Origin of the sequence: Thermoleptolyngbya sp. C42_A2020_037 (assembly GCF_015272455.1) — a bacterium.
Classification (GTDB): domain Bacteria; phylum Cyanobacteriota; class Cyanobacteriia; order Elainellales; family Elainellaceae; genus Thermoleptolyngbya.
In genome coordinates this window covers 228,515-286,185 of record NZ_JACYLP010000045.1, presented here as the reverse complement: position 1 = coordinate 286,185, position 57,671 = coordinate 228,515, and the positions used below count along the sequence as shown (strand labels likewise).

Annotated in this window: 46 protein-coding genes (2 of these 46 running past the window's edge); 23 read left to right on the top strand and 23 right to left on the bottom strand. The window is 55.2% G+C overall.

Going from position 1 to position 57,671, the window contains the following annotated elements; all coding sequences use genetic code 11:
• Nucleotides 1-67, top strand: the 3' end of a protein-coding gene (locus IGS16_RS15225) for a hypothetical protein (RefSeq protein WP_297086817.1). It extends 419 nt beyond the left edge of the window; the window shows 67 of its 486 coding nt (coding positions 420-486); its start codon lies beyond the left edge, outside the window; its stop codon occupies nt 65-67.
• Between the two features lie 138 nt (nt 68-205).
• Nucleotides 206-1,231, top strand: coding sequence for a CDF family Co(II)/Ni(II) efflux transporter DmeF (gene dmeF / locus IGS16_RS15220; RefSeq protein ID WP_297086815.1), 1,026 nt, complete (start codon nt 206-208; stop codon nt 1,229-1,231).
• A 37-nt stretch (nt 1,232-1,268) separates the two neighbouring features.
• Here dmeF and IGS16_RS15215 read toward each other — a convergent pair whose 3' ends face one another.
• Nucleotides 1,269-2,804 carry a helicase C-terminal domain-containing protein gene (locus tag IGS16_RS15215; protein ID WP_297086813.1) on the bottom strand — a complete coding sequence of 512 codons (1,536 nt, stop codon included), beginning with the start codon at nt 2,802-2,804 and terminating at the stop codon, nt 1,269-1,271.
• A 274-nt stretch (nt 2,805-3,078) separates the two neighbouring features.
• Between IGS16_RS15215 and IGS16_RS15210 the strand changes: the two genes are divergently transcribed.
• A complete protein-coding gene (locus tag IGS16_RS15210; protein WP_297086811.1) occupies nt 3,079-3,918 on the top strand; it encodes a prephenate/arogenate dehydrogenase in 840 nt (279 codons plus the stop codon).
• Between the two features lie 35 nt (nt 3,919-3,953).
• Here the strand turns inward: IGS16_RS15210 and IGS16_RS15205 are convergent, their stop codons facing one another.
• The gene (locus IGS16_RS15205) at nt 3,954-4,499 is read right to left on the bottom strand and encodes a PadR family transcriptional regulator (RefSeq protein WP_297086809.1); all 546 of its coding nucleotides are present in this window, start codon (nt 4,497-4,499) and stop codon (nt 3,954-3,956) included.
• A 107-nt stretch (nt 4,500-4,606) separates the two neighbouring features.
• Here IGS16_RS15205 and IGS16_RS15200 point away from each other — a divergent pair, with 107 nt between their 5' ends.
• The 4 genes from IGS16_RS15200 to rsmG all read left to right on the top strand — a co-directional run bounded on the left by IGS16_RS15200 (nt 4,607) and on the right by rsmG (nt 7,708).
• A complete protein-coding gene (locus IGS16_RS15200; RefSeq protein ID WP_297086807.1) occupies nt 4,607-5,215 on the top strand; it encodes a DUF4188 domain-containing protein in 609 nt (202 codons plus the stop codon).
• Nucleotides 5,216-5,289: 74 nt separating this feature from the next.
• Complete coding sequence (locus IGS16_RS15195; RefSeq protein WP_297086805.1) at nt 5,290-6,183, top strand: class II fructose-bisphosphate aldolase; 894 nt, start codon at nt 5,290-5,292, stop codon at nt 6,181-6,183.
• Nucleotides 6,184-6,227: 44 nt separating this feature from the next.
• Nucleotides 6,228-6,884 (top strand): ABC transporter ATP-binding protein, encoded by a 657-nt coding sequence (locus IGS16_RS15190; protein ID WP_172356195.1) that lies wholly within the window; start codon nt 6,228-6,230, stop codon nt 6,882-6,884.
• Between the two features lie 47 nt (nt 6,885-6,931).
• Entirely contained in the window at nt 6,932-7,708 is a 777-nt protein-coding gene (rsmG, locus tag IGS16_RS15185; protein ID WP_297086803.1) for a 16S rRNA (guanine(527)-N(7))-methyltransferase RsmG, read from the top strand.
• Between the two features lie 14 nt (nt 7,709-7,722).
• On the opposite strand, the gene IGS16_RS15180 is transcribed toward rsmG, so the two are convergent.
• Nucleotides 7,723-8,733: a diguanylate cyclase gene (locus IGS16_RS15180; protein WP_297086801.1), complete on the bottom strand. Its 1,011-nt coding sequence runs from the start codon at nt 8,731-8,733 to the stop codon at nt 7,723-7,725.
• A 442-nt stretch (nt 8,734-9,175) separates the two neighbouring features.
• On the opposite strand from IGS16_RS15180, the gene IGS16_RS15175 reads away from it, so the two are divergent.
• A complete protein-coding gene (locus IGS16_RS15175) occupies nt 9,176-10,402 on the top strand; it encodes an ABC transporter ATP-binding protein (RefSeq protein ID WP_297086799.1) in 1,227 nt (408 codons plus the stop codon).
• Between the two features lie 68 nt (nt 10,403-10,470).
• Here IGS16_RS15175 and IGS16_RS15170 read toward each other — a convergent pair whose 3' ends face one another.
• Nucleotides 10,471-13,905, bottom strand: coding sequence for a PAS domain S-box protein (locus IGS16_RS15170; protein WP_297086797.1), 3,435 nt, complete (start codon nt 13,903-13,905; stop codon nt 10,471-10,473).
• A gap of 421 nt (nt 13,906-14,326) precedes the next feature.
• Here IGS16_RS15170 and carB point away from each other — a divergent pair, with 421 nt between their 5' ends.
• The gene (gene carB, locus IGS16_RS15165; RefSeq protein ID WP_297086795.1) at nt 14,327-17,626 is read left to right on the top strand and encodes a carbamoyl-phosphate synthase large subunit; all 3,300 of its coding nucleotides are present in this window, start codon (nt 14,327-14,329) and stop codon (nt 17,624-17,626) included.
• Between the two features lie 339 nt (nt 17,627-17,965).
• Here carB and IGS16_RS15160 read toward each other — a convergent pair whose 3' ends face one another.
• From IGS16_RS15160 to cobS, 4 genes are all read right to left on the bottom strand, one after another.
• Nucleotides 17,966-18,154: a hypothetical protein gene (locus IGS16_RS15160; protein WP_068508000.1), complete on the bottom strand. Its 189-nt coding sequence runs from the start codon at nt 18,152-18,154 to the stop codon at nt 17,966-17,968.
• A 926-nt stretch (nt 18,155-19,080) separates the two neighbouring features.
• Entirely contained in the window at nt 19,081-19,731 is a 651-nt protein-coding gene (locus tag IGS16_RS15155) for a response regulator transcription factor (protein ID WP_172356211.1), read from the bottom strand.
• A 253-nt stretch (nt 19,732-19,984) separates the two neighbouring features.
• Nucleotides 19,985-20,428 (bottom strand): ferredoxin, encoded by a 444-nt coding sequence (locus tag IGS16_RS15150; RefSeq protein WP_297086792.1) that lies wholly within the window; start codon nt 20,426-20,428, stop codon nt 19,985-19,987.
• Nucleotides 20,429-20,672: 244 nt separating this feature from the next.
• Nucleotides 20,673-21,431 carry an adenosylcobinamide-GDP ribazoletransferase gene (gene cobS / locus IGS16_RS15145; protein ID WP_297086790.1) on the bottom strand — a complete coding sequence of 253 codons (759 nt, stop codon included), beginning with the start codon at nt 21,429-21,431 and terminating at the stop codon, nt 20,673-20,675.
• A gap of 585 nt (nt 21,432-22,016) precedes the next feature.
• Between cobS and IGS16_RS15140 the strand changes: the two genes are divergently transcribed.
• The gene (locus IGS16_RS15140) at nt 22,017-22,475 is read left to right on the top strand and encodes a hypothetical protein (RefSeq protein WP_316787525.1); all 459 of its coding nucleotides are present in this window, start codon (nt 22,017-22,019) and stop codon (nt 22,473-22,475) included.
• Nucleotides 22,476-22,493: 18 nt separating this feature from the next.
• Nucleotides 22,494-23,603: a tRNA guanosine(34) transglycosylase Tgt gene (gene tgt / locus IGS16_RS15135; RefSeq protein WP_297086787.1), complete on the top strand. Its 1,110-nt coding sequence runs from the start codon at nt 22,494-22,496 to the stop codon at nt 23,601-23,603.
• 46 nt (nt 23,604-23,649) lie between these two features.
• Here tgt and IGS16_RS15130 read toward each other — a convergent pair whose 3' ends face one another.
• Nucleotides 23,650-24,639 carry a M48 family metallopeptidase gene (locus IGS16_RS15130; protein ID WP_297086905.1) on the bottom strand — a complete coding sequence of 330 codons (990 nt, stop codon included), beginning with the start codon at nt 24,637-24,639 and terminating at the stop codon, nt 23,650-23,652.
• A gap of 215 nt (nt 24,640-24,854) precedes the next feature.
• Here IGS16_RS15130 and smc point away from each other — a divergent pair, with 215 nt between their 5' ends.
• Together smc and IGS16_RS15120 are read left to right on the top strand one after the other, a co-directional pair.
• The gene (smc, locus tag IGS16_RS15125; protein ID WP_297086786.1) at nt 24,855-28,589 is read left to right on the top strand and encodes a chromosome segregation protein SMC; all 3,735 of its coding nucleotides are present in this window, start codon (nt 24,855-24,857) and stop codon (nt 28,587-28,589) included.
• A 262-nt stretch (nt 28,590-28,851) separates the two neighbouring features.
• Entirely contained in the window at nt 28,852-29,811 is a 960-nt protein-coding gene (locus IGS16_RS15120; RefSeq protein WP_297086784.1) for a PRC-barrel domain-containing protein, read from the top strand.
• Between the two features lie 161 nt (nt 29,812-29,972).
• Here IGS16_RS15120 and IGS16_RS15115 read toward each other — a convergent pair whose 3' ends face one another.
• From IGS16_RS15115 to grpE (IGS16_RS15090), 6 genes are all read right to left on the bottom strand, one after another.
• Entirely contained in the window at nt 29,973-32,153 is a 2,181-nt protein-coding gene (locus tag IGS16_RS15115) for a GAF domain-containing protein (protein ID WP_297086782.1), read from the bottom strand.
• Nucleotides 32,154-32,817: 664 nt separating this feature from the next.
• Entirely contained in the window at nt 32,818-33,939 is a 1,122-nt protein-coding gene (rsgA, locus tag IGS16_RS15110; RefSeq protein WP_297086779.1) for a small ribosomal subunit biogenesis GTPase RsgA, read from the bottom strand.
• Nucleotides 33,940-33,941: 2 nt separating this feature from the next.
• Nucleotides 33,942-34,196, bottom strand: coding sequence for a sulfurtransferase TusA family protein (locus IGS16_RS15105; RefSeq protein WP_172356230.1), 255 nt, complete (start codon nt 34,194-34,196; stop codon nt 33,942-33,944).
• Between the two features lie 9 nt (nt 34,197-34,205).
• Nucleotides 34,206-35,336, bottom strand: coding sequence for a molecular chaperone DnaJ (dnaJ, locus tag IGS16_RS15100; protein ID WP_297086777.1), 1,131 nt, complete (start codon nt 35,334-35,336; stop codon nt 34,206-34,208).
• Nucleotides 35,337-35,639: 303 nt separating this feature from the next.
• Nucleotides 35,640-37,634 carry a molecular chaperone DnaK gene (gene dnaK, locus IGS16_RS15095; protein ID WP_297086775.1) on the bottom strand — a complete coding sequence of 665 codons (1,995 nt, stop codon included), beginning with the start codon at nt 37,632-37,634 and terminating at the stop codon, nt 35,640-35,642.
• 324 nt (nt 37,635-37,958) lie between these two features.
• On the bottom strand, nt 37,959-38,651 hold the full coding sequence (gene grpE, locus IGS16_RS15090; protein WP_297086773.1) for a nucleotide exchange factor GrpE: 693 nt from the start codon (nt 38,649-38,651) through the stop codon (nt 37,959-37,961).
• Between the two features lie 768 nt (nt 38,652-39,419).
• Between grpE (IGS16_RS15090) and IGS16_RS15085 the strand changes: the two genes are divergently transcribed.
• The 4 genes from IGS16_RS15085 (at nt 39,420) to IGS16_RS15070 (ending at nt 44,965) form a co-directional block, all read left to right on the top strand.
• Nucleotides 39,420-41,423, top strand: a complete 2,004-nt coding sequence (locus IGS16_RS15085; protein WP_297086771.1) for a GspE/PulE family protein — start codon at nt 39,420-39,422, stop codon at nt 41,421-41,423.
• Nucleotides 41,424-41,501: 78 nt separating this feature from the next.
• Nucleotides 41,502-42,632 carry a type IV pilus twitching motility protein PilT gene (locus tag IGS16_RS15080; RefSeq protein ID WP_297086769.1) on the top strand — a complete coding sequence of 377 codons (1,131 nt, stop codon included), beginning with the start codon at nt 41,502-41,504 and terminating at the stop codon, nt 42,630-42,632.
• A 328-nt stretch (nt 42,633-42,960) separates the two neighbouring features.
• A complete protein-coding gene (locus tag IGS16_RS15075; protein WP_297086767.1) occupies nt 42,961-44,196 on the top strand; it encodes a type II secretion system F family protein in 1,236 nt (411 codons plus the stop codon).
• Between the two features lie 163 nt (nt 44,197-44,359).
• Nucleotides 44,360-44,965, top strand: coding sequence for a hypothetical protein (locus tag IGS16_RS15070; protein ID WP_297086763.1), 606 nt, complete (start codon nt 44,360-44,362; stop codon nt 44,963-44,965).
• Between the two features lie 35 nt (nt 44,966-45,000).
• On the opposite strand, the gene IGS16_RS15065 is transcribed toward IGS16_RS15070, so the two are convergent.
• Both IGS16_RS15065 and IGS16_RS15060 read right to left on the bottom strand, forming a co-directional pair.
• A complete protein-coding gene (locus IGS16_RS15065) occupies nt 45,001-45,588 on the bottom strand; it encodes a hypothetical protein (protein ID WP_297086762.1) in 588 nt (195 codons plus the stop codon).
• A 20-nt stretch (nt 45,589-45,608) separates the two neighbouring features.
• Nucleotides 45,609-46,046, bottom strand: coding sequence for a DUF4079 domain-containing protein (locus tag IGS16_RS15060; RefSeq protein ID WP_297086760.1), 438 nt, complete (start codon nt 46,044-46,046; stop codon nt 45,609-45,611).
• 287 nt (nt 46,047-46,333) lie between these two features.
• Between IGS16_RS15060 and atpD the strand changes: the two genes are divergently transcribed.
• Entirely contained in the window at nt 46,334-47,791 is a 1,458-nt protein-coding gene (gene atpD, locus IGS16_RS15055) for a F0F1 ATP synthase subunit beta (protein WP_277772814.1), read from the top strand.
• Nucleotides 47,792-47,917: 126 nt separating this feature from the next.
• Nucleotides 47,918-48,331: an ATP synthase F1 subunit epsilon gene (gene atpC, locus IGS16_RS15050; protein ID WP_297086759.1), complete on the top strand. Its 414-nt coding sequence runs from the start codon at nt 47,918-47,920 to the stop codon at nt 48,329-48,331.
• A gap of 161 nt (nt 48,332-48,492) precedes the next feature.
• Here the strand turns inward: atpC and IGS16_RS15045 are convergent, their stop codons facing one another.
• The 4 genes from IGS16_RS15045 to IGS16_RS15030 all read right to left on the bottom strand — a co-directional run bounded on the left by IGS16_RS15045 (nt 48,493) and on the right by IGS16_RS15030 (nt 51,484).
• A complete protein-coding gene (locus IGS16_RS15045; protein WP_297086757.1) occupies nt 48,493-49,173 on the bottom strand; it encodes a queuosine precursor transporter in 681 nt (226 codons plus the stop codon).
• 150 nt (nt 49,174-49,323) lie between these two features.
• Nucleotides 49,324-49,416: a cytochrome B6 gene (locus IGS16_RS15040; protein WP_068514956.1), complete on the bottom strand. Its 93-nt coding sequence runs from the start codon at nt 49,414-49,416 to the stop codon at nt 49,324-49,326.
• 227 nt (nt 49,417-49,643) lie between these two features.
• Nucleotides 49,644-51,041 (bottom strand): hypothetical protein, encoded by a 1,398-nt coding sequence (locus IGS16_RS15035; protein WP_297086755.1) that lies wholly within the window; start codon nt 51,039-51,041, stop codon nt 49,644-49,646.
• Nucleotides 51,042-51,214: 173 nt separating this feature from the next.
• Nucleotides 51,215-51,484: a GlsB/YeaQ/YmgE family stress response membrane protein gene (locus IGS16_RS15030; RefSeq protein WP_297086754.1), complete on the bottom strand. Its 270-nt coding sequence runs from the start codon at nt 51,482-51,484 to the stop codon at nt 51,215-51,217.
• Between the two features lie 1,068 nt (nt 51,485-52,552).
• On the opposite strand from IGS16_RS15030, the gene IGS16_RS15025 reads away from it, so the two are divergent.
• A complete protein-coding gene (locus IGS16_RS15025; RefSeq protein ID WP_297086752.1) occupies nt 52,553-52,933 on the top strand; it encodes a resolvase in 381 nt (126 codons plus the stop codon).
• Here IGS16_RS15025 and IGS16_RS15020 read toward each other — a convergent pair.
• Nucleotides 52,930-53,613 (bottom strand): glycosyltransferase, encoded by a 684-nt coding sequence (locus IGS16_RS15020; protein ID WP_297086750.1) that lies wholly within the window; start codon nt 53,611-53,613, stop codon nt 52,930-52,932. The genes IGS16_RS15025 and IGS16_RS15020 overlap by 4 nt on opposite strands.
• A 925-nt stretch (nt 53,614-54,538) precedes the next feature.
• Between IGS16_RS15020 and IGS16_RS15015 the strand changes: the two genes are divergently transcribed.
• The 3 genes from IGS16_RS15015 to lpxD are packed head-to-tail and all read left to right on the top strand — an operon-like array spanning nt 54,539 to nt 56,593.
• Nucleotides 54,539-54,799: a sulfiredoxin gene (locus IGS16_RS15015; protein WP_068514797.1), complete on the top strand. Its 261-nt coding sequence runs from the start codon at nt 54,539-54,541 to the stop codon at nt 54,797-54,799.
• Nucleotides 54,800-54,814: 15 nt separating this feature from the next.
• Nucleotides 54,815-55,531 (top strand): nucleotide exchange factor GrpE, encoded by a 717-nt coding sequence (gene grpE / locus IGS16_RS15010; protein WP_297086746.1) that lies wholly within the window; start codon nt 54,815-54,817, stop codon nt 55,529-55,531.
• Between the two features lie 12 nt (nt 55,532-55,543).
• Nucleotides 55,544-56,593 carry a UDP-3-O-(3-hydroxymyristoyl)glucosamine N-acyltransferase gene (lpxD, locus tag IGS16_RS15005; protein WP_297086744.1) on the top strand — a complete coding sequence of 350 codons (1,050 nt, stop codon included), beginning with the start codon at nt 55,544-55,546 and terminating at the stop codon, nt 56,591-56,593.
• Between the two features lie 95 nt (nt 56,594-56,688).
• Here the strand turns inward: lpxD and IGS16_RS15000 are convergent, their stop codons facing one another.
• On the bottom strand, nt 56,689-57,671 hold the 3' portion of the coding sequence (locus IGS16_RS15000) for a DUF1565 domain-containing protein (RefSeq protein ID WP_297086742.1). The gene runs 601 nt beyond the window's last position; only the last 983 of its 1,584 coding nucleotides appear in the window; its start codon lies off the right edge, out of view; the stop codon is at nt 56,689-56,691.

Sequence of the window (57,671 nt, the reverse complement as noted above, 5' to 3'; positions counted from 1 at the left end):
CGCCCAGGCAGAGCAGGCGAGGACGGTGCTGGATCGGGCGCTACAATCGGAAGGAGAGAAGACGTAACTGACGGGCGATCGGGGGCGGCTCCGCTACCGTAGGCTGAATAGTGGGATCTGTAAGCAATAGGAAATTGGTAGGCTGGAATCAGGCTCAGCCCTTCAGCCCTGAGCGATCAAGACCCCGTTTGACCTGGTTAGCGCTATGCACATTCACACCCTGGAACCCTGGCAACACCCGCACGACTTTTTGATCCGTCAGGATCGGGCAGAACGCAAGACCCAAATTGTGCTGGTTCTGACTGCTGTCACGATGATTGCTGAGATAACAGCGGGAACCCTGTTTGGCTCGATGTCGCTGCTGGCCGATGGATGGCACATGGCCACCCACGTTGCAGCGTTTGGGATTACGGTCTTTGCATACCAATACGCCCGGAAACAGGCCAACAATCCCCAATACACCTTTGGCACGGGGAAGGTTAGCGTGCTGGGTGGGTTTACGAGTGCGATCGCCCTGGCGGTGGTGGCGCTGCTGATGGCGATCGAGTCGGGATATCGGCTGTTTCAGCCCCAGCAGATTCAATTTAATGAAGCCCTCTGGGTGGCGCTGCTGGGGCTGGGGGTGAACTTGGTCAGCGCCGTGCTGTTGCAAGATTCCCACGACCATTCCCACGACCATTCCCCCGATTATTCTTCTCATAGTCATTCCCACGACCCTGCGTCCCATTCTCACCAGCCGCATCTTCCGCAAGAGAGGGCGCACTCGTCCCATACCGACCACAACCTGCGGGCCGCCTATGTTCACGTCCTGGCAGATGCGCTGACCTCGACGCTGGCGATCGCCGCTCTGTTAGCGGGCAAATTTGGGGGGTGGACCTGGCTCGATCCAATCATGGGAGTCGTCGGCGCAGGAGTGATTGCCAGATGGGCCTATGGTCTGATCCAAGAAACAGGAGCCATTTTGCTAGACGGCGCAACCGATCGAACCGTTCGGCTAGACCTGATCAGCGCCATCGAAGCCGATGCTGACAATCGGGTGGTCGATTTGCATGTGTGGAACGTCAGCCCGGTGCATCTAGCCGCCACCGTTGCGCTAGTTACCCACGATCCGCAGCCGCCGGAGCATTACAAAAACCTGCTGAAACACATCCCCGCGCTCTCTCACGTGATCGTTGAAGTCAATCCCTGCCAAGGAGAGGACTGCATGAGCCTGTCGTCTAAAGCGCTGTGAGGCTGCATCCTCAGCCCAAACGCCTTTCAGGACGTTGCTATTCCAAAATGCCCATGCCTTCGAGGTGTCGAAAGAGGCTGGCATCGAGGTAATTAATCCGGGCCAGGGGAGCCAAGGCAGCCAGGACTTGCTGACCATAGCTGCGGTAGTTGACGCGGGTATCGAGCAGGGCGACCACGCCTTGAGACTCGCGGGCTGGGGCGATCGCCCGTTGCAGTTCGCTCAGGGCTTCGGGCAGCAGATACAGCCGAAACCAATCCTGGCGCTGCTGCTTGTAGTAGGCAACACGGCCAGACACCAGTGGCTCCTCCAATGAAGGAATCGGTAGCGTGGTGATGACCAGCAGGCTGGGCGCGGGCAAGACGGCCTGCTGCTCTCGCCAAAACTCCCAGCCGCAGACCAAAATGCCGCGCTCATCCAGACAGGTCTTTTCTACCTGCACGCGAGAGCCATATTCCGCCGCCAGTTGCGACCCGACCTGCGATCGCAGCGGCACATCCCCCACCAGCACCACCGTCAGCCCCTGCTGCGCCACGCTGGCCGCCAGCATCGCCCGCATTTCGCTCATCAGCGCAGGCTGAAACTGGGGCGTGTTGGGCAGCGGAAAGCGGTCGGGAAGATAGAGGTGAATCAGCTCATGCTGGCGATCGGGCGAGAATTTCAAACAAGTGGCATCATCTAGCCCGATGCGCTGGCGATAGATCGACGCTTCGGCTTCCTGATCCACCGCGCCGCCCACCAGCACCACGGGCTGCTGCGTCCACACCGGGCGCAAGAGTTCTGCCAGATCGACGGGCGCAGAGGCGATCGCAAACTGACCCAGCCGACGGTTCACATCTGCCCACAGCATTTGCCCCGGCTGCTGATATTGCTGCCAAAACTGCCGCCACGAGTCGGGCAGCGCAGTTCCTTCGCTGGATAGCCGCTGGGCCAGTTCCGCCAGCACGTCTAGCTCAGGCGCGTCCAGCAGATAGCAGTCATACGGATTGGCCGGGTGCTGAAACAGCAGGCGAGTCAGCCGCACTCGCGCATCTCGAATTTGCTCTATTTGGCTGGGGCAAGCCAGCATCAGCGCATCCCAGTCGGAGGGCTGAAGCGTCGCCGTCAGTTCCTGCCGGGCCCAGCGCTCCAGATCGTCCGCTCCGTCAAAAATCGTCGGCACGCCTGCCGGAAAGCGCCCCTCGCCCCGCAGCCGATCCGCCAGCCACGACTGCGGCGTAGTCAGCAGCAATCCCTGAAACCCGTCCTGTGGGAGGCGATCGCCCGCGCGAATGGCCTTGGTCGCTGGAATCCACTGGCGCAACCGGGGAATTTCCACCATCAGCAAGCGCTGCTGCACCACTTCCGGAGCCACCAGCACCGTCGCCTCTGGCCACAGCAGTGCAGGCATCAAATAGCTCAGCCGATAGCGCCCGTGATAGCCCGACGGCGCACCCGCCTGCACCAGCGCACTGCGCCCCAGCCGCAACGCCCGCGCCACCAGCCGCGCCATCGTCAAATGATGGGGCCAGTAGGGTTCGCCCTGCGCCCGCAAAAACGCCCGTAGCTGCTGATGAACCTCGACCTCGATCACGCGCTGGTTTCACTCTCCGGTGAACTGTCCTTCATTGTGACATACTCGCTTGGCGGTGTCGGGGGGAGCGAGGGAAGGGAGAAGAATGAAGAACGAAGAATGAAGAATGAAGAACGAAGAACGAAGAACGAAGAACGAAGAACGAAAAGTGAAGTACGAAGAACGAAAAGTGAAGAGGCTTCGTTTTTCGTTTTTCTTTTTTTCGTCCCATCCCCCTTATCCCCTCTCCGGTAAAATAACGGGGCTGCACGATAAACCAGGCGGAGCGCGGGCTGTGAAGATTGGCATTATTGGGCTGGGGCTGATTGGTGGGTCGCTGGCGCTAGACTGGCGATCGCTCGGCCACACGATTTTGGGCATCAGCCGTCGGGCGGAAACCTGTGAGCGGGCGATCGCCCGTGGCGTGGTGGATGCGGCCAGTCCTGACCTGGCGCTGATGGCAGAAGCAGCGGTGGTGGTGCTGTGTACGCCGCTGGGGGCAATGACGGCAATGGTGGAGGCGCTGCTGCCGCACTTGCAGCCCGATGCCATCTTGACGGATGTGGGATCGGTGAAGCAGCCGATTGTGGAGGCGATCGCCCCACGCTGGCCCCACTTTGTCGGCGGACATCCGATGGCGGGCACGGCCGAAAGCGGGCTGGAGGCCGCCCAGCGCCATTTATTTGTCGATCGCCCCTACGTGCTGACCCCTATCGACAGCACCCAACCCGCCGATTTGGAAACGGTTGCGGAATTAGTGCGATCGCTCCAGGCGCGGCTATACCAGTGCCCGCCCGCCGCCCACGATCGCGCCGTTGCCCTGATTTCCCATCTGCCCGTCATGGTCAGCGCAGGGCTGATTGCAACCTGCCTCGCGGAACCCGATGCAGCGGTGCTACAACTGGCGCAATGGCTGGCTAGTTCTGGTTTTGCTGACACTAGTCGCGTTGGCGGCGGCAACCCCGAACTGGGCGTGATGATGGCGAAATATAACCAGACGGCGCTGCTGCACGGGCTGCATCAATACCGCGATCGCCTCGACCAGATGATTCACCACGTCGAAACCCAAAACTGGCCAGCCCTGGAAGCGCTCCTCCAGCAAACGCAGCAGGCCCGCCCCCAGTTTCTTCGCTAGCCTGCTGGTCAGTCTTCGCTATCCAGATTGCAGCCTCAAGATTGCAGAAGGGCGATCGCCGCTTCACACCAGGCGAGCCAGCCCTGCTCATAGTGCAGCCCATTCAGCAGCGTCAGATAGACGTATTTTGACTGGGCCGAGAGGGTGTCGGGATGCTGGAAATAACTCTGCTGAATTTCCTGATAAATGGTGAGGCGCTGCTGGTGCTGCTGGCGCTGGGTTTCTAGCTTGCGAATCATCACTTCAGGCGGCACTAGATGACCCGCATAGAGCTTCACGAGCAGGTCGTCTTTCATGGGCATGGGGTCGTCGGGTTCGGCGATCCACTCGCGCAATGCCTGTTGCCCTGCCTCGGTGACGGAGTAAATCCGCTTGTCGGGGCGGTGGTCTTGCGGCACGGTTTCCGCTTGTAGCCAGCCTTTTTCTTCTAGCCGCCCCAGTTCCCGATAAATCTGCTGGAAGCTGGCCATCCAAAAGAAGCCGACGGAACTTTCGACCGATTGGTCAAACCGTTTTGCCAGGTCATAGCCGCTGCATGGCTTGTGGAGCAGGGCCGCGAGGATTGCATGGGCGATCGCCATCGGGATGTCTTAATCCAATCACTTGACATATTCAACAATGCGAATATACCATACTGGCTATACTCAATTTATTGAGTAATCTACTTTTTGAATTTTGGAGTCTGGTGATGAACCCACTACCTTCCCCGCCCGATTCGGCTCAAAGCTCCGCTCAAACGGCTCATTCTCTAGTGAAGCCCGGTCGTTATACCGCGCAGATCGACACCGAGTTTGTCGTTTTCCTGATTGGAATGCGCGTGAATCAGCCGTGGGCGTTTGGCAAATGGCTGCCCGTTGCCCAGGCGATGGGGCCGATGATCAAAACGCTGACGGACTTCTCCCAATACCTGAAGTCGGCGATTGGAGCACAGGCGATGGGGCCGATGATCAAAACGCTGACGGAACATCCCGAAAAGGGCTTTTTGGGTGCAGAGAGCTTCTTTCGGCTTTTTCCTCTGGGCATCATGATGATGTCCTACTGGCGATCGTTTGAAGACCTAGAGCGCTTTGCCCGTAGCCCGTCCGAGCCGCACCTCCCGGCCTGGCAGGCGTTTAACAAGGCTGTGGGCAGCGATGGCAGCGTTGGCATCTGGCACGAAACCTACTTGATTCAGCCGGGGCAATACGAAGCAATCTATGGCAGTATGCCCGTCTTTGGGCTGGCGGCTGCGACGGAGCATGTGCCCGTGGGTCGGCGGGGCGAGCGGGCGCGGGAGCGGGTAAAGTCAGCAGGGTGATACCAGGATGCGATGATGGAATAACGTAAGGGGGCAACCTTTCTCTTCCGCCCCGCCTTATCCCTTTCAAACCCATGCTCACCTCTACCCAAGAACTGCTGGAAACCGCGCGGCGCAATGCCTACGCCATCGGTGCGTTTAATGTCTACAACCTGGAGGGCGTAAAGGCGGTGGTGGAGGCGGCGGAGGTGTTGCAAAGTCCGGCAATGCTGCAACTGCATCCGAGTGCGCTGAAGTATGGGCGATCGCCCCTGGTTGCGCTCTGTCTGGAAGCAGCGCGGGCTGCATCGGTTCCCATTTCGGTGCATCTCGACCACAGCACCTCCGCAGCCGATATTCAGGACGCACTGACGGCGGGGATGCGCTCGATCATGGCGGACGGGTCGCCGCTGCCCTACGCCGAGAACCTTGCCTTTACCCGCGAGATGACGGCCTTGGCGCACCGCTATGGCGCGGTGGTCGAGGCGGAAATCGGGCGGATCAGCGGCACCGAAGACGGGCTGACCATTGCCGAAAAGGAAGCCAAAATGACTGACCCGGATCAGGCGGTGGAATTTGTTGCGGCGACGGGGGTAGACGCGCTGGCGGTGACGATTGGCAACGTCCACGGGGAATATAAAAGCCCGCCCCGGCTAGACTTTGATCGGCTGGCGCGAATCCGGCAGCGGCTCTCGATTCCGCTGGTGCTGCACGGCGCATCGGGCTTGCCCGCAGAGATGATCAGCCGCTCGATTCAATTGGGGGTGTGCAAGTTTAACGTCAATACTGAGGTGCGGCAGGCGTATATGGCGACGCTGGCGGGGCAGGTCTGCGGCGACGATGAGCGAGACTTGCTGGATGTCACGCGAGAGGCGATCGCCGCCATGCGATCGGTCATCATGGAAAAGATCCGTCTGTTTGGCTCCGACGGCAAAGCCCATCAGCACCAGACCCCTTACGCCGCCATGCTGCTGCACGCCCAGACCTGATCTCTAACTCTTGACCCTCGCTCTCTAAACCCTGATCTCTCCCCATGCTCCATCTGCGCGACGTTAGCTATCATCCCGCCGCCACCCCCAGCCCGATTCTGAAAGACATCAGCCTGGATATGGCTCCGCAGCAGTTGGGCCTGATCGTGGGGCCGAGCGGCTCTGGTAAAAGCACGCTGCTGGAAATTCTCAGCGGGCTGGCCAAGAAAACGTCGGGCACGATCCGCTGGCGCGACCAGGACTTGAACCCGGAGTATCTGCGGGAACTGGCGGGGCTGGTGTTTCAGTTTCCAGAGCGGCACTTTTGCGGCAGCACGATTTTGGAAGAACTGCGGCTGGGCCATCCCGAACTGAGCCGCGATCGCCTCCATCATGCGCTCCAGGAAGTAGGGCTGGATCACCTGTCTTTGGGCACGTCGCCCCGCGACCTCAGCGGGGGGCAGCAGCGGCGACTGGCCCTCGCCGTGCAGTTGATTCGCCAGCCCTTTTTGCTGCTGCTCGACGAACCCACCGCTGGGCTGGACTGGTCGATGCGGCAGCAGTTGGTGAGCGTGCTGGCGCGGCTCAAGCAAGACTGGTGTCTGCTGGTGGTGTCCCACGATGCCAGCGAACTGGCGGCGATCGCCGACCGCTGCTGGACGCTGCACCACGGCCAACTCCAGTCTGTCGAGCCGTCCCTCTTCATCACTGCCAGCGCCTAGCCGCCGACGGCAACTCCTTCAGCATGAGCCACGCTGCGTCATTCCCCATGCTCCCCACCCTGCCCGAACTGTGGCAGACCACCCTCGGCTGGCAGCCTACTCCCACCCAGCAAGACCAATTCCAGCAGCTTTATAGCCACATCCTCGACGGCAACCAGCGCCTCAACCTGACCCGTATCACCGACCCCGAAGAGTTTTGGGAAAAGCATCTGTGGGACTCGATGAGTGGACTGGTGGGGGTTCGGGAGTGGGGGCTGGGAGTCTGGGATTGTGAGAGGGGCAGCACGTTGGAAAATCCTCCAGCCCTCCCATCCTCCCTGCAGCTGATCGACATCGGCACTGGCGCGGGCTTCCCCGGTATTCCTGCCGCGCTGACCTTGCCCCAGGCTCAGGTGACGCTGCTGGATTCGACGCGCAAGAAGCTGGCGTTTTTGGAAACGGTGCTGGCGCAGGTGGGGGTGCAAAATGCCCAGACCCTTTGCGATCGCGCTGAATCGGTGGGGCAAGCTCCGCAACACCGCGAACAGTATGACGGAGCGCTGCTGCGAGCGGTGGCTCCGGCGGCGGTCTGTGCTGAATATGCCCTGCCGCTGTTGAAGCAGGGTGGGGTGGCGGTGCTGTATCGCGGGCAGTGGAGTGAGGCGGAAACTGCTGCGCTGAGGCCGGTGCTGAGGATATTGGGCGGGGAACTGGAGGCGATCGCCCCTTTCACCACGCCGATCAGCCGTGCCGCCCGCCACTGTTTGTATTTGCGAAAAACTGCGCCTACTCCGGCGGAGTTTCCCCGTCCGGTTGGGGTTCCCAGCCAGAAGCCCCTGGAATAGCGCTGGATCGGCGGTTAGGAATCTGGAGTCGCCACCATAATGCGATCGCGCCCAGACTGCTTGGCTCGATAGAGCGCCTGGTCAGCAGCGGCAATCAGTTGGTCGGGTTCTCCGTCAAGTTGGGGAATCAGCGTGGCAATGCCCTGGCTCAGCGTGACAATCGGTGCAGCGGACGAGGCGGCATGGGGCAGCGCCAGCGCTTTGATACTTGCCTGAATTTCCTGGGCGACCTGCTGCGCTCCCTCGCTGGCGGTGTTGGGCAAGATCACCGCAAATTCTTCGCCGCCGTAGCGGGCTACCAGATCTACGGCGCGTTTTACGGCAGCGTCAATCACCTGGGCCACCTGTCGGAGGCACTGATCGCCCTCTTGGTGTCCGTAGACATCGTTGTAGGCCTTGAAGCAGTCTACATCGCAGAGGATCAGCGAGAGGGGCTGCTGTTCGCGCAGCATGTGCTGCCATTCTTGCAATAAGTATTCATCAAAGCGGCGGCGATTGGCCACCTGGGTCAGTCCGTCAGAATTCGCAAGACGCTTTAGTTCCAGGTTAGCGGCTTGGAGGGCGGCTTCGGCGGCCAGGCGATCGCGCATTTCCTGTTGCAGCCGTTCGTTTTGCGCCTGGAGTTGCTGCTGGAGTCGGCGCAGGGTGAGGTGCGTTTCGACTCGTGCCACCACTTCCTGTACATGAAAGGGTTTGGTGATGTAGTCCACCCCGCCTACAGCAAAGGCTTTTACTTTGTCTACGACCTCGCTGAGGGCGCTGACAAAGATGACAGAAATATCTCGCGTGCGCTGATCCGACTTGAGCTGTTCGCAAACCGTAAAGCCGTCCATTTCGGGCATCGAAATGTCGAGCAGCACCACTTCGGTTCGCGTAGCGCGGGCGATCGCCAATCCCAAAGCCCCGCTGTTTGCAGCTCTCACTTCATACCCTCTGCGCCGCAGCAAGCTGGTTAACAACTGTAGATTGGCGGGTGTATCGTCCACAATCAGAATATTAATCACATCGACATCGGGTGCTTCCATGACAGACCCGTCAAGCTTATTGCTAAAAGACTCTGCGTTAGATTTTTTCAAATGCCCTCTGATAAACTACTAGAGCTTTCAGACAAGATTTAGCCTCTTGAGCGCAGGATACCGGAGAAATAAACCATTTTGCTGTCTGATGGGGAGCGATTCAGCATGGGTCTGTTGCAGTCGTAGGGGGTTTAATCTGCTACAGCATTTTCTTGCGGGATGAGGCACATGCTGCCCTCACGAGGCAAGGGCTTATTGACCATCCGTGTGCCTCACCAGCTTCAAAAATGCTGTATCGAGACCGTGATTGTATATTCCCTCATTCCATAGAGTTCCCGATAGTCTGTGTGAGTTTGCCATAGACTGTTTAAGTTCCTCGTATCTGTTCCGCTTCGTTCCTCAAATTCAGTTCATTTCAATCGCACACGCTCTAGGAGTCGATAGAACTACGGTGGCTCAGGTTGTCTTAGAAAATCTCTACAAAAGCTTTCAGAAGGGCAAAGCTGAGGGCGAATCCCAGGCGGGTTCGTCGGCGGTGCTGCGGCGCATTAACCTGACCGTGCGCGATGGCGAATTTATGGTGCTGGTGGGGCCGAGCGGCTGCGGCAAAAGTACGCTGCTGCGGCTGATTGCGGGGCTGGAAACGGCAACTGCTGGGAATATTTATGTGGGCGATCGCCTCGTCAACCCGTTGCCGCCCAACCAGCGGGATATTGCAATGGTGTTCCAGAGTTACGCGCTCTATCCCCACATGACGGTGTATGACAATCTGGCCTTTGGGCTGCGCCGTTCGGCCCGCGCTCTGACGGAACCTGCTGACACTCCGTCCTGGTGGCAAGACTGGCTGGTGGCGGCGACTCGTCCACTGCCCAAGGGGTTGCGCTACGTGACCGAGCGCGAACGGGCGATCGCCCAGCGGGTGCAGACCGTGGCCCAAATGCTGCAAATTGAACCCTTGCTGAACCGCCTGCCCAAGCAGCTTTCTGGCGGGCAAAAGCAGCGAGTGGCGCTGGGGCGGGCAATGGCGCGAAATCCGCAGGTGTTTTTGATGGACGAGCCGCTGAGCAACCTGGACGCCAAGCTGCGGACTGAAACCCGCGCCCAGATTGTGAATCTCCAGCGCAAGCTGGGCACAACGACGATCTACGTGACGCATGATCAAACAGAGGCGATGACGATGGGCGATCGCATTGCTGTACTGAATGCGGGTCAGATCCAGCAAATCGCCACGCCGCTGGAGCTATACAACCGTCCGGCGAATCGATTTGTAGCAGAGTTTATCGGGTCGCCGCCGATGAACTTTTTGCCCGTGCAGGTGCAGCCGCCGCTGGTCATTGCCCATCCCCAGTTCCGCATGACGCTGCCCGAAAGCTGGGAACTGCTGCTGCGACCCTATGCAGGGCGATCGCTCGTCCTGGGCATCCGGCCCGAACACCTCAACCTCAGCCTACCTGCTCCGAAAAACCTGCCCGGCCGCGTCCGCCGTATCGAGGCGCTAGGAGCCGACACCTTTCTCAGCGTCAGTATTCACGAACCGGGCAGCGAGGAACCCTGGCTGCAAGTCCGCATTGAACCCGATCGCGCCGTTGCGCCTGGGGATGAGGTGTGGCTGTCGCTGATGCCTGATAAGCTGCACCTGTTTGACCCCGATACGGGCGAAGCGCTGCGGCCAGGATAGCGGCTCCGCAGGCAGCCCAGAAGCCTGCGTTCCAGAAGGGCGCGATGGCGGGGCGACGGATGGGGCGGCTAGCTGCTGGACTGTTCGCTGCTGGGGCGATTCCCGTGGAGATCGCTTCGCAAATCGCCCGACTCAACTGCCTTGATTTGTTTCAATGGAATCTTAATCACAAACTCTGCCCCGTTGCCCGGTTCAGAGTGGCACTCTAGCGTTCCGCTGTGGCGCTCGGTCACAATCTGGTAGCTGATCGATAGCCCCATGCCCGTGCCCTTGCCAACGGCCTTGGTGGTAAAGAACGGGTCGAATAGCCGCTGCCGAACGGCTGCGGGAATGCCAGAACCATTGTCAGAAATGCGGATAAACACCCACTGCCCGTTGAGCAAATCGGTGCGAATCTTGATGCTGGGTTTACGTTTTTTGTCCTGAAATGGGCTGTTGGGCTGGGCCATCGCCTCTTCAAGCGCATCGATGGCATTGCTGAGAATGTTCATAAACACCTGATTGAGCTGTCCTGCATAGCACTCAACGTGGGGCAAATTGCCGTATTCCTTGAGGATGCAGATTTCGGGGCGATCGCTCTTGCCCTTGAGCCGATTTTGCAAAATCATCAGCGTGCTGTCGATGCCGTCGTGAATGTCTACGGATTTGAACTCGGCTTCGTCCATGCGGGAAAAGGTTCGCAGCGACGCGACGATTTTTTGAATGCGCTCTGCCCCAACGCGGATAGAGGCAATGAGTTTGGGCAAATCTTCCAACACAAAGGGCAAGTCGATGGCCTCAGCCTCGTCCTGAATTTCGGGATGGGGGGTGGGATAGTGCTTCTGATACAGGTCTAGCAGCCCCAGCAAGTCTTGCGTATAGCCGCTGGCATGAGACAGGTTGCCGTAGATAAAGTTCACGGGGTTGTTAATTTCATGGGCTACGCCGGCCACCAGTTGCCCCAGGCTGGACATTTTTTCGGCTTGAATCATCTGCGACTGGGTGCGCTGAAGCTGTTGCAGCGCGTCCTGGAGTTCTTCGCTGCGCTGGCGGAGGGTGGCTTCGGAGCGCTCTAGCTCTAGCTGAGCCTGCTTGCGCTCGGTGATGTTGCTCATTACACCCAAAATGCGATAAGTTTTACCCTCGACATCTTTTAGGGGAATGCTGTGATCCTCTGCAAAAATGTAGCTGCCATCCGCACGAGCGAACCGGTATTCAGCATGGTAAGGTGTATGCCTCTGGACTGCCTGCTCAATTAGCATAGCAACTCGGGTTCGGTCATCTGGATGTACCCTTTCCAAACACCTATGTAGATTGACTTGCTGAAATTCCTCCGGCGTGTTGCCAGTCATCTGGGCGATCGCCCCTGCCCAGCGAATTTTTCCGCTTGCCAAATCATAGTCATAGATCAACTGCCCGGTTTGCTCGGCCACCAAGCGGAATCGCTCCTCGCTCTCTCGCAGCGCCGCCTCGGCCTGACGAAACTCACGGATGTCGCGCATTACCGTAGATAGGTAATCGACCTGCCCTTCGGCGTTTTTGTGGGCAATAATCAGTTGCGAAACGGGAATCTCTTCACCAGTTCTGTCAAGCACAGCCGTTTCGCCCAGCCAGGTGCCGTCTCGCAGTGCTGCGGGAATGCCCTCGGTCATGATCTTGCGATTGGCCCAGTCAGGATGCCAACTTGCGATTCGCTGTTCGCTGACGACCGCATCGTCTGGCAGACCGGCAACTTGCCGAAACGCACGGTTGAGGTATAGGGAGGTGCCATCAGGGGCAGCGGTGCCAATCAGGTCGGGACTGGCTTCTAGCAGGTCGATCAAGCGCGATCGCTCTTGCTGCATCTGCTTTTCGCGGGTGATGTCGCGGGCGGTGCCTGTGATGCCCAAGACGTTCCCTTGGTCGTCGCGCAACACCGCCGCGCTGAAGAGCAGCGTCACCCGCTGACCGTCCTTCGTAAGATACACCGACTCGTGGTTCAGCACCGATGTCCCAGAAACCACCCGGCGAAAGGTTTCCCGATCTCGCTCTAGCTGGCCCGGTGCCAAAAAGTCGCTAAAGGGACGACCGAGCATTTCTTTAGGCTCGTAGCCCAGAATGGCGCGGGCGGCCGCATTTACAAAGCTAAAGCAGCCTTCGCGATCGCACGACCAGATTAAATCCTGCGACGTTTCTACCAGCAGTCGATAGCGGTTTTCACTGGCCGTCAGCGCATCTTCGGCGTTGCGGCGGTCGGTGATATTAATCGTGGTGCCAATGATACGATAAATCTGCCCTTCCGAATTGCGAATTGGCGACAGGGTGGTGTCAAACCACTGGATATCGCCATCGGGATAGCGAATCCGCTCTTCGTAGGAAATTGAGATGCCCGCTCGAACACAGCGCTCGTAGTTTTTCTGAAAGCCTCCGGCTTGAACCGGGTCAAAAATTTCTGCCAGCGTCCTATTTCTAAAGGCTTCCTGGGGAATGCCCGTGATGCGAGTCAGTGTGGCGTTGCAGTCTACGACTCGAAACGCTCCCTCTGGGCTAACGTCAACCACAAAAATGCCCTGCTCAGTGCCGTTGTAGATGCTGCGGAGGAATTGCTCTTGCTCCCTGAGTTCGGCTGTGCGAGCTTCGACCCGTTCTTCGAGTTCTGCCTTGGCCTGCTCTAGGGCAAGTTCTGCCCGTCGCCGATCGGTAATGTCACGGGCTGTCACAATGATGAAGCGCCGGCCCTTGGCATCTTGAAAGCACGTTTTTCGATCGAGGATGTAGCGGACTTCCCCATTAGGCAGCGTGGCAGTGTGTTCAGCTAGATATTCTTCTCCGGCTACTAGTATGTGTTGATCGACCTGTCGCAGGCAATCGGCTTCTGCGGCTGGAAACAGGTCATAGTCCGTTTTGCCAATGATTTCACTGCGATCGCGCCCAAGCTGCCGACACAGCGCATCGTTGACCAAGACAAACCGAAACTGCTCATCTTTGACCACCATTAGGTCGGGGTTGCCGTTGATCACGCTGTCGAGAAATTTTTCTGAATCTCGCAGACGCTCCTCAGTTTGGCGGCGATCGCTCACATCGCTCACCATTGAAATAATGCCAATTACCTCATCGTTGGAATTCACCAGTGGTGTGTTAAACCATTCGCAGGTAATGGTGCGGCCATCTTTAGTCTGGTTTTCGTTAATGCTATGAGTCCCGCTCTTTTGGTTTAAGATCTGCCTCACAATTTCGTTGACCAGATCAAGCTGGGACTCTGGCAGGATGAATTCGTTGGCGTTGCGTCCCAAGATTTCCTCAGCGCTGAACCCAAAAATTCGCTCTGCGCTGGCATTCCAGCTTATGACTTTGAGATCGGTGTTCCACTCAATCACGGCCATCGGGCTGCGGTCAATCAGAAGCGATAGCTTTAGTTCCAGATCGAGTGATGCCTTGCAGGGGTCAGATTGGGCTGGTTTGGGTGGTTTACTGAAATCTTGAACGGAGGGATAGGCTGGCTGGCTCGGCTGAAACCCCTGAGATTCGGAAGGCTGGGAGGTCATAACTGGCTGCAAAAGTTAGGCGAACAAAGCGTGAGAGATTTAGGAAGATTCAGGGCTAGGTTGACTAGGGGCGCCGGAGAGGGCGCTGGGGGCGATCGCCTTAAGGTACGAAGTAAATGATCCTAAAGTTAAGAAAACTTGCTACTCAGAATTCCCAAATCGATTGACCAATTCACCTTGAGCCTTACGGAACAATTGAAATCTGTCTATGGGCATAAGGCTGGCAAAAATTTGGACTGACGGCGTGATTTGGGCTGCGGGGTGCTGCCGGAATCTCCACAGCCTCTGCCCAACTGCTCAGCGTTCGAGGCGGGCTAGGTGACCCGCTGACAGATCTGGAGATGATGATAAAAGCACAGTCTGTTTTGCGAGAAACCTTCTACAATGTTTTGGATTTCCGCTAGTTCCCCAGGCTGCCGCTATGCCCCGCCGTACTGATATCCGCAAAATTCTTCTAATTGGCTCTGGCCCCATCGTCATTGGGCAAGCCTGCGAGTTTGACTATTCTGGCACCCAGGCCTGCAAAGCGTTGCGCGACGAAGGCTACGAAGTGGTGCTGATCAACTCCAATCCGGCAACCATCATGACCGACCCGGAGACGGCCGACCGCACCTATATCGAGCCGCTGACCCCAGAAATGGTGGAAAAGGTGATTGAAAAGGAGCGTCCCGATGCGCTGCTGCCGACGATGGGCGGCCAGACGGCGCTGAACCTAGCAGTGGCGCTGGCCAAAACCGACGTGCTGGAGCGCTACAACGTAGAGCTAATCGGCGCAAAGCTGCCTGCTATCGAGATGGCGGAAGACCGCAAGCTGTTCAAGGAAGCAATGGCGCGGATTGGTGTGCCCGTGTGTCCGTCGGGGTTGGCGCAAACCATGAACGAAGCGAGGGCGATCGCCCAGGAAATCGGCTCCTATCCGCTGATTATCCGCCCCGCCTTTACCCTCGGCGGCACGGGCGGCGGCATTGCCTACAACCAGGAAGAATTTGAGGAAATTGCTCAGTCGGGTCTAGATGCCAGCCCGGTGTCACAGATTCTCATCGAAAAGTCACTCTTGGGCTGGAAGGAATACGAACTGGAGGTGATGCGCGACCTGGCAGATAACGTTGTGATTATTTGCTCGATTGAAAACTTCGACCCGATGGGCGTTCACACGGGCGACTCGATCACCGTGGCTCCGGCGCAAACCCTGACGGATAAGGAATACCAGCGCTTGCGAGATGCGTCGATCAAGATCATCCGCGAAATTGGGGTGGAAACGGGCGGGTCGAATATTCAGTTCTCTGTCAATCCTGACACGGGCGAGTTCATCGTGATCGAGATGAACCCCCGCGTGTCGCGCAGTTCGGCGCTGGCTTCCAAGGCGACGGGCTTCCCAATTGCCAAGATGGCCGCCAAACTGGCGGTGGGCTACACGCTCGACGAAATCCCCAACGACATCACCAAGAAAACGCCCGCTAGCTTTGAACCCACAATCGACTATGTGGTGACGAAGATTCCCCGGTTCGCCTTTGAGAAATTCCCTGGCTCTCAGCCTGTGCTGACCACGCAAATGAAGTCGGTGGGCGAAGCGATGGCCATTGGGCGCACGTTCCAGGAATCGTTCCAAAAAGCGCTGCGATCGCTCGAAACGGGCCGCGCGGGCTGGGGCTGCGACAAAAACGAAAAACTGCCCAGCCTGGAGCAAATTCGTGCGGGTTTGCGGACTCCGAACCCGGATCGGGTGTTCACATTGCGCCACGCCATGCTGATGGGCATGACGGTGGAGGAAATCTACGAACTCACTGCGATTGACCCGTGGTTTCTCGACAAGCTGGCAGAACTGCTGGAAACCGAGAAATTCCTCAAGCGCACGCCGCTGCTGCAAATTACTCAACCGCAAATGCTGGCGATCAAGCAGCAGGGCTTTAGCGATCGCCAAATTGCCTTTGCCACCAAAACCAGCGAAGACGAGGTTCGCGCTTTCCGCAAGTCTCTGGGCATTGTTCCCGTCTACAAAACCGTAGACACCTGCGCCGCCGAGTTTGAAGCGCTAACGCCCTACTATTACTCGGCCTACGAAACGCCTGTCGAAGTGGTCAATGGAGACGCAGGTTCGGAACAAGCCGCCGCAACCGAGTCGGAGGTCTTGCCCTCAACCCGGCGCAAGGTGATGATCTTGGGCGGCGGGCCAAACCGCATCGGGCAGGGCATCGAGTTTGACTATTGCTGCTGCCATGCGTCCTTTGCGCTGCAAGCCGAAGGGTTTGAGACCATCATGGTCAATTCCAACCCGGAAACGGTTTCTACGGACTATGACACGAGCGATCGCCTCTATTTTGAGCCACTCACCAAAGAGGACGTGCTGAATATCATCGAAGCGGAGCGGCCCGCTGGCATTATCAACCAGTTTGGTGGCCAGACCCCGCTCAAGCTGGCCCTGCCGCTGCAAAAGGCGTTGCCCACCTGCGACTCGCCGCAGACCCAAATCTGGGGTACGTCGCCCGACTCGATCGACACCGCCGAAGACCGGGAGCGATTCGAGAAAATCTTGCGGGAGCTAGAGATTCGCCAGCCCGCCAATGGCATTGCCCGCAGCACTGCCGAAGCGCTGGAGGTGGCTAAGAAAATTGGCTATCCCGTGGTGGTGCGCCCCAGCTACGTGCTGGGCGGTCGGGCGATGGAAATTGTGTATTCCGACAAAGACCTGGAGCGCTACATGACCTACGCGGTGCAGGTCGAGCCAGATCATCCCATCCTGGTGGATCAGTATTTGGAAAACGCGATTGAAGTAGATGTGGATGCGATCGCCGATGCCACTGGCCAGGTCGTTATCGGCGGCATCATGGAACACATCGAGCAAGCGGGCATTCACTCTGGCGACTCTGCCTGCTCGATTCCCACCGTCACCCTCGGCCCTGACACGCTGGAAACCATCCGCACCTGGACGACGAAACTCGCTAAAGCACTAAACGTTGTCGGTCTGATGAATGTACAGTACGCCATCCAGGGCACGGTCGAGGGCGATGTAGTCTACATTTTGGAAGCCAACCCCCGCGCCTCGCGCACCGTGCCCTTTGTGTCTAAGGCGATCGGCAAGCCCCTGGCCAAGCTGGCCTCGCTGGTGATGTCGGGCAAGACCCTGGCGGAGCTAAACTTCACGCAGGAAATCATTCCCCAGCACATTGCGGTGAAAGAGGCCGTGCTGCCGTTTTCCAAGTTCCCCGGCACGGATATTATTCTCGGCCCCGAAATGCGCTCCACGGGCGAAGTGATGGGCATCGACACCGACTTTGGCAAAGCCTTTGCCAAGGCAGAGCTAGCGGCTTCGCAGGTGTTGCCGCTGGGGGGCACGGTCTTCGTTTCGATGAACGACCGCGACAAGCAGGCTGCTGTGCCTGTGGTGAAGGATTTACAGGCCTTAGGGCTGCACGTTGTGGCGACGGAGGGGACTCGCCGCGTCCTCAAAGAAAATGGACTGGATGTGGATCTGGTGCTGAAGGTGCATGAGGGTCGTCCCAACGTGATGGATTCCATCAAAAACCAGCAGATTCAGCTTGTGGTCAACACGCCCCTGGGCGAAACGGCTCAGGTGGACGATCGCGCAATTCGTCGCACTGCCCTGTCTTATAAAATTCCGGTCGTCACCACGATCGCCGGAGCCAAGGCCAGCACGGCTGCGATTCGCTCCCTCCAGTCCGAGCCGCTGGAGGTCAAGGCGCTGCAAGACTACATGAGCTAGCTGCCACGTCGAAACCGTTGCGCTAGCAAGCTGCTCTAATTGAAAGAGGTCTTGAATCGGGATTCCAATTCAAGACCTCTCGTTTTTATATCTGTCTATGCCCTGCGCTTCTGGAGAAGCGGCCCAGACGCTTGCAATTTCCTGGAACACAGGAGAACCGAGTGAGCCATCTACAAACTCGCATTACAATTTGCAGGAATTTGTAAAAGTAGTGTGAACTCTGGCAGGAACGGCTTTTCTAGAGGGCGATGAGACTTGTATGATTCAAACTCAGCGTAGACATCAAAGTGAAATTAAAACAAACACTACTGCGGAGTGCCATCCCTTAGCCTCAGTTCTCTACTTTTCGACCGTCTCTTGGTGAAGAGTTTCCGCCTGGTCTTCTTCGGGGAAATAGGTGTCTACATCCCACGGATCGTCTGCCACAATGTCTTGACGAATCCACAGTTTCAGGCGATGCCACAGGCTTGGCTTTCGACCTGCCTTTTGATTTGGAAAGAGGGTGTTGCTAGGGGTGTTTGAGTTCATGGTTAAACGTGAGAGTGTCTGAACTTAGAGCGGGACTTCTCGAAACTGTCTTAGAAAGTTCAGCTTAGAGAGTTCAAAGAGCGGTCATTGAATCTTCTGAGTCTTAAATTCTGAGTCTCAAATGTTGGATGCTAGACCAGCGCACCATGCGAGAACTCGCCCTTCAGAGGATCTGTGAGCGCCTTAGCGAGATAAACCTATCTGCGGCGGCTGAAATGCGCCTTTAGCTTCTCGCAAGCTTAGCCAGCCAAGCCAGGGACTAAACCGCTGATCTGACTGCACCCATACGTTAGACCTCTTTAGACTTATTCTATCTTTGCTAGGTTTGACCGGACAAAACCAGTCTGTCCAAGCAAAACTGTCGGAACGCAGCCTGTAGACGCAGCGTTTAGCCAGTTTCGATGCGTTTCAAAAACAGCGCTCAGCACTGGCCACTGAAAAGAATCAGCGGCAAGGTGCTGATTCTGTCGTGCAAAGTGCCTAAGCAACCGCACGACCTGTAAATGAGTGACCCAGACAACATAGCGAAATCAGCCTGCTGTTGAACGGTCACCAAGCTGGACAAGCTTGGCGGGCGATCGCCAGCGGCTTCAGTCATCATAACCAAGACCAGTAGCAACACTGAAGGAAGGCGTAGTGATCGAAACTTTTAGTATTAAGCAGAGTTTATTTTGGGATGTCAAGCAAAACTCGTACTTCTACGGTTGAGATTCGTCGTCTTCATCTGTTCTTTATACTAAGCCCACTGCATCAGTCCTTCTGCTGCATGACTTTCAGAAGCAGCACTGGTTTTCCATAAAAAACATTAAGAAAATCTCACTTCGGTCATGAAATCCGCAAAAAGCAAGTACGGCCGCCTTCCGATGGCGACCGTACTCGAAATTGAAGGCTTATAAGTTAAAGACCTACAAATACCAACCTAAAAGCTACGCCATGCTGTTTTCGATCGCCCAGCGAGCCAGTTCAGTGCGGTTGTGGAGTCCTGTTTTGCCCAGCATGTTGCTGACGTGGCTTTCAATCGTTCTCTGGCTTACGTTCAGCTTCTCGGCAATTTCTCGGTTTGCCATGCCCTGGGCGACAAACTGCACCACCCGCAGCTCGGTCGGCGTTAGCTCAACATCGAAGGGCACCTGAATTTTGGGGGCGCTGTCCAGCCCTTTGTCTTGCCGCTGAATCAATCGAGAGGCTTGCTTGAGAGAAGACTCTACCTGGGCCACCAGTTCTTCTGGCTCGAAGGGTTTCACCATATACACGTCAGCGCCAGTGTTCAAGCCCTTGATTTTGTCCTGGCTCTGCCCTTTCGCAGAAAGAAACAGCACTGGAATCCAACTTGTGCGCGGATCTTTTCTAACTTGTTCTACTAGCGAGTAGCCGTCCATCTGCGGCATCATCACATCGCAGATGATCATGTCTGGTGTCTCTTTTTGCAGCACTTCTAGCGCTTCTTGACCATTTTCTGATGTGATGACCTCATACCCCCGAAACTCTAGATAATCCTTCACGAGCAAAATGAGGTTTGGGTCGTCGTCAATTAATAAAAGTCGCTTGTGCTCTCCCACACTGGCTTCCTTTGTCATGCTACATCACTCGCCATGCCTGAGTTGAGATGAATCGTGCTAATAAATAATACCCAGTAGATCCACAGAGCGCACAGTAGAGTGCGAAAAGAGTGCGAAATCTAGCCCAAGAACCTGAAGAAATTTTGTGCTGCCCGACTTTGCGCCGAAGTCAAGGCGTTGTGAAGACATTTAGCCCTTCAGTAGACCTGTCTACATCATACTGAGTGCAAGCGGGAAATCCGCATAGTTAAGCAATGTTGAAATTAATAGATTAATCTTTGCTTTCTGACTGTAGCGCGTTCAGATTTGGTCTGCCATGTGTTTTCAATTCATCAGATGTGGAAGGTAGCGGGTGAACTAGGAAGGCGTAGTCCTGAACGATTTGATTGCCAAGCAGGTGCTTCTGGATGATTTCTTCAATCACGGTTGGGGTGGCGCTGTGATACCATACCCCGTCGGGATAGACCACCAAAATGGGGCCTTGCTGGCAAACTCGCAGGCAGTTGGCTTTAGTGCGAAAAACGCAGGTGGGGCGATCGCCCGTGGGTTGGTCTAGCCCCAATTCCTTTAGCCGCTTTTTTAGATAATCCCACGCCACCAGGCTGTCGCCCTTGTCGCAGCACTTGGGCACGCTCTGATCAGCGCAGATAAAGACGTGGCGCTCGATTTGCGGCAGATGGAGCGCGGCGACACAGGTAGAGAGGGGGGTAGTCATGGGAGGGACGGTTAAGGGGGATCGAGGGACAAGGGGTGAGAGAGGGAAAAAACGAAAAACGAAAAACGAAAAACGAAAAACGGAACCTCTTCGTTCTTCTCTCTTCATTCTTCTCTCTTCGTTCTTCTCTCTTCGTTCTTTCTCTTCGTTCTTCTCTCTTCATTCTTCGTTCTTCTCTCTTCGTTCTTCTCTCTTCGTTCTTCTCTCTTCGTTCTTCTCTCTTCATTCTTCGCTCCAACACTCCTTAAGCTAGGGTACACAACACCAGCACCAGCGCCTCTGTCCATTCCACCACTGCGCCGTAGGTGTCGCCTGTGTGTCCTCCCAGGCGGCGGTGAAACCAGGCAGGAATGAGGAGGGCGATCGCCCCAGCACCCAGTCCTAAAATCAGGCTCCAGCGCCACGGGTCAGGATTTGCCAGAGCGGGGGAGAGGCTGAGGCTGAGCAGCAGCAGTAGGCTGGGTAGGGTGTGGGCAAGACTAGGCAGCGCGGCTTTGTGAAAGGCCCCTTTGCCAGCGGGTTTGAGATAGGGATAGCGGGCGATCGCCACCTGCTGGCTCCAGCGGCCCCAGCCAGCCGCCAGCGTGAGCAACAGCAGGCGCGGCAGGGCGGGTTCCGCCAGATCGGTCAGGGCGGCGGTTTTGAGCAGGAGGAGGGCGATCGCCGCCATCACGCCAAACGCCCCGGCACGGCTATCAGCCATCACCGCCAGGCGACGCTGCGGATCGAGAACGGCCAGCCCGTCCGCGGTGTCCATCGCACCATCTAGATGCAGCCCACCCGTCACCCCCACCCATAGCCCGACCACCACCACGCTGCGGGTTAGCACGGGCATTCCCAACTGATGCAAACTGGCATCCGCCAGCCCCAGCAGCGCCCCAATTAGCAGACCAACCACGGGGGCCATGCGGGCGACTTGCGGAAAAGCGGGGTGCATCCAGTTGGGCACGGGCAGGCAGGTGTAGAAGGCGATCGCCCCTGCCAGCGTTTGCGCCCTGTTCACAACCGCTGTGCTTAGCTTAGAAAACCCCTGACTCAAGCCACTTGCCCCCTTCGCTCAGCCTGTAGACAAGACAATCAATACCTGTGGATAGCACATTTGATCTAGAGCCGCATCAGCCATGATGCTGACTCACATTACTCAAGCCACGCCATACTTTAGGCAGTTCCGCTTAACCACATAAAACCTGCATAAAACCTGCATGAAACCTACATGAAATCTAGCGAGGTAAGGAGCAAACAAGTGTCAGGCTTGAGAACTGTCAAAGTTGACACCAAAAATTACGCTAAAAATGGTTCAAGCTGGCTGTGAGTGACCATCCCAAGATTCCCACTCCCGTCAGGCTAGGAATCTTGAGATATGATCTACTCAGGCTTAGTCGGGTTTGCTGAAATATTGCCAGATTCACCGTTTCACTGGCTATGGCTCCCGGCTATGGCGGATTTTCTCACTCTGGGCAACTGTTCTCAGGGCTTTACGTTTCTCTCTGTCTCTGGTCTAGGCTGCATGGACGCAGCCACCTCGCTGTTCCAGTTCCTTTAGCCCACTCCAGATTCGGATTCTGGTGCGATCGCAGGTTTTCTTGTTATGAGTCACGATTCACCATCCAGTAACCCTCGACTTCCGGCCCCTTGCATTGTGGACACGGGCATCCTGGTCAACAAGCAAGACATGCAGCGGCTCCTGGCGGATCTCCATCAAGTCCGCTACTGCTACATTCAGGACGGCATCCCTGGCAGCGAGTGCGAAGGTTATGTGATGGAAGTTTTTTCTGATCCCCAATGTTCTAGCCTGGTGGCGAACCACACGCTCTATCTCAACGTCCAGAGCTTCGATTATTTGCAGATGTCTCAGTTGCCAGAGGGCGAAGCCTGCTTTGACTTGGTGCAAGACAATCGCCTGCTGCGGCTGGTGCCCCTTTCCAACCCGCTGGATGACCAAAACTGCCGCAGGCTAAACGCGGCAGCCCTAGAAGCAGTGGTCACGGAAGTCTTGTCTGCCGGATGGGATGTCCGAATTGACGACGAAGAAAATTTCTCAATGTAGCGGGCGCTAGAGCAGGTCTTGGGCAGTCATTTTTCGTATACGTGTCAGGCGCGATGCTGCGTCACAAGGGCGCGGGCAGGCGTGTTTCATACGCCCCACGGTGTGGTTGAAACGCCCCGATTTATGCCCGTGGGCACGCTGGCCAACGTGAAAACCGTCACGCCCGCCCAACTGAGGGGCACGGGCGCACAGATGGTGCTGGCAAACACCTATCATCTGCACTTGCAGCCGGGGGAAGATCTGGTGGCCGAGGCAGGGGGGCTGCATCGGTTTATGGGCTGGGATGGGCCAATGCTGACGGATTCGGGCGGGTTTCAGGTCTTCAGCCTGAGCGAGATGCGCCAAATTTCCGATGAAGGCGTGACCTTTCGATCGCCCCGCGATGGCAAGATTATCCAGATTACGCCAGAGCGCTCGATTCAAATTCAGAACGCGCTGGGGGCCGACGTGATTATGGCATTTGACGAGTGCCCGCCCCACCCGGCGACTTGGGACGAGGTGAAGCGGGCAACCGATCGCACGATGCGCTGGCTGGAACGGTGCTTTGCGGCCCACACCCGGACGGATCAGGCGCTGTTCCCGATTGTGCAGGGCGGTGTGTATCCCAATTTGCGGCAGGAAGCGGCCGAGGCGATCGCCCGGTTTGAGGCATTCGGCTATGCCATCGGCGGCGTGAGCGTTGGAGAGCCGCCGGAACTGATTGAGAAAATTGTGCAGGTGACGGCTCCGCTGCTGCCAGAAGACAAACCGCGCTACCTGATGGGCGTGGGCACGCACAAAGAAATGGTGCGGGCGATCGCCGCTGGGGTAGATCTATTTGACTGCGTGATTCCCACTCGGTTGGCGCGACACGGTGCGGCGCTGGTGCAGGGCGATCGCTGGAATTTGAAAAACAACCGCTTTCGCCGCGATTTCACGCCGCTAGACGATACCTGCCCCTGCTACACCTGCCAAAATTTCACCCGCGCCTATATCAGCCACCTGCTCCACGCCCGCGAAATTCTGGCGTTTACACTCATCTCCATTCACAACATCACGGAACTGGTGCGCTTTACCCAGCGGATTCGAGAGGCGATTTTGGGCGATCGCTTTGCTGTGGAATTTGCCGAGTGGCTGGGGCACGGTTGATTTTAGATTGGGGATTGGGGATTGGGGATTGGGGGTTCAAGCCCTGTTATTCTGAGCGCGATCGCCGGATGCGGTCAATTTCTCGCTGCAACTCTGCCACTTCGCGCCGCAGCCGCTCCACATCGGCCTCGCCCGTGGACGATTCACTGCTGGGGGATGGCGGCTCTGCGTCCACCGTCGGCTCTCCAGCGCGGCGATAGTTGCCTGCGCGAATCTGGTGCAGTTCTTCCGATTCCGACCATTCCTTCAGAAAATGCACCCGCTCCACGGTGAACGGATGGGTCTGGAAAAAGCCCTGCGACAGGTTGTTATACAGCAGAAACTTGTAGACCTGGTTAATGCCGTCTTGATCCAGATTTTGGTAGCGCTCCGACTGGCGCGAGAATTCTTCCAGGCTTAGCTCATGGGCATAGCGACTGCTGCCGCCCGCCAGCTTCATCATGTTTTGCAGCACGGGCTTTACGTCGTCCATCACCAGCAGCGCCGCCCGGTCGGCCGAAAGTTCTGCCTTCCGCAGCCATTCGTAAAACGCCAGGATTAGCCCCGTACTGACGAGGCTGCTCAGCCCAAAGGTCATCTCAGCCAATCCCGATGCAGCGGTGATGACCCAGCTTGCCATCTGCGTCAGCGTCGTGTGTCCACATTTCAGATGCCCCAGTTCGTGAGCCAGCACCGCTTTTATCTCAGCCTCGTCACTCAGGTCAAGCAGGGCCGTGCTTAGCACCACGCAGGGCCGCTCTTGCCCCAGCGCGTAGGCGTTTACCATCGGCGATTGGGAGACAAACAGCGTCGGCTCTGGCGCAATGTCGAGCGATCGCAGGCATTCCCGAAACATCTGAAACAGCGTGGAATATTGCCGTGGCCCTACCTCGATGGCATTGCCCAACAGAAACACCTGGCGCGGCCGTTCGTAGACAAATTCCACGAAGCGCCGCGCTACCAGGTCAAACCCTGGCACGCTGCGGAGGGCTTGCTCGGCCTGCTGATCGAGCGGGTGACGGAAGGCTTCGCTGGAGATTCCGGGATAGACGGGCATAGGAACCAGTTTGGAGGATAAGGATTGAGGAGTGGACGTAGCCTGCTGAACCTCCGCTACTCTAGCGGCTGGCCGCCGCGTCTGGGGAAGCATGAAGCTTCTCTTAAACTTTATGGTGGCTTCCTGGCTCAAGGCCAAGTTTTTTTGTTAAAACTGGTGTTCAGTAGTCCAGCGAATTAGTATATTCGTATTAACCCCTCTGCTCCTGCCCCTTTGTGTACGTTAAGCGCGTAGAGCTGTCTCACTTTAAATCCTTTGGCGGCACAACGCAGGTTCCGTTGCTGCCAGGGTTTACCGTGATTTCTGGCCCAAACGGATCGGGCAAGTCGAATATTCTAGATGCGCTGCTGTTTGCGCTGGGGTTGGCGGGTTCCAAAGGAATGCGGGCAGAGCGGCTACCAGACTTGGTGAATCAGAGCGTCGCCAGTCGTGGCCGCAGCACGGTGGAAGCCAGCGTCACCGTTACCTTTGCGCTGGATGAAGAAGATATCGCAGCCTACCAAGGCGATGACGATCCCTTGCCCAGCGCTGATCTAGCCTTTGGCGAAAGCAACGGGCAGGTTGGGGCTGTAGACGCTCAGAGCCATTTGAACGGCAATAACGGCAACGGTAGTCATGGCAATGGGAATGGCAAAACGCCGGATGCCAACCAACTCAGCGTTGCCCCGGCGATGGTTCCTTTCAACGAATGGAGCGTGACGCGCAAGCTGCGGGTGACGCAGCAGGGAACTTACACCTCGAACTATTACATTAATGGGCAGCCCTGCACGCTGAATGAACTGCATGAGCAGCTTCACCGCTTTCGGATTTATCCCGAAGGCTATAACGTCGTGCTGCAAGGCGACGTAACCAGCATTATTTCCATGAACCCACGGGAAAGACGGGAAATTATCGACGAGTTGGCGGGCGTGGCGGCGTTTGACCGTAAGATTTCTCAGGCGAAGGACAAGCTGGACGCGGTGAAGGAGCGGGAAGAGAAGTTTCGTATTGTGGAGCGGGAACTGATCGAGCAGCGCGATCGCCTCGCTCAGGATCGCCTCAAGGCAGAGAAATATAAGCGACTCAAAGCCGAGTTTCAGACTAAGAGCCAGTGGGAAGTGGTGCTGAACTGGCGCAGTCAGCAAGACCAGGCGCAGAAGCTCCAGCAGCAGATCGAGGAGGGCGATCGCGCTCTTTCGGAAACTGCTACTCAACTCACGGCGCTGGCGACTGAAATTCAGCAAATCACCGCTGACCTAGACCGGCTGAATGCGCGGGTGAAGGCGCTGGGCGAGGATGAACAGCTTGCCTTGCAATCGACCCTGGCGACGCGCGAGGCGGAACTGCGCCAGCTTCAACGGCAGGAGCAAGACCTGCTGACGGCGAACCGCGACACAATGGCGCAGATTGCCCAGGCGCAGCAGGCGCTTCAGGAGCAAATGCAGATGCTAGAACAGGCTTCTACGGATCAGCAGCGCATCGAAACCCAGGAAATTGCTGCCCTCCAGGCGGCCCGCGATCGCGCTCAGCAAGCGCTACAAGCCAGCCGGGAACAGTCCAGCGCGATCGCTGAAGCGTCGGAGGCCTGGGTGCAGGAGCAAGCCGCCCTGCGTCGCCAGATGGAGGCGTTGCTGAACCAAATTGAGCCGCAGCGCATGGAGCAGGCGCGGCTGCAAGAGCGGGTGTCGCAGCTTCGCGCCAAGATTCAGGAGCAGACGGAGGCACTGGGGGCGATCGCCCAATCGCTGGCTGAAAAGCAGTCCGAGCAGTCTACCGTTGAAGCGCAGCGGGCCGAGGCTGAAACCCAGGTGCAGCGACTCGCTCAAGCGCTTGCCGAAGCCGAGCAAGACCTCCGCATCCAGCAAGACACCCAGGCCCGCCTGCTGAATGAGCAGCGCGACAAACAGCGCCAGCTTGACCGCCTGGAAGCCCAGACTCAGGCCATGCAGGAGGCCCAGGGCACCGGAGCCAGCCAGGTGATTTTGAGCGCAGGTATTGACGGGGTTCACGGGCTGGTGGCGCAACTGGGGCGGGTCGATTCGCCCTATCAGCTAGCGCTGGAAATCGCGGCGGGGGGTCGCCTGGGCAACTTGGTGGTGGAAGACGACCGAATCGCGGCGCGGTGCATCGACCTGCTGAAGCAGCGGCGGGCGGGGCGGGCGACGTTCCTGCCGATGAACAAAATTCGCGTGCCGCAGTTTACGGAAATTCCCAAGGGTAACCGACCGGACGGGTTTGTGGACTATGCCGTGAACCTGATTGACTGCGATCGCCACTTTGAGGACGTGTTCGCCTATGTCTTTGGCGGCACGGTGGTCTTTCGCACGTTGGAACAGGCACGACCGCACTTGGGCAAATATCGCATCGTGACGCTGGACGGCGAACTGCTGGAAACCAGCGGCGCGATGACGGGCGGCAGCGTGTCCCAGCGGCAAGGCTCCCTGAGATTTGGCACCGTGCAGCCGGGAGAATCGGCCGAAGCGGCCACATTGCGCGATCGCCTCTTGGAAATCGACACCATTCTGCGGCGCTGTGAAGGGGCGATCGCCCAGGGCACAGAAGCCGTCCGCACCCACACCCAATTGCTCAATGAAGCCCGCCAGCAGCAGCGCGACGTGCAAATGCTGGCGAATCAGCTCCAGTCCCAACTGGCGACGCTGGTGACGCAGGAAGGGCAGCTCCGCACCCAGCTTTCGCAAAACCGCCAGGAGCTTGGCCCATCCGAAGAGCGCCTGCAAACGCTGGAGCGTGACCTGCCCGCCCAGGAAGCCGAACTCCAGCGCCAGCGCCAAGTCCTGGCAGACCTGGAGCAATCGCAAACCCACAGCGAGTGGCAGCAAATCCAGGCGACCATTCGCCAGCAGGAGGCAGAATTGGGCGATCGCCAGCTTGCCCTGCGATCTGCCGAACAGCGGGTTCAAGACCTGGAAATTCAGCGACAGCGCCTCCAAGAAAAAATCGCCCAGCTAAATCAGCGGCTGCACGATCTCCGCGCTCAGCAGACGACGCAGATGCAGCAGCGATCTGCGCTGGGGACTCAGCAAACCGCCCTCAGCCAGACCATCGCCCAGACCCGCGCAGCGCTAGATTCGCTAGAGGCATCCCTCGCGTCGGAAAAACAGGAGCGCGATCGCACAGAACGTTTGTTGCGCGATCGCCAAACCGCTCAGCAACAGGCCGACTGGCAGCGCCAAAAACTCCAGGAAACCCAGCAGACCCGCCGTGAAAGCTTGACCACGCTCCAGGCAGCGCTAGAAGCAAAGCAGGCGGAGTTACCAGATCCATTGCCAGAGTTGCCCGATCCACTGCCCGACCTGGGCGAATTGCAGCACGAACTGCGATCGCTCCAGCGCCGCATCGAAAACATGGAACCCGTCAACATGCTGGCCTTGGAGGAATATGAGCGTACCCAGGAGCGCCTAGAAGACCTCAGCCAAAAGCTCGGCACGCTGGACGAAGAGCGCAGCGAGCTGCTCCTCCGCATCGAAAACTTCACTACCCTGCGTCAGCGGGCCTTCAAGGAGGCTTTTGATGCTGTCAACATCAACTTTCAATCCATCTTTGCCGAACTGTCCGACGGCGATGGCTATCTGCAACTCGACGACCCCAACGATCCCTTTGGCAGCGGGCTAAATCTGGTTGCTCATCCCAAGGGCAAGCCCGTCCGCCGCCTCGCCTCCATGTCTGGAGGCGAAAAATCCCTCACTGCCCTTAGCTTCATTTTTGCTCTCCAGCGCTATCGTCCCTCGCCCTTCTACGCTTTCGACGAAGTGGATATGTTCCTGGATGGCGCAAACGTGGAGCGTCTTTCCCGCATGATCAAGCACCAGGCCCAGCAGGCTCAGTTCATCGTTGTTAGCCTGCGCCGCCCGATGATCGAAGCCGCCCAGCGCACCATCGGCGTCACCCAGGCGCGGGGAGCCTATACGCAGGTGCTGGGCATCGACTTGCAGCAGAACGTTTCGGGGTGAGGGAGGAGTGGAGGAGGAAAGAGCGAAGAACGAAGAATGAAGAATGAGGGGCGAAGAGCGAAGAGATTCCGTTTTTCGTTTTTCACTTTTCGTTTTTTCCGTCTCTTGCCCCATCCCCCAAAGGGCGGCTTTCCGAACTCAAGACAGACTTACCAAACGTTCGAGTTTGGTTAAGATTGGCTTAGTATTGATATCTGACCGTATCTACTGTATTCATATTTCAATCGAACTATTTCAACCAGTTCGAGGTTAGGACTCGACAATGACATCTGAACAAATCCGCCAACGCTCAGACCTTCTTGGGACGCAAATTATCACCCGCGACACCGGCAAACGCCTGGGTGTCGTCAGCCAGCTATGGGTAGATGTCGATCGCCGCGAGGTGGTTGCCATCGGTCTGCGGGAAAGCATCCTGTCGGGCGTGGTGTCTGGCACCCAGCAGATGATGTATCTTGCGAACATTCGCCAGATCGGCGACGTGATTCTAGTCGATGACGACTCTGCGGTAGAGGATGAAGTTGACACAGAAGCGTATAGCAGCCTGATCAACAGCGAAGTGATCACCGAGACGGGAGAACTGCTGGGGAAGGTGCGGGGCTTCCGGTTCAACGTCGAAAATGGTCATCTAGAGTCTATTATCATTGCCTCGATTGGGTTTCCCTTCATTCCCGATCAGGTCGTCAGTACCTACGAACTGTCGATTGAAGAGGTGGTGAGCAGCGGTCCCGATCGCCTGATTGTGTTTGAGGGCGCAGAGCAAAAGATGTCGCAGCTTAGCGTGGGCTTTTTGGAGCGCATCGGCATTGGTCGTCCGCCGTGGGAGCGCGACGAAGAAGACTACATTATGCCGGTGTCTACGTCCAACCAGTTGCCGACGGGTGTGCGTACCCCTGCACCTCAGCCGATGCGTGCGCCTGCCCGCGAATCGACTTGGGACGACGATACCTGGGAAGAACCCCGCCGCCCGATTCAGGAGCCGCTGCGTCAGCGCCAGCCAGAGCCGCTCTACCGCGATGAGTCGGAAGATAACTGGAACGAGCCGCCCCGTCGTCAGCAGTATGCTGAAGCTTACGAAGATGCGGATGCCTACGAACCTGCGATGAAAGAGGAGCTAGACGACGTGTGGGAAGATGACGATAATCCTCAGCCCTACCGTGCGCCGCAGTTAAACATTCCTGAGCGGCAAAAGGTCGTGGAATATGAGGAAGATGCAGACTACTAACGGATTTCTGTTAGTGGGCTAGTGGCAGCGGACTGCTGTGAGTAGGCTAGTAATAGTGGGCTTAAAGGCTACTAAGCGACAACAGCACAAAGCTTAGGAGCAAAGGGTCGCCCGTTGTTGTCTTGTGAACGGAGCCATGCAAGCACTATGGCTCTATGGAGCTATTGGGTTGGATTGGCTGGACTTGAAGATTTAGGCATTTGTTTCCGAGTCTGGTACTGATGGACTGGGATTTTAATCTGAAACTCTGTGCCTTTACCAGGTTGCGAGATGCATTCCAGAGTGCCACGATGCCGTTCACAAACAATTTGTTGGCTAATGGAAAGCCCTAGACCCGTCCCTTTGCCAACTGGCTTGGTTGTGAAAAAGGGATCGAATAGTTTGGTTAGCAACTTTTCAGGCACTCCGGGGCCATTGTCAGCAATGCAGATGCAGACATATTGAGGGCGATCGCTCTTTGCATTCTCTAGGTTGTCAACGGGAGCATTATGTAGATTCTGTTGATCAGGTTGATCACACAACTCTGTTCGGATAGTAATCGTGGGCTGGGATAAATCACTAATGCTATTGCTTACTGATTCCTGAACTGAGTTTTCTCGTGCTGCAATTTGCTCCTCTAACGCATCGATTGCATTGCTAAGCAAATTCATAAACACCTGATTGAGCTGGCTAGGATAGCATTCTACTAGAGGCAACTGCCCGTACTCTTTAACTAGTTGGATATTATGGGCAGAGTTAGAAGCTGATTTGGGCTTAAGGCGATATTGCAAAATTAGCAAGGTGCTTTCTAGCCCTTCGTGTAAATCTACAACTTTCATCTCTGCTTCATCAAGCCGCGAGAAATTCCGCAGAGACAGCACGATGCTACGAATTCGCTCAGCCCCGATTTGCATAGAGGCTAGCATTCGAGGAAAGTCTTCCATCAAAAATTCAATGTCAATTTCTTCGGTGCGATCGCCCATGAAGCAAACGGGCTGCGGATAGTTTTCCTGATAGATTTTAACTAATTCCATTAAGTCTTGAGCATAGCAGCGAGCATGGCTTATATTGCCATGAATAAAGTTAACAGGGTTATTAATCTCGTGGGCAATTCCAGCTACAAGCTGCCCTAGGCTTGACATTTTTTCACTTTGAATTAGCTGGGTTTGCGCCTTTTTGAGATGCTCTAATGCAGCAGCAAGATCCCGAGATTTCTGCTGCGTTTGGGCTAATAACTCTGCCTGTTGTAGCGCAACACTAAGCTGAGCTGCGATCTGTTTAGCGAACTCGATTTCCTCTGGCTCCCAGAGGCGGGGTTCAGCACATTGATGAACACATAATAAGCCCCACAAATAAGCTCCTTGCAACAGTGGTAAAACCAAGTTGGCGCGGATTTGAAAGCGCGAAAGCACGTCGATGTGGCACGCTTGAAGACCTGCTGAATAAATGTCAGAAACTGCTTGAATTTGTCCCTGATGGTAGGCAGCAGAATAGCGATCTCCAAAACAGTGATCATGAACTTTTCCTGCTAGCACCGATGCATAGCCCTGCTCAACACTCTCCGAGACAAACTCTCCATCGTTCCAGTTAGAACCTGGTGCAAAGCGGAAAATTGCAACCCGATCAGACTTAAGTAATTGTCGAGATTCAGTTGCAGCAGTCCTAAAAATAGTTGCCAAATCCATCGGCTCTCGAATTCGAGCTACAACCTTGAACAAGGCTTTTTGCTGTTCTGACTGAAAACGCACTTTGTCTAGCAGGTTTGCTTGCTGAAGCGCAACACCAAGATGAGTAGCAACTTGTTGAATAAACTCGATTTCATCAGATGTCCAAGAACGAGAAGCGGAACATTGATGAATGCAAAGCAGCCCCCAAAGTGTTTCTTCTTTTAGAATCGGTACAACCAAATTGGCGCGGATTTGAAAGCGACTCAAAATCTCAATATGACAGTCTTTCAGACCTGCTGTTTGAATATCGCTAATAGCTTGTACTCGCCCTTTGTGGTAATCAATCGCATACTGAGTGCCGAAGCAGTGATCATGAACTTTTTCTGATAAAACTGACTTAAATTCGAGGGAGACATCTTCTGCGACAAACTCGCCATCATTCCAACCAGAATTGGGGGCAAAGCAAAAAAGCGCGACGCGATCTGCATTTAGCAGTTGCCGGACTTCAATTGCAGTTGTCTTAAAAATTGCTTTCAGCTCTAAGGATTCACGAATTTTTGTAATGACTCGAAATAGGGCTTTCTGTTGCCCTGTCTTAGAACTATCTATCTCAGCCGAAAGATGCTGTTGGAGTTGCTCGAAGGTGGCATCATTGTTGCAAATGGCTTTCAATTGTTCTAGCTGTTGGTAATCCATGGAGATTTTGACGAGATATCAAGAGGATGCAGCACAAGTCTTGAATACCCTAGCTCTAGGAGACCTCGAAAAACAGGGCCGCTTGTTGAGACAAGCTTGATGTACCATGGCTTATTTCTTCATGCGGCAATTAATCAAGGTTCCTTTATAGATATAGAACAGGTTATTTGAGGAACCAACAGGGAGATCTTTGTTAGGATTTACAACTGTTTGCAGAAGGACGGCTTGCAGATGGATTAGTTAATCTCGCACTATGGCGCTCTATAACGCTCAGGAATCTTTGTAATTGGGGTGATTGGGGTCTTCAGTCAAAGATGACTACTGGGTGCCTACGCCATTTGGCTGAGCAAGGCTTAATTTAAGGTTTCCCAAGAATCTTTGCAGAATTAACATACAAATTAAGCACAAATTAAGCAACTTGGAGGTGGACTCTACGACTTTATGCTTAGTTTAGGTTGCGAAAGTCCACTACTGCATTAAGTTTTTTAATGAAAGTGTAAGTAAATGAACTTTAAATGAGGTAGGTAGTATTTTCAGCGCTTTTCTATTTTTTGCATGGTCTTTTTTGCATGGTCTCTTGCTGGCCGCGCTTGTAGGTAGTGCCCAACAAGTGTAAGACTGGCGCGGAAGGACGATTTTTCGCGGGTGCAGCCCATGAGTCTGGTTAATCTAATGCATTCTCCGCGTCTACTTCTGCTTGCCATTCCCGAAGGCGCTGCTTTTCAACTCGGCGGGAGGGCTGGCGATACTTTTTGCGCTCTAGCTTTGGCTCGATTTCGGTCTGGCCGTGTTGGCGGCTTTTTTGTTTGGTTGTGGCTTCGGCATCGCGGTTGCGTTCTTGGGTTTCCTGATGGGCGATCGCCTCTTCTAGAAAAATTCGATAGTGTTCATAGCGCTCCCAATCGCCGCGAACGGCGCAGCCTGGGTCTTCTCGATGCAGGCAGTTGCTAAATTGACAGGCAGCTTGCGCCATCCGCTGGCGGGCTTCTGGGAAGTAGTGAGCCAGTTCGACCGGAGTACAGTTCAGATCGGGCTGATTAAACCCGGGACTATCGGCTAGCAGCCCGCCCGCTGGCAATTCAAACAATTCTACATGGCGCGTGGTGTGGCGGCCTCGCTGGAGCTTGCCCGACACCTCGCCGACGCGCAAATCCACGGCTGGAATCAGCGCATTGAGCAAGCTGGATTTGCCCACGCCAGAGGGGCCAGAAACGACGGTGATTTGCTTTGCCAGATGAGGCACAAGCTGATCTAGCCCCAGACCTTCGCGCACACTGACCATCAATGGAGAATAGCCCCACTGCCGCAGGCGATCGCCCCACGCCACCAATTCCGCCTCCGGCAGCAGGTCGCATTTATTCAAACACAGGCATACCGATAGTCCTGTGGACTCGGCTTTGACCAAAAAGCGGCTGAGTTGGAAGGGATCAAGTGCGGGTTCTGCTAGGGCAAACACCAGCAAAATCTGATCGGCATTGGCAATGGGTGGGCGATCGAGTTCGGAGCGACGGGGAAACACCTGGGCGATCGCCCCTCGCTGTCCGGCCCAATCGGGTTCTTCAACTTCGACGCGATCACCTACCCAAACCTGCTGCCCGATTTTTCGCAGGCGCGATCGCCGCGTACACAGCAGCATATCCCCCATGTCTGGCGGATAGCAGCCTGGGTCTAGCCGCACAAAGTAGTAATTGGCCTGCACCGCCAGCACTGTACCCGTGATCCGTTGCGCCCCCACCTGCTGAACCGTGGCCTCAACGAGCGACTGGGGCTGGCAATCTGCACCCATAACTAGGGACGGCGAATGCTAAGGGCAAAATAAGCGCCGTCTCCGCTTTGTCGCTCCTGCACTTGCTCGATCGGGTATCCTTCCATTCGCAAGCTATCGGGCACCTGCTCCATCGGCTCTCCTGGATCAAGCCACACTTCCAGGAGCGATCCAGCGGGCATTTTTTCTAGACGCAGCTTGGTCCGCACAAAATTTAGCGGACAGGGCGTGCCGCGCAGATCAAGCTGGATATCTGGGACTGGGGAAGATTCCGTCATGCATCCTGCTCAAGACTTGTGAAACAGATTGTCTAGGAAGCCCATGCCGCCCTTGCCGATGCGATCGCCCCGCAGTTTGGCAAGCTCCTCCAGCAGCTTCCGTTCCTCTGCCGAAACGCGAGTGGGAATATCAACCTGAACCGTAATTAGATGATCGCCCCGGCTCGTGGGGTTTCCTAAACGAGGCACGCCGCGATTCTCCAGCGTAATCACCGTTCCGGGCTGAGTTCCAGGCGGAACAATGGTTTCCACAGGCCCATCGACCGTGTTTACCTCTAACTTCGAGCCAAGAATCGCTTGCAGGTAGCTAATCTTCAAGTTTGACAGAATATTGATGCCATCCCGCTGAAATTCCGCGTCGTCGTTGACAAACAGAAAAACGTAAAGATCGCCCGGTGGGCCACCCCGCATTCCTGCATCTCCCTCAGAAGAAATGCGGAGCCGCGTCCCATTGTCCACGCCAGCAGGAATCGTAATTTTGAGCTTTTTGGCTTCCTGTTTTTGTCCGCTGCCACCACACACGTCGCACTTTTCTTCAATCATCTGCCCGCTGCCGTTGCAGGTGGGGCAGGTGGACACCTGGGTAAAGCTGCCGAACGGGGTTCGGGTGGCCCGCCGCACCTGCCCCGCGCCGCCGCAGGTCGTGCAGGTTTTGGGACGAGTGCCAGGCTTTGCGCCCGATCCGCTACAGTGGGTGCAGGTTTCCAGGTGGCTAATGCGGATTTCCTTTTCGCCACCAAAGATGGCTTCACGAAAGTCAAGCTTCAGGTCAAGCCGCAGATCCTCGCCGCGGGTGGGGCCACTGCGACGGCGGGCCTGCTGACCTGGAGCCGCACCCGCAAAGTTGCCAAAAAAGCTCTCGAACAGATCTGCAAAGCCGCCTAAATCGGTAAAGTCTTGATAGCCTGCGCCAGCCGCAGAGCCAACGCCTGCTTCACCAAAGCGATCGTAGCGAGCGCGAGTTTCTGGCTCTGAAAGCACTTCGTAGGCGCGGTTAATTTCTTTGAAACGTTCTTCAGCGCCTTCCTCTTTGTTGACATCGGGGTGATACTTGCGGGCAAGCCGTCGATAGGCTTGCTTTAGCTCCTCTTTGTCGGCATCGCGAGAGACACCCAGAATGTCGTAGTAGTCACGGGCCATAGAACGCTGCTGGGGGTTGAGTAATTTGGCGTGAATAGAGTCGGGGAAACTAGGTCAGCACCGTACAAACAGGCGATTTGGACACCCAATTCCCCACATCCTACATCGTAACGAATTGTTTGCGATCGCACCCTGTCATTGAAGTGGGCATAACCGAACCAACCCCCCCACATAGCAGCGGCTAGCCGTTGAAGCCCCTGACAACCCGGAGAAATTGGCAAATCGGACACTTTCAGGAGCCAACGCCCCTGAGACAAACAGCGCAACCAATGCTCCTCAAGCGGGAATACGCGATTCGCTGCCCTAATCCACTGCCTCGTAGTCAGCCGTCACGGTTTCGTCTGTCTCGAAGCTGAAGTCGTCTTCGTTGAACGCTTCTGTAAGTTCCGGCTCTCCACTGCCACTAGGCCAGGCAACTGTTGGATCATCATAGCTATCGGCACCACTGCCATAGCCGCCATAGTCGCCGTTAGAATCTGACTCATCATAGGCTTGTTGATAAATCACTGAGCCAATCGCAAACAGGGCGTGCTGGAGCGCGTCTAGACGGGACTTCATAGTGTGTACATCCAGCGTCCGATCGGCGATCGCCGCCCGCAGTTCCGCTACTTTTTCGGCAGCCTCCGCCTTGTACGCTTCAGGAATCCGGTCGCCATTCTCGCGAAGCGTCGTCTCGTAGTTGTTGAACAGGATATCGGCCTGGTTGCGATATTCCACCAGCAGACGACGGTTTTGATCTTCCTCAGCGTAGAGATCTGCCTCCATCCGCATCCGTTCAACCTCAGCCTCACTGAGTCCGCCTGTGTTCGTGATCCGAATAGTTTGCGCCCGACCTGTACCCTTATCGCGGGCGCTGACTTGCAGAATACCGTCTGCGTCGATTTCAAAGGACACCTCGATTTGTGGCACACCACGCGGTGCGGGCGGAATCCCCGTCAGTTGAAACTTTCCGAGGCTCTTGTTGTCCTTCACCATCGCCCGTTCCCCTTGCAGAACGTGGATCTCGACTGAGGTCTGTCCATCGGTTGCTGTAGAGAAGGTCTGGGTCTTGCTGGTAGGAACTGTAGTGTTGCGCTCGATGATGCGAGTAAACACGCCGCCGAGTGTTTCAATCCCCAGCGAGAGCGGCGTTACGTCCAGCAGCAGCAGGTCTTTTACCTCGCCGCCCAAAACGCCTGCCTGAATTGCCGCACCCAGGGCAACCGCCTCATCGGGGTTGACAGAGCGATCGGGAGCTTTGCCGTTGAAATACTTCTTGATGGCTTCTTGAACTGCTGGAATCCGGGTAGAGCCGCCTACCAGCAAAATGCGGTCTAAATCATCCGCACTCAGGCCGCAATCCTTCAGCGCTTGCTCGACAGGTTCAAGCGTGCTTTCGACCAGCTCATTCACCAGTTCTTCAAACTTGGCGCGGGTCAGCTCCATTTCCAGGTGCTTTGGCCCAGTTTCGTCGGCTGTGATGAACGGTAGGTTGATGGTCGTCGTGAGCATACTCGAAAGCTCGATTTTGGCCTTCTCCGCAGCTTCACGCAGGCGTTGTAGCGCCATCTTGTCGCTAGAGAGGTCGATCCCTTCTTGCTGCTGGAAACTGGACATGAGCCACTGAACCAGCACATTGTCAAAGTCATCACCGCCCAAGTGGTTGTTGCCAGAGGTGGATTTCACCTCAAACACACCGTCACCGAGTTGCAGCACGGACACATCAAACGTCCCGCCGCCTAGGTCAAACACCAGCACGCTTTGTTCCTGGTCCTGTTTGTCCAGTCCATAGGATAGAGCTGCAGCGGTTGGCTCGTTAATGATCCGCAGCACTTCTAGCCCTGCAATGGTGCCTGCATCCTTGGTGGCCTGGCGCTGGGCATCTGTGAAGTAGGCCGGTACGGTGATAACCGCCTGGGTGACTGGTTCTCCTAAATAGTTTTCAGCATCCTGCTTCAGCTTTTGCAGGATCATGGCGGAAATTTCTTGAGGCGTGTAGGAACGTCCGCGAATTTGCACGTCTACCGTGTCATCTTTCCCCCGGACACAGGTGTAGGGGACTCGGCTTTGCTCGTCGGTCGTGTCGTCCCAGCGCCGCCCGATAAACCGTTTAATGCTGAAAATGGTGTTTTCGGCATTGGTCACAGCCTGACGCTTGGCGAGTTGCCCTACGAGCCGCTCACCGTTTTTGCCAAACCCAACAATGCTAGGAGTGGTGCGTCCTCCCTCTGAGCTGGAAATGACAACGGGTTGACCGCCCTCTAGGACAGCAACACAGCTATTCGTTGTGCCCAGGTCGATGCCAATGACTTTTCCCATAATTTAGCTAGTAGCGGCTATCAGATTTCAAGTGAATGAGTCGGAGACCAGAAGCTGATTTAACTCTTAGCAAGTATTCCGCAATTGTTCGGGAATTTAATCAGTCGCGCTTAAAAATGTTTCTAGAGACTCCGCAAAAAGCAGGAGATTTGCTGGATAGTAGCCTTGTTTAGGCTGAGTTTTTGGGTACAACTACCTGAATCTTGCTCCAGACTGCATGGTGTAGTCAGGTTTGATTGAGTGACTCAGGACGATTCTTGAAAAGCGCTTACCTTTCGCACAACGGTTGGTCAGCAGATTCCCGAACTAAATTCTGGTCTAGCTTTATCCTTCAGACGATGAATCAGCGTCACCATCGTCTGAAGGAGCAACAGCAGTGGCAACCTTGACCATTGCATGGCGCAAGACGCGATCGCCCAGCATGTAGCCCCGCACCAGTTCCTCGATGACTGTGCCCTCAGCGTATTCTTCGGACGGCTCCCGCATAACGGCTTCATGCAGGTTTGGGTCAAACTCTTTGCCCTCAGAGCGCATTGGAGAAACGCCGATGCGCTTGAGCCGTTCTACCAGATCTTTGTAGACTCCCTGATAGCTTTTGTGAATCGCCATGCCTTCGTCGCCCTGGGGCTTGATCTGCGATCGCGCTCGTTCAAAGTTATCGACGACAGGCAGCAGTTCTTCAACGGTTTTGCACTTAATCTGCTGCTCTAGGTCTTCTTTCTCCTTTTGGGTGCGCTTGCGGAAGTTCTCAAAATCTGCCGCAATCCGCTTGCAGTGGTTTGTCCACTCTTCAAGCTGCTGTTCTAGCGTTGCCACTTTTTGATTTAGCTCATCGACGAGCGCTGAAGAGTCTCCGCTGGGAACCTCTGCGACGACCTCCACCTGAGGCTCGGTCGATGATTCGACCGTCGAGGCAGATGGCTCGACTACTTCGGTATTCATGACTTCGCTTTCCACGCCATTGCTTTCAGCGGACACGTCATCACCCTCCATCGGTTGTTTCTCTTCTTCGATCATGCTTACCTAACGGATGTCGTTTTGTGAACTGGACAAAATCTGAGTCGAAGGGATCGTTGCTTCGGGGTCGAGCCTTGAGCAGCCCCTTCGGAAGCTTGCAATCAAGAGTCTGAAGTCGAGCCTGTTGTAGGATCTGGCTCCTTAGCCTACTCATTTTCTCTCTGAATTAACCCTTCGTCGCCCTTCTTTTCGTCGCCCTTCTTCTTGATGTACTCTTGCAACGCTTCTACTTTTATGTATTGTGCCTCAGGTTTTAAGAATTCTGACGCGACAGACAAATATCCCTTACTCCCGATGCCAGAGCGATCGCACGTAGCTGTACAACTCAGCCAAACGGGCAAACCGTAAGGTCTAAACCGTTTATCTCAGTTTGTGTAACGGATGAGTCTGGGCTGTGCTATACAGAATGCATCGATCACCAGCCCATCAGCTACCTAATCCAGAGTACCCCACCGACGATAGTTTATCGACCTCTATGGGGAATACTGGATGCATTCGTGATAGTCCACGCTCGTTCAGGGCATTTGTCAGACGGGTCATGGGCAATGGGTGAATCTGGCGATCGCCCTTTGCAGCGAAATGCCGTCAGGTATCCGAACTAACGCTCGGAATGCCCAAGCTGACTTCCGTAACCCGATTTCCATAATCCCGTTTTAGAACTTGTAAACCGCAAGTTCACTCTCGCTTCCTCCAGCAGCCCCAGACACCCTCTGGCATCGGTGCTGGGACAATAACTCTATACAGGCTATAAACCTCTCAGCAGCAGCTATGGCTAACTCTTCATCCCAGCGTCGTGCCCTCGTTGTTCAGCACAATTTCTCGCCGTTTAGCAACAAGCTGATCCAGGCGGGCTACGTCAACAACGACCAGATGCAGCAAGCCCTGGTGGAAAGCCGCAAAACAGGGCGACCGCTGACGGATGTGTTAGAGATGATTACAGGTCAGCAGTTGCCGCCTGACCTGCTGCGCCAATATAAGAAGCAACAGCTTTTTGAACTTAAAATTCTCTACGGAGTTGAATCCCTCGATCCAGAACTCAACGAAATTTCAACTGCACAAGTCGGGCAACTCATCGACAGTCTCATTCCCGTCGATCTGTGCCGTCGCTATCGCCTCGTGCCTCTGTCGCGCACCGAAAGCGAACCGCCCGCAGTGCTGATCGCAATGGTCGATCCAGACGACTTGGCGGCCCAAGACGACCTCAACCGCATTCTGCGTCCGCAGGGTCTGGGGCTAATGCGGATGGTGATCACGGTTGAAGACTATCAGCGGATCATCTCTCAATATCTAGATGAGCAGGTCGAACGCCAGAAGCAGCTTGAGTTTCAGTCCAAGGTGGATGTGAAGGCAGATCTTGAAGGGCTGGATTACCTCGATCTGGAGGAACCCCCCGACGATATCGAAGCCAACCTGGATGCTGCCCTTCAGGATGCAGATGCTGCACCTGTGATTGCCTTGGTCAACAAAATTCTGGTGAAGGCGCTTCAGGAAGGGGTTTCCGATATCCACATCGAGCCACAGGAAGAACATCTCCGCATTCGCTTTCGCAAAGACGGCGTGCTGCGGGAGGGTCTGGAGCCGCTGCCCAAGAAAATCGTTCCGGCGGTCACCGCTCGCTTCAAAATCATTGCTGATCTGGACATTGCCGAACGCCGGATGCCTCAGGACGGGCGCATTCGCCGGATTTTTGACGGGCGCAAGGTGGACTTTCGGGTGAACACATTGCCCAGCCGCTATGGTGAAAAGGTGGTGCTGCGGATTCTCGACAACTCCGCTACTCAGCTTGGGCTGGACAAACTGATCACCGACCCAGAAACGCTGCAAATTGTGCAGGAAATGGTATCGCGTCCCTTTGGTCTGATCCTGGTGACGGGGCCGACTGGATCGGGTAAAACGACAACGCTCTACTCTGCCCTGGCGGAGCGCAATAGTCCCGGCGTGAACATCAGCACCGCCGAAGACCCGATTGAATACTCCCTACCGGGGATTACCCAGGTGCAGGTGATCCGCGAAAAAGGGATGGACTTTGCCTCGATTCTGCGAGCCTTCCTGCGGCAAGACCCGGACGTGATTCTGGTGGGTGAGACTCGCGACAAGGAAACGGCGAAGACGGCGATCGAGGCGGCACTGACCGGACACCTAGTGCTGACGACGCTGCACACGAATGACGCTGCGAGTGCGATCGCCCGTCTCGAAGAAATGGGCGTAGAGTCCTTCATGGTGTCTAGTTCGCTGATTGGCGTGCTGGCTCAGCGCCTCATGCGCCGCGTCTGCCCCGACTGCCGTATTCCCTACAGCCCTAGCCCCGAAGAACTGGCCCGCTTTGGACTGTCGGCTTCTCGCGAAGCAGAAGTGACCTTCTATAAGGCCAACGAACTGTCACCTGACGAAATTCAGTCCGCCCGCGCCCAAAACACCCTCTGCCCCACCTGCAAGGGTAGTGGCTACAAAGGACGCTGCGGGGTATATGAAGTCATGCGTGTAACGGAGCAAATCCAGACTCTCATCACTGAAGGCGCACCCACCGAGCGAATCAAGGAAGTGGCAGTAGACGAGGGCATGAAAACCTTGCTGGCCTATAGCCTGAACTTGGTCCGACAAGGCAGCACCACCTTGGAGGAAGTGGAGCGTGTTACCTTCACCGATACCGGTCTAGAAGCCGAACTCAAGGCCAAGCGCAAGAGTTCGCTGACCTGTCGCAACTGCGCCGCTGAGTTGCGCCCCGAATGGCTAGATTGTCCCTATTGCACCACGCCTCGCTTCCAGGATTAGTGCTGCTTGCCCTAAGCGTTCGCTATTCCCCTCCAATCTGTCTTACAAGCACAACTTTGCATAGAAGGAGCCACCCACATGGAATTGATGATCGAAGACTTGATGGAGCAATTGATCGAGATGGGCGGGTCGGATATGCACCTGTCGGCTGGATTGCCGCCCTACTTCCGCATCAATGGCCACCTCGCTCCCATCAACGATGAGCCAATGACCGCTGAGCAGTGCCAGCGCTTGATTTTCAGCATGCTCAACAACACCCAGCGCAAAAACCTGGAGCAAAACTGGGAACTGGACTGCTCTTATGGCGTAAAAGGCTTGGCTCGCTTCCGGGTAAACGTGTACAAAGATCGGGGCACCTACGCCGCCTGTTTGCGGGCATTGAGTTCCAAGATTCCTAGCTTTGAGAAGCTGGGCTTGCCGGATGTGGTGCGAGAAATGGCGGAAAAGCCCAGAGGATTGATTCTGGTGACGGGGCCGACGGGTTCTGGCAAAACCACAACGCTGGCGGCCATCATCGACCTGATCAACCGCACTCGTGCAGAGCATATTCTGACCGTCGAAGACCCGATTGAATTCGTCTATGAACCTGTTAAGAGCTTGATCCACCAGCGCCAGCTTGGGGAAGACACCAAGAGCTTTGCTAACGCGCTAAAGGCAGCCCTGCGGGAAGATCCAGACGTGATTCTGGTGGGCGAAATGCGTGACCTGGAGACGATTTCATTGGCGATTTCGGCGGCGGAAACCGGACACCTGGTGATGGGGACGCTGCACACCAGTTCTGCTTCTCAGACGGTTGACCGGATGATTGACGTGTTTCCTGCTGAGCGTCAGCAGCAGGTGCGGGTGCAGCTTTCCAACTCGCTGGTGGCGGTGTTTAGTCAAACGCTGGTGCCCAAGAAGAACCCCAAGCCAGGTGAATTTGGCCGCGTGATGGCCCAGGAAATCATGGTTGTCACGCCGGCGATCGCCAACCTGATTCGCGAAGGCAAAACTGCCCAAATCTATTCTGCTATTCAAACGGGCGGCAAACTGGGCATGGTCACCCTGGAGAAAGTGCTGGCTGACCTATACAAGGCGGGCACTATTTCCTTTGAGGCGGCTATGTCGAAAACCTCTCGCCCCGACGAACTCCAGCGGCTGATTGGCGGCGCAATGCAGCAACCCGCGCCGGGTGGTGCGCGTCCGGGTGCGCCTGTGGGTACTCGATAGAACCGCTTGAGTGGTACAAAACACGGTTCAGAACCGCCAGAGCAGCAGCCCAAAGGACATGTTCCATCTTGAGGAATGGATTTCAACAGGCTGCTGTTTTCCCAAAGCATCTTCTAAGTTCCCCTTGTTCTTCTACCAATTCAAAGTTTGGCCAGAGTTGTGTCATTTTGAGCGAATTTCACTACACTGCTAGGTATCGAAATCGGTATCGAAAAATTAGGTATTGAATAAAGTGGAACTCAAGGATCTTACCGATTAGCAGCCTTGCAGTTTGACTCCTGGCGAAATTCCTGATTTACGTCGTCTCGTATCCCCTTCCTCAGCCGCTATGCAAACCTACGTTGTTCGTGCCCGCGACTCTAAGGGCAACCCGGTGAAACGCAAGATCAGCGCTGCCTCTCCTGCTGAAGCACGCACCACGCTGCGGGAACAGGGACTATTTGTGCAGGAGTTGGCTGAAGATCGCAGCCTGTTTGAAAAGCTCAACACGCTTGATCTAAAGGACATTCAAAATTCTTTTGCAAAGGTCACGGTCAAGGACAAGGCCGTTTTTTCTCGACAGTTTGCAGCACTGGTCAACGCGGGCGTGGCACTAGTTCGCGGTTTGGGGGTGCTAGCGGATCAGTGCCCCAATCCCAAGCTGAAAAAGTCGCTCCAGGCCATCAGTGCAGATGTGCAGCAGGGAACGAACCTGTCGGATTCGATGCGGAAGCATCCGGAGTGCTTTGATGACCTGTATGTCAGCATGGTGCAGGCTGGCGAAGTCGGCGGTGTGCTGGATGACGTGCTGAATCGGCTGTCCAAACTGCTGGAAGATATTGCCCGATTGCAGAACCAGATTAAATCTGCGATGGCGTATCCGGTGACGGTGGGGATTATTGCCATCCTGGTGTTTTTGGGCATGACGATTTTTCTGCTGCCCATTTTTGCCAATATTTTTGATGAACTGGATGCAGAGCTACCCGCATTTACCCAGTTCATGCTGAATATTAGTAACTTTCTGAGAACGCCGATTTACCTGATTGCGCTGGTGATTATTGTGGTTCTGGGAGCCTTTGCCTATCGCCAGTATTACAAAACCCGCGTGGGTCGGGAAACGATGGATCGCTTTTTCTTGAAAATGCCCCTGTTTGGCGATCTGGTACAAAAGAGCGCTACGGCTCGCTTTTGCCGGACGTTTGGGGCGTTGTCTCGTTCTGGGGTTCCGATTCTGACTTCGCTAGAAATTGTGCGCGACACAGCGGGAAACCAGGTGATTTCTAATGCGGTGGACGAAGCGCGAAAGGAGGTGCAGTCGGGCGGCATGATTAGTCTGGCGCTCCAGCGGGAGCAGGTGTTTCCAATCATGGCGATCCAGATGATCAGTATCGGCGAGGAGACGGGCGAGATCGACTCGATGCTGATGAAGGTGGCGGACTTCTATGAAGATGAAGTGGAGCAGGCTGTAAAGGCGCTGACCAGCATCATGGAGCCGATCATGATTGTGTTTTTGGGTGGCATGGTGGGGTCGATTCTGGTGGCGATGTATCTGCCGATGTTTGCGGTGATGGACAATATTAAATAGGCAAAATTAAATAGGCAAAAGCATAGGCGAGGATATACAAGCGTTGCGTTTTACCCCGCCTAATATTTCCTAGTAAGAACTCAAGCAAGATGTAGAGCGAGGTTGGACGAAACTAGTTGGACGAAACTAGAGCGATCGCCCTCCTTCGATTCATCTAAGTCCTATGGCGAATTTGCAACTGCGCTACGAAGAACTGCTGGCTGAGTACAGCGACCATCGGGGGGCGATCGCCCTGCTTAAGCAATATCGCCCTTACCTGGAAACCGTGCCCAGTATGCGCCGCCCCGACGACAGCGTGATTACAATTCCGTTGCCCGTGGTGCGCGTGCGGCAGGCGGGTGTGTCGGCGGAATCGGGTGGAGCAACGGTGTCGGCTGGTGAAGTGCTGCGGTTGCCCTGCGACGTGGCAATTCTGATGTGTGATCCGGAATGGCAAGTGAAAACCGGGCCAGAAATCTTTGTCTTTATCTATCGACCCAATGAGGATTTTTCGGAACTGCTGAGCCGCTGGCGGCGCACCCAGGTGCTTCTCGACAAGGGCTATGAATGGCTGATGCCGCCGCGTCACAAGCATATTCTAAGTGAAGCGGCTGAAGAAACTCACCCGCTGTTTGTGGTGTTTCAGGACACGCCGGAGCGGATTCGTCGGGGGCTGCGGGGCGCTGGGCTGCCGTTTGTGGTGCAGGCGATCGCCGACTGGCCAGAGGATGAGGATAAGGCTCTCTCGCCAGAGCGGTCTTCGTCAGAAGTTCTGGAAACTGAAGAATAGAGGTCTATCCCGGAAATTCGCTCTGGCATTGGGCATTAAGCAGGCATCCCAACAGTCAGCGCGATCCAGATTGTCCAGGTGTCTATCAACAGCAGCAGGAGCGTCAGCCCCAGCAAAATCAGATACATCCACGGCTGAGACAGCGGGCGCACGTCGGTCGTGTCGATGCCTGTCTTGGTCTGCACCAGCGACACTAGCCGAGCAAAGCCTGCCACCCGCATCGGCAGCAGCTTTGCCTCGCCTGCTTGAGTCAAAAAGTAGTAGACTAGTCCGCCCTGCCCGGTGGAGCGCGGCTTGAGTGATGTAATCTCTGACCAGTCGAGGCTCCAGCCCTTTCGCAATAAATCGGGAACCCAGCGGGGATAGGCAACCTGAATGCCCGTATTGGTTACGATCACTCGCTCGCTGAGGGCAGCATAGAGGGCGATCGCCCCCAGTCCCAGCCCCACCGCTAGCACTCCCGGCGGCACAGGCGCTTGGGTTACATCTGCCAAAAACGGTAGCGGCACCGTCAGCGCGACATAAAACAGCAGCAGCGTCAGGCGGATTAGCGGCGAAATGCGGAACGTCTGAGGCAACTCTGGCAACGGCGGAGATAGCGATTCAGCGGAAGAGGTAGCCATAGAACTCAGAAGTGAAAAAACTAGGGCAGGTATTTTTGCACGACGCTCCAGCCCGACAGAGAGACAGCCAGAAAGCCCAGGAACAGTACCAGATTGGTGCCTACATGGAGCGATCGCGCCCAGGGTCGTCCGGCTCCAATCTGCATGGCGCTACCCGCAGACAGCAGCACCAGCGCCACTACCGTCAGCCCTGCGACCAGATGCACCGAATGCCCCAGACTGCCGTAGTAGCCCAGCGTCCCCACCAGCCCAATTGTTAGCAGCAGCAGCACCAGCAATACCAGCAACCCGCCCAGAGCCAGGTGGAGCGATTGCAGCCACCCTGGTCTGGGGATCGCCTGACGACGACTACGCCGCATCCAAACCCCGCTGATCCCCAGCAGGCTATAGGTCAAAAGCGATAGCCCCATCGACCAGGCCGCAATGCGCCAGAGCCAGAGAAAAGAAGGAAGGTTCAAATTACCATCCAGGATAGATACATAGATCCTTTACGCAAGCCAGGTTGCCAGATGGCTAGCACCTAGCAATTATCCTCATTATTGGCTATTTGGGGGACTGATTGAACAGTCGGTGCAGTTCTGAAGCAGCTCTGATGAGGTGGCTACAGAGCGTCGTCACTGGAGATCCTAAAAATTTTGAGAACTTTTTGTGACAGGTTTAGTGATAATCTGAAAAGTGGCAATTTTACGTTATGTTAAAGCTGTCACGAACCCCTCAAAAAGCTGATCAGACGATAGGCGAAAGCATGGTCACCACAGCAGAGAAAACTAATATTGGCTACATTACTCAGGTCATTGGGCCCGTCGTAGACGTGCGCTTTCCCAGTGGCAGCCTGCCTCAGATTTATAATGCATTGACGGTTAAAGGACAAAACGCCGCTGGGCAAGAAATTTCGGTCACCTGCGAAGTGCAGCAGCTTCTGGGTGACAACCAAATCCGCGCCGTGGCAATGAGTTCGACCGATGGACTGGTGCGGGGCATGGAGGCAGTAGACACGGGCGCACCCATCAACGTGCCTGTGGGAACGGCAACGCTGGGAAGAATTTTTAACGTACTGGGTGAGCCGGTTGATAACAAAGGTGATGTGGCAACGCAGGACACCCTGCCAATTCACCGCGAAGCTCCCAAGCTGACCGACCTAGAAACCAAACCCTCGGTGTTTGAAACTGGAATTAAGGTGGTTGACCTGCTCACTCCCTATCGCCGGGGCGGCAAGATTGGACTGTTTGGCGGCGCTGGTGTGGGCAAGACCGTGATCATGATGGAATTGATCAATAACATTGCGACCCAGCATGGTGGTGTGTCGGTGTTTGGCGGCGTGGGCGAACGCACCCGCGAAGGCAACGACCTCTACAACGAAATGATTGAGTCGGGTGTGATCGACAAGGACAACCCTGCCAACTCGAAGATTGCGCTGGTGTATGGCCAGATGAATGAGCCGCCCGGAGCGCGGATGCGGGTGGGTCTGTCGGCGCTGACGATGGCAGAATACTTCCGGGACGTAAACAAGCAGGACGTGCTGCTGTTTATTGACAATATTTTCCGGTTTGTGCAGGCAGGTTCTGAAGTGTCTGCGCTGCTGGGCCGGATGCCGTCTGCGGTGGGCTATCAGCCGACGCTGAGTACTGACGTGGGAGCGCTGCAAGAGCGGATTACCTCGACCCGCGAAGGTTCGATCACCTCGATTCAGGCGGTGTACGTGCCTGCGGACGACTTGACCGACCCCGCCCCAGCAACGACTTTTGCCCACCTGGATGGAACCACGGTGCTGTCTCGCGGCTTGGCCTCCAAGGGCATTTATCCAGCCGTAGACCCGCTGGACTCTGCTTCGACTATGCTTCAGCCGGACATTGTGGGCGATGACCACTACAACACGGCTCGTGCGGTGCAGGCAACGCTCCAGCGTTATAAAGAGCTTCAGGACATCATTGCGATTCTGGGTCTAGATGAACTGTCGGAAGACGACCGCCTGACGGTGGCCCGCGCCCGCAAGATTGAGAAGTTCCTGTCGCAGCCGTTCTTTGTGGCGGAAGTGTTTACGGGTGCGCCTGGCAAGTACGTGACACTCGATAAAACCATCCAGGGCTTTAAGAAGATCCTGGCGGGTGAACTGGATGATCTGCCGGAAGGGGCCTTCTACATGGTGGGCGACATTGACGAGGCGATCGCCAAGGGCGAAAAGATGAAGTCTGAAGGCAAGTAATGTTTTGAATCGCTGGGTATGTGCAGTTTACGCTGTACATACCTGGCTTGAGATGATCCATAGCGCTATTTCTTTAACGCTATTTCCTTCGACTCGCTTTTGATTCTCTAACCCCAATTCAACGTTATGCCGCTAACTGTTCGAGTCATTGCGCCAGACAAAACGGTCTGGGATTCTCCGGCAGAGGAAGTGATTCTGCCCAGCACTACGGGTCAGCTTGGCGTGCTGAGCGGACATGCGCCGATGCTGACGGCTCTGGATACGGGCGTGATGCGCGTCCGTGCGAATAAGGACTGGGTGGCGATCGCCCTGATGGGTGGCTTTGCGGAGGTCGATCAGGACGAGGTTACGATCCTGGTGAACGGCGCAGAGCGTGGCGATGCGATTAACCAGGAAGAGGCGCGGACTGCCTTTACTGAGGCTCAGGCTAAGCTTAACCAGGCTCAAAGTGGTGGCTCTCGCCAAGAGCAGCTTCGTGCAACTCAGGCCTATAAGCGGGCTCGCGCTCGGTTCCAGGCATCGGGTGGCATGGTGCAGTAGCCAAATGCCTGGTTCGATTCATTCTCGTTTCATCTCACCCAAACGCGATGGGCAGACTCTAGTTCAGCAAGGGCCTACCCATTGCGTTTTTGTTTTCTCGCTTTTTTGATCGGCTAACATCTGCTAACGACTGTTGGTCTGCATAGGCTTAGTTTCGCGGTTTATTGGTGCGGTTGCGACAGGTGAAACGGATTGAAGTCGGTGTTGCGATCGTAGTAGTCCTCCTGTTCCTCCTGCTTGAGCCAACCTGTAATGGCATAGGTGGCAGGGGTGAAGAGAATTTCGACGCCGCACTTGAATAAATAATTGGACACAATGAGTGGCCACAGCAGGGAGTTTGGCACGACCCCTGTAAAGGCGATCAGCACAAATAGCCCGGTGTCGAGCAGTTGCCCAATTAGCGTGGAGCCAATGGTGCGGAGCCAGAGCCAGCGTCCGGCCGTGCGAATTTTGAGCTTTGCCAGCGTGAAGGAGTTGGAAAACTCTCCCGCAATGTAGGCAATCAGGCTTGCACCGACGATGCGCGGCGTTTGACCCAGAATGGTTTCATAGGCGGCCTGGTTGCCCCAGTCGGCGGCGGGTGGCAGCGCCCCCACAATGGCGAGCGTGATTGCCATGACCAACGCCGACACAAAGCCTAGCCAAATCACTCGGCGCGATCGCCCATAGCCGTAGACCTCGGTCAAGATGTCGCCAAAGATATAGCTAAGGGGAAATAGAATCGTGCCGCCGTCGAAGGTGAACGGGCCAAGCGTCAGAATTTTGGTTGAGGCGATATTGGAGATTAGCAGCACTGCGACAAACAGCGCAGTAATCGTGTCGAGATGCTTGAATGCACGCATAGAATCGGGGATTGGAGGGGGAGGGTTGGCATACACAGAAAAGCCGGCATTTCAGACCATGTGGGGGCTGAAGGGCCAGCTTTTTGAGGAAACGAAGAATGACGGACTTTTTTGAGGGCGATCGCGCTCAATCCGCTTGTTCAAGGCAACCTAAATCAGCTTCACTGTCCGCAGGGCATAGTATAGACCAATCGCGCCACCAAAGGCGATCGCCAGCATTAGCACATATGCAACAAATCCCATTGCAACTATTCTCCTTCACCATCAAACTGGATTGCTCTTTCTTCAGGACTTACGCACTTGCGATAAGCTCTTTGGTCTTTGGACAATTTCTCGCAGGCTGCGCCCGCGAGAAATTGTCCAACTGCGTAAGTCCTGTTTCTTATTGAATCATTGATTCGGGGTTTGAAACCGTTTTCGCTGCCGATGCTTGAACCTGAAACCCGCTCAACACGCTATGTATGCTCCAGTTAGCGGCCTCCAAACCCAGACTTTTGCGTTGGTTTACCCTTTCCCTTTTTCTTGGAAGAACTGCGGGTCACGTCTTGCAAGGCTTCTTCAAACAGCGTTTGCAAATGCATCGGCACACTGGCTATCTCCGGCAGCGTGGGTTCTAGAGATTTGCCAGCGCCCGCTAGAACCTCGTCCAAGTCATCTAGTCTAAACGATGGGCGATCGAGGCAGCGCTGCAAAGCCTCCGTCAATGGCTGGGGATAGTCTTCTGCCATGCAGTGCCAAACGTAGGCGTTCACTGCATCTTCTTTCAGATATTTTTGAAGAATTTGGTCTGCTCCTGCCGTTGCCGCTTCATCTGTGGATTCAAGCAGTTGGGTCAGTCGTGCATAGTCCTTCAAAAAGGTTTGACCCCATCGAGGATGCACAAACACGGTTACCGCTTCCGCCCGACGCAGGTCGTCTGGCAAACTGATCGGCGGCATCACCATTTTGATAGATTGATTGCTATTGAGCAGGTGGTTGACTGCTCCACTTTCTTCACCCAATAGCTCTGCCGACTCTGCCACATCTTCTTCCGAAAGACCTGCTTCGTTGACCAGTTCTTTTAAGGATTTAGAGGCATCAATCCCTGCTTCTGCCAAGCGGCGTTGAGTCATTTCGTCCTGATAAGCTTTGAGCTGCCTGTTCAACTCGTGCCCCGGCAGGATTATGCGATTTGTTCCAAAGAATTCCACAAAATATTGATGATATCGCTCTACGGAAGTCCAAGCTTCTTCTAATAGCTCTGGTGCGTCGCCATAGAGCTGATTGGGAAACCAGTTTTTGAAGTTGCCAATGGCGACTGCGAGCTTGGGTTTTCCTAATTTTCCAAGCAGCATCAAGGGGCCGGAAAATATCCACTGATCTGGTGTTTCGGGCCAGAGGCGGGTCACGACGATCTCACCAGGGCTGAGGCGAGAAAGTTCTTCTGAAGAGTGGAACCGATCTGGCTTTGCCCAGTAGCATTTTTCCGTGAGCCAATTCATCACCTTGTAGCGATCGCCCTCAACTTGCAGCACCCCAAACAGTCCGTTAAAAGCCCGTTTCCAGGATTCGACTAACGCCCGATCGTCCTGCGACCGATTAGAGATATTCTGAGCAAAAATATCTAGCACGGATTGCCCATTGACCTGCCCTTTCGTCAAAAACATGTCAATCGCCAAATCGGTGCGGCTGATTCCCTGGAGGTTTGTGGCTGCCCAACGACGGAGCTGATCAGCGCTGTAGCGTTCTAGGGCGATCGCCAATTCATCTTCCGCATCCAACACAAAGTCTCGCAATTCCTGCTTTAAGGACTCGGCTTTTGATTCAGCTTCAGATTTAGAAGATTTAGGTTGCTTGAAGGATTCACTCATTAGTAGGTCAGTTGACATAGCTTAAAAAGAACGATGAAAACTATTGATATATCTAAAAAATATCTGCTCCAGTCTCGACATTTAAAACAAACGGCTAGAAAAGCGGCATCCAGAAAACGATGTCTAAAAAATGATTTAGGGCAACCATCCAAACAGTTGCCCTAAATCATATTGTTGGCTAGGGGCTCCAATTAAACAGCCCGACGAGTCGCGGAATAGTAAACAAACAGTGCAATAATCGCGCCCAGCACAGCAATAAAAACGCCGCCAACGCTGAGCCCTGCAGCCGTGAGTGCTAGAGTGCCTGTCGTAATCAGGTTGTAAAGGCTACCACCCACAAATGCACCAATCACACCTAGCAGCAGCGTTCCCAGAATACCAACACTTTGATGACCAGGATAAATCGCTTTGGCGATCGCACCGGCTACCAGACCCAACACGATCCAAGCTAGAAGGTTCATAGGTAATCTCCTAAAGTTCAACAGGCTTTTGAATGCCCTTTCGTTCATAGCTAAACAATATCGAATCTGTCTTGTGAGCAAGACCATCTGAAGACGTAGTTCGCTCTTATCTAAAGAGAGACTTGGTTTCTATAAGCTTTAATTTCAGACATTTAAGTGGAAATGTTATGCAACATTTCCGTGCATGGTGGGGTTAAAGACTTTTTTCAAAGACTCCCTTTCAAGGACAAGGATTTTGTGACTGCTAATTCTTCACTCGCTTTAGAAACTCGCTTCAGAGTCGTTGCCAGTAAATGGATACCCTTTTGGAGGATGTGTTAGCGCTAGCGTAACGGGTCAAGATTTTGCGGTGCGGCTACGCAAAACAGCACCCTACAGCCCGATTTATTGATGTTGACCCACTTGGTGGGTTGCAGCGCAGTTCTGAAGCACCTGTTGCGGCAGGTTATTTATCGCCCTGACTAGCTGCGGTCAACGCAAATACTCAGTGCATCAAAACGCTCTTCTAGTAAAGCTTTCAATGATGCAGTTTATTTTCTGGACTTAATTTGGACTATTCTTTTAACCCCTGTAGGGCAGCCAGGCAACGCTAGTCTTCTGAACCGATAACGCTGTAGCGATCGCCCTGCTCCATTGAAAACTCTGGCGTTTTGCCGCCTCAACCCTAACACAGCCCGTGCGGAAGAGCGCAGAAGTTTGATTGCAACTTCAATTGTCAGATCCGAATAGCGGAGTCGAGTCATATTCCTAAAAAGTCTTAATTTGAGACTAGTAATCCATTTTCTGGACTCGTTTTAAGATTAAAAGTCTTTTTATAGGTCTAATAATGAGCGTGTTTGTCCAAAAAGAGACAAAGGCGACCGCCTTTTTCGATCGGAGAAATAAAAATACACTAAAAATATGTCCAATAAAGAGACTTATATTCTCTTTTTAAGACTTAAAATAAGACAATAAATCCAATAAAAAGACTATTATTGAGATAAGCATTCTTAAATATAGACTCAAGATAAGACCAATCGGATAAAATTAAGACAAACGCAATTCTTAAAAATTCTCGTCTGCAAATTCATGGACAACCGAGTTTTCACCACCCCCGAAGGACTGCTGACCGTCGAAGCTGCCCAAAAAGTGCTGAATCGCTCCCGTGCTTCGGTCTACCGCTATGCCAACACCGACCCAAATACCCTAAATCCGCCCTATGACCCATCGCGGCTCAACCCAGAATTGCGCCAATCGCTCGAAGATCCCATCCTGTTTCACCCCAATGAAGTTGCCCGCTTTGCAGCCGATATCCTTGGAATGAAACAAGTCACAATTCAGGTTCAAGAATCAGCAGAAACAACCACCCACAAGCTATTGCGGGCGATTCTCTCAGAACTTCAAAGCATTCGAGAGCTACTCGAATCTAAGCCCCCAAGTCGAGCAGTGGAGTCATTAAAAATAAATTAAAAATAAATCGGGATGCGGCATTCTTCCAGCAGGCGATCGCCCTTTTCTTGCAGCGCTTGAATTTCTGCGTCAAGCCTCGCAGGAACAGGCAAACTGGCGATCGCCAACATGTCTCGAAGACGATAGCGCCAGTCGTGCCGCAGCAGGCATTCACAATGATTTCGGAGGGAGTTTTGCTGTAAAAAATCCTGATCCGCTAGCAAAGATTCCAAAAGCTCAACCGCATTGCTTCCCCTTGGAAAATCGATTGCGCTGTTCTCCCAATCCATCAACTCCGCCACACCCGACCCAAACGGGCGTTTCCCAACGATCGTGCATCCGTAGAGCCAGCCCTCTACCCATCGATACAGCAAGGGAGAATCCTGATAGAAACGCGGCACCTCACTCGCTTCAAAGCAAAGGCTAATCTTTGCATGATTGAGCAACCTCGAATGGAGCATCCCATGCTCGCCTCGATCAAGCAGATCAGGCTTTGAAAAAGTGGAATACAAATAAAAGCGATCGCTCTCCGCCTGTCCAAATCGCTGATGAAGCTGTCGATGGATCGCTTCATTTCGACGACCATAGCTCAAGATATCAATCCAGCGGTGCCGCTGATTGAGTTCCACACCCAACGTATTGGTTGCCAGCGGCAAGTACATTGCATTAATGCCGTGCATCTTGCTTACAGAATCAGCCATATCTTGACTGATTGTAAATAGATAATCTAGGCAGGAAATAGCAGTAGGATTGAGGTGATTTGCGCTAAATCCATCCAATAGGTAACCAATTCTTACATCAAACCGTTTCAGCAAAGGGCCGAGTGTATGCATCGACAGTAGAAACTGCGACCCAAGCCCCACAATCAGCAATACATTTATCCCAGAATCCAAACTGGGCAACTGCTCCAACTCATACCAGGAGCGAAATAGGCGATGCCGATATCGTCGTGTAAAAGCCACATAGCGATCGGAAACTTTCAGCGGCCCTAGCCGAATTGACTGGTTATGCGTGGGATAGAGAAAGACAGGCTTAAAAACACTGGATAGAACTTCTTCTAGATTCTGACTGACCGACCAACCTACATGTTGATTATCAGGAGAATTTTCAGAAAAGACGTAGAGATTCAGCCCCATATACAGCAACAGCTAGGAGTTTTAGAAGATAGAAATCAAGATACTGTTAGCCTGGAGAATACAAATACAACATTGCTGTAAAACGTTGCCTTACTACCTACAGCCACAACATAAAGGCCTGCCAGCTATTAATAAAGCGAAAAGCATTAGCTAAATAAAGTTAGCAGAGAAATATAGATTTACATTCGAGAGCCTTTTTCTCAAGTTTTTATATTGCTAGCATAATTTACAATATTTTCATCAGAAACGCAGTTCCTGCGGCGCTACTTACGCAGAAAAATCATGAAGAATCCGTGAAGAAGTATTAAAAAGATCCGAAAAACACTTAAGGTCCGAAAAACACTTAGGCAAGCCGCAAAGCCCCATTTAGCGAGTTCACCAGGCGATCGCTTGCAAGTCGTACTCGTTATGAGTATGCTTGAGAAAAGCAGGCTGCATCTGCACCAGCAGCCTCACCAAAACTACATTGCACACTATCCCTTGCACTGCCATGAGAATCGAAGCAATCCCCATTCGCTTAATCCAGCGACCGCTCTTTCGTCAAAATGACCCGGAAAAAGTCCGGGCGCTGATGGAATCCATCCAAGAAATTGGACTCCAGGAGCCGATTGATGTTCTGGAAGTAAACGGCCAATATTACGGATTTTCAGGCTGCCACCGTTTTGAGGCCTGTTCGCGCCTGGGACATGAGACGATTTTATGCAAGGTGCGGCGGGCCTCTCCGTCGATTCTTAAGATGCACCTGGCATAGCGTCTGGCTCATCGCATGGTTTCGTCTAACAATTCGTTTCCCTATACGCCGCAGTTGCGATCGCTCATGCAGCAGGCTGGCATCCCTAGCTTTGCCGCGCTGGCTCATCAAGCGGGCGTATCTGCTTGGCAAATCGACCAACTGCGGCGCGGTAGCGTGCTGAAGCTGCGCGTGGGGGCGATCGCCCGACTCAGCCAAGCCTTAAACACCTCGATTAGCGACCTGATTGCCACCTTTTCGGGTTCTCCGCCCGTCGCTCGTCCAGGCTTGCATTCCACTTCAAAAGCTGCTCGATCCGAATCGCTGACGACCCTGCAAAATACCACGCTGCAAAAAGAGTATGAGCGGTTGCAGCGCCAGGTCGAACAGCAGACCGCCGAAGCCCTCCAGTCCTGCCAGCGGGCCGCACTGTTGCAGCTAGAGCCGTTGCTCGAAAAACTGCCTGTCTTCCTGAATGTGATTGAGCAAAACCCTGACTTTCCAGCCCGACAACTCGTGCCCCACTTGCGCCCGCTTGAGCGACTGCTCACCGATTGGGACGTGACCCCCATTGCGCCGATTGGCAGCGAAGCAGGCTATGACCCCCAAAAGCACGAACTGATGGAGGCTTCCAGGACAGCCGTGCAACCGGGCGATCGCATTCGGGTGCGCTTTGCCGGATACTATTGGGGCGATCGCCTGCTGTTTCGGGCCAAAGTCAGCCCAGTGCAGCCCGACGATACCCACCCCTAAGATTCTGTCAAAATGCGCTTTAGCGAAATTGTCCACCAGCTCGGCAAGCCAGGTCACACCCTGGATAGTAGCCTCCTCCAGCAGCCCCACCTCGACCCAGAGATCAGCGCGATCGCCCCCATCGAAACCGCCCCCAGCGGCACTCTCAGCTACATCGAAGGCGGTAAGTTTGCCAAACAGATTGCCACTACCGCCGCCAGCGCCCTGATCTTGCCCCAGGATGCCGCCCTGCAAAAGGCCGCCAGCGATCGCGCCATCGCCTGGGTCGCCACCCCCAACCCGCGCCTCCTCTTTGCCCAAGCGATCGCCCTGTTTTACCAACCCTTCCAGCCCGCCCCCGGCGTTCACCCCAGCGCCATCATCGACCCCACCACCACCCTCGGTAAGCATATCTCCATCGGCGCAAATGTGGTGATCCAGGCAGGCTGCGTGCTTGGCGACCACGTTTGCATCCATCCCAACGTCGTGCTGTATCCCGGCGTTTCCGTGGGCGATCGCACCATCCTCCACGCCAACTGCACCCTCCACGAGCGCACCCAAATCGGCGCAGATTGCGTCATCCACAGCGGCGCAGTCATCGGTTCTGAAGGCTTCGGCTTTGTGCCCACCCGCGACGGCTGGCTAAAGATGGAGCAATCCGGCCGCACCGTCCTCGAAGACGGCGTAGAAATTGGCTGCAATAGCGCCGTCGATCGCCCCGCCGTCGGCGAAACCCGCATCCGCCGCAACACCAAGATCGACAACTTAGTACAGATTGGCCACGGTTGCACCATTGGCGAAGCCTGCGCGATCGCCGCTCAAACGGGCATGGCCGGCGGCAGCAGCTTGGGCGATCGCGTCATCGTTGGTGGACAGGTCGGCATCAATAACCAAGTTCACATCGGCAACTTCAGCCAAATTGCTGGAAAATCCATGATTCACGCCGATATTCCGCCCAACAGCATCATTATGGGCGCACCCGCCATGCCTGCCGCAGAATTTCGTCGCATTGCCGCCGCCTGGAAACGCCTCCCCGACATGCAGCGCACCCTGCGACAGGTGCAGAAACATTTGGGATTGTAGGAGGGGTTTAATCTGGACGAAGGCATAATCGGCAATCCAAAATCCAAAATCGAAAATCCAAAACCCCAAATTGGTCTGGCTGCCGCCCCCCATACCTAGTCCACTCGCTCAATTTGGGCGCGAACCCCGTTCTGACGGAGAATATCAATCACTTCCTGGGCATTGGCTTCGCTATTGAACGCGCCCACCTGCATGACCACCGACTGGCGGCGATCGTAGGTGAGAAACGCACCCGGAAACACGCTCAGCACCCGATCTTGCACAGCCGCACTGGCAGCGGGAACCACCACCCGATAGCGCAACCCTAGCTCGCTAGCGCGGCTGGCAACGGGCGTAGTGGGGCGGGGACGAGCGCCAGACACTGGCACACTGGGCACACCGCTGACGTTGCCAATCGGCGCATTGGGGTCGGGCACAGGCAGCAGCGTGTATTGCGTGTAGGGAGGGGCAGGCGGAACAGCGACGGGCGATCGCCCCATCGCAGGCGGCCGTTCATATCGCTGCACCGTTGCTCTAGACTGGCGCGGAGCCACACGTCCAGAGCTTTCTGGCGGCGGCACAGGAATCTCGATCACGCCCTGGAAATTCGCAACGGGTTCCTGACGAGACGGCGAGAGCGCCACTGCACCGCCCTGGGATGTGCGCTGAGGCAAAGGACGAAAGGCACGCTGCTCAACCGGCCGCCGCACGGGAGCTGGCGCGGCAAAGCTCCCCGATGAAATAGCCTGGCTAGGCATGGGCTGGCCAGGCACAAACTGACTAGGCAATGGGCTGTTGCCATCTCCAGCTTGAGATTGTTGTGGGTAGATTACCGCAGGCGGCGCAACGGAAATGGGAATGCCCTGGAGAGACTGGGGCGCAACCTGCGTCGGCATCGAACCCTGCATTGGCATCGAACCCTGCGCTGGCATCGGCGCTGCGGGCGGGGCACCGGCAGACGAGGGCGATCGCCCTCCAGCCGCCCGCCCAAACGTGCGCGGGGTGGCTCCTCGCTGTGGGTTCAGCCCGCTGGATACCGGAAAATCGCCCGTCGGCGTGGTTGGCAGAAACCCTACGCCCGCCGCTGCAAAGGGAAACG

What these genes read in the sequence shown, in the direction of transcription:
- rsmG (WP_297086803.1), top strand. Translation starts at nt 6,932, where the DNA reads ATGCTCCCCACCCTGCCCGAACTGTGGCAGACCACCCTCGGCTGGCAG.
- IGS16_RS15190 (WP_172356195.1), top strand. Translation starts at nt 6,228, where the DNA reads ATGCTCCATCTGCGCGACGTTAGCTATCATCCCGCCGCCACCCCCAGC.
- IGS16_RS15130 (WP_297086905.1), bottom strand. Translation starts at nt 24,639, where the DNA reads ATGCCCGTCTATCCCGGAATCTCCAGCGAAGCCTTCCGTCACCCGCTC.
- atpC (WP_297086759.1), top strand. Translation starts at nt 47,918, where the DNA reads ATGCCGCTAACTGTTCGAGTCATTGCGCCAGACAAAACGGTCTGGGAT.
- IGS16_RS15170 (WP_297086797.1), bottom strand. Translation starts at nt 13,905, where the DNA reads ATGACCTCCCAGCCTTCCGAATCTCAGGGGTTTCAGCCGAGCCAGCCA.
- IGS16_RS15035 (WP_297086755.1), bottom strand. Translation starts at nt 51,041, where the DNA reads ATGTCAACTGACCTACTAATGAGTGAATCCTTCAAGCAACCTAAATCT.
- IGS16_RS15180 (WP_297086801.1), bottom strand. Translation starts at nt 8,733, where the DNA reads ATGGAAGCACCCGATGTCGATGTGATTAATATTCTGATTGTGGACGAT.
- IGS16_RS15025 (WP_297086752.1), top strand. Translation starts at nt 52,553, where the DNA reads ATGGACAACCGAGTTTTCACCACCCCCGAAGGACTGCTGACCGTCGAA.
- dmeF (WP_297086815.1), top strand. Translation starts at nt 206, where the DNA reads ATGCACATTCACACCCTGGAACCCTGGCAACACCCGCACGACTTTTTG.
- rsgA (WP_297086779.1), bottom strand. Translation starts at nt 33,939, where the DNA reads ATGGGTGCAGATTGCCAGCCCCAGTCGCTCGTTGAGGCCACGGTTCAG.
- IGS16_RS15150 (WP_297086792.1), bottom strand. Translation starts at nt 20,428, where the DNA reads ATGACTACCCCCCTCTCTACCTGTGTCGCCGCGCTCCATCTGCCGCAA.
- IGS16_RS15115 (WP_297086782.1), bottom strand. Translation starts at nt 32,153, where the DNA reads ATGGATTACCAACAGCTAGAACAATTGAAAGCCATTTGCAACAATGAT.
- atpD (WP_277772814.1), top strand. Translation starts at nt 46,334, where the DNA reads ATGGTCACCACAGCAGAGAAAACTAATATTGGCTACATTACTCAGGTC.
- IGS16_RS15105 (WP_172356230.1), bottom strand. Translation starts at nt 34,196, where the DNA reads ATGACGGAATCTTCCCCAGTCCCAGATATCCAGCTTGATCTGCGCGGC.
- IGS16_RS15020 (WP_297086750.1), bottom strand. Translation starts at nt 53,613, where the DNA reads ATGGCTGATTCTGTAAGCAAGATGCACGGCATTAATGCAATGTACTTG.
- IGS16_RS15075 (WP_297086767.1), top strand. Translation starts at nt 42,961, where the DNA reads ATGCAAACCTACGTTGTTCGTGCCCGCGACTCTAAGGGCAACCCGGTG.
- IGS16_RS15030 (WP_297086754.1), bottom strand. Translation starts at nt 51,484, where the DNA reads ATGAACCTTCTAGCTTGGATCGTGTTGGGTCTGGTAGCCGGTGCGATC.
- IGS16_RS15070 (WP_297086763.1), top strand. Translation starts at nt 44,360, where the DNA reads ATGGCGAATTTGCAACTGCGCTACGAAGAACTGCTGGCTGAGTACAGC.
- IGS16_RS15065 (WP_297086762.1), bottom strand. Translation starts at nt 45,588, where the DNA reads ATGGCTACCTCTTCCGCTGAATCGCTATCTCCGCCGTTGCCAGAGTTG.
- IGS16_RS15015 (WP_068514797.1), top strand. Translation starts at nt 54,539, where the DNA reads ATGAGAATCGAAGCAATCCCCATTCGCTTAATCCAGCGACCGCTCTTT.
- grpE (WP_297086773.1), bottom strand. Translation starts at nt 38,651, where the DNA reads ATGATCGAAGAAGAGAAACAACCGATGGAGGGTGATGACGTGTCCGCT.
- IGS16_RS15160 (WP_068508000.1), bottom strand. Translation starts at nt 18,154, where the DNA reads ATGAACTCAAACACCCCTAGCAACACCCTCTTTCCAAATCAAAAGGCA.
- lpxD (WP_297086744.1), top strand. Translation starts at nt 55,544, where the DNA reads ATGCGCTTTAGCGAAATTGTCCACCAGCTCGGCAAGCCAGGTCACACC.
- IGS16_RS15155 (WP_172356211.1), bottom strand. Translation starts at nt 19,731, where the DNA reads ATGACAAAGGAAGCCAGTGTGGGAGAGCACAAGCGACTTTTATTAATT.
- IGS16_RS15140 (WP_316787525.1), top strand. Translation starts at nt 22,017, where the DNA reads ATGAGTCACGATTCACCATCCAGTAACCCTCGACTTCCGGCCCCTTGC.
- IGS16_RS15200 (WP_297086807.1), top strand. Translation starts at nt 4,607, where the DNA reads ATGAACCCACTACCTTCCCCGCCCGATTCGGCTCAAAGCTCCGCTCAA.
- IGS16_RS15205 (WP_297086809.1), bottom strand. Translation starts at nt 4,499, where the DNA reads ATGGCGATCGCCCATGCAATCCTCGCGGCCCTGCTCCACAAGCCATGC.
- carB (WP_297086795.1), top strand. Translation starts at nt 14,327, where the DNA reads ATGCCCCGCCGTACTGATATCCGCAAAATTCTTCTAATTGGCTCTGGC.
- dnaK (WP_297086775.1), bottom strand. Translation starts at nt 37,634, where the DNA reads ATGGGAAAAGTCATTGGCATCGACCTGGGCACAACGAATAGCTGTGTT.
- IGS16_RS15085 (WP_297086771.1), top strand. Translation starts at nt 39,420, where the DNA reads ATGGCTAACTCTTCATCCCAGCGTCGTGCCCTCGTTGTTCAGCACAAT.
- dnaJ (WP_297086777.1), bottom strand. Translation starts at nt 35,336, where the DNA reads ATGGCCCGTGACTACTACGACATTCTGGGTGTCTCTCGCGATGCCGAC.
- IGS16_RS15120 (WP_297086784.1), top strand. Translation starts at nt 28,852, where the DNA reads ATGACATCTGAACAAATCCGCCAACGCTCAGACCTTCTTGGGACGCAA.
- IGS16_RS15080 (WP_297086769.1), top strand. Translation starts at nt 41,502, where the DNA reads ATGGAATTGATGATCGAAGACTTGATGGAGCAATTGATCGAGATGGGC.
- IGS16_RS15045 (WP_297086757.1), bottom strand. Translation starts at nt 49,173, where the DNA reads ATGCGTGCATTCAAGCATCTCGACACGATTACTGCGCTGTTTGTCGCA.
- IGS16_RS15040 (WP_068514956.1), bottom strand. Translation starts at nt 49,416, where the DNA reads ATGGGATTTGTTGCATATGTGCTAATGCTGGCGATCGCCTTTGGTGGC.
- IGS16_RS15195 (WP_297086805.1), top strand. Translation starts at nt 5,290, where the DNA reads ATGCTCACCTCTACCCAAGAACTGCTGGAAACCGCGCGGCGCAATGCC.
- grpE (WP_297086746.1), top strand. Translation starts at nt 54,815, where the DNA reads ATGGTTTCGTCTAACAATTCGTTTCCCTATACGCCGCAGTTGCGATCG.